We start from the raw sequence: 55,543 nt of genomic DNA on the forward strand, positions 1-55,543 counted from the left end.
CCGCAAGCTGGAAAACCTGACCAAGCGTCCGGCCTTTACGGGCGTCAAGGCGGTAAAGGACGGCAATGTGCACGCCATCTGGCACCAGTTCTACAACAACCCCTACCAGTTCGTCGCCATCCAGCAGATCGCCAAGTGGCTGCATCCCGATCTCTTCAAGGACCTGGATCCGGAGGCGACCTTCAAGGAGCTGCACGCCCGCTTCCTGCCGCTTGAATACAAGCCGGGATACTTCGTCTCGCTGAAGGGCGAGTAGTCGATGGCCGCCACGGCGACCGAAGCCAGGGCGACGGGGCGCGATCAATATCGCGCCCTTGCCTTTCGGCGTATCCTCATCCTTGCCGGCCTCGGTCTTGCGCTTGCCGCCAGCATTGCCATCGACATGGCGCTTGGGCCCGCGAACTACAGCGTTTCCGAGGTTCTTTCCGCGCTCTTCTCGCCGGAGACGGCAGGTGACCAGCTGCGTGTCGTCATCTGGGATATCCGCATGCCGATCGCGTTGATGGCGGTGACGGTTGGCGCGTCGCTCTCGGTTGCGGGTGCGCAGATGCAGACGATCCTGTCGAACCCGCTCGCCAGCCCCTTCACCCTCGGCATTTCAGCCGCTGCCAGCTTCGGTGCGGCGCTGGGGCTTGTTGCCGGCGTCGCCATCTTTCCGGGGGCGACCCAATACATGGTGCCGGTCAATGCCTTCATCATGGCGATGGTGGCCGCGCTCTTCATTCATTTCGCCTCGACGTTGCGGGGCGTGACGGTGGAGACCATCGTTCTGCTCGGCATCGCGCTCGTCTTCACCTTCAATGCCGCGCTGTCGCTTCTCGAATACCTCGCCTCCGAACAGGCGCTCGCGGCCGTCGTGTTCTGGACCATGGGCAGCCTCACGAAGGCGACCTGGGACAAGGTGTTCGTCACCGCGGCCATACTGGTCGTGACGCTGCCGCTCTTCATCCGCAATGCCTGGGCACTGACGGCGCTGCGGCTCGGCGACGACAAGGCGGCCAGCATGGGCGTCAATGTCCGGCGCCTGCGTCTCCACACCATGCTCGTCGTCAGTCTGCTCGCCGCCATTCCCGTCTCCTTCGTCGGCACGATCGGCTTTGTCGGCCTTGTCGGCCCGCATATCGCGCGCATGGTGGTGGGCGAGGATCAGCGGTTCTTTCTGCCCGGGTCCGTGATCTGCGGTGCGCTTCTTCTGTCGGCGACATCAGTCGTCAGCAAGGTACTGATCCCCGGTGCCATCCTGCCGATCGGGGTCATCACCGCGCTTGTCGGCGTTCCCTTCTTCTTCGTCCTGATTTTCTCGAACCGGAGGCGCGCATGGTAAGCCTGGTGCTGAAGGACCTTGGCGCCAGCTATGGCCGCACGACGGTTTTGTCCAATGTAGCGATCGAACTGCTGGCGTCCGGCACCACCACCGCGGTCATCGGCCCGAATGCGGCGGGAAAATCGACCCTCTTCAAGCGCATCGCAGGCCTTGTTTCCGGTCCCGGTGTCGTGCAGCTCTCCGATGCGGCCCGCGGGGATCGCTCGATCTGCTACATGCCGCAGGATACTGGTTCGAATGCCGTGCTGACGGTGTACGAGTCGTTGCTGCTTGCCGCAAAACAGGGTGGCGGTTGGCGTGTGAAGGACGACGAGCTGTTCGAGATCGATGCGATCTTGAAGGCGTTGCGCATTGAAGAGCTTGCGTTTCGCGGCCTCGATGCGCTGTCCGGCGGCCAGCGTCAGCTTGTCTCGCTCGGCCAGGCGCTGGTGCGCAAACCCGAGGTCCTGCTGATGGACGAGCCGACCTCGGCGCTCGATCTCCATCGGCAGATCGATGTCTTGGAATTCGTTGCCGATCTTGCCTGCCGCACCGGCATGGTCGTGCTCATCGCGTTGCATGATCTCAATCATGCCCTGCGCTACTGCACGAACACGATCGTCATCGCCAATGGTGAAATGGCCTCGAGTGGCGCGACCGCCGAGGTGATAACATCGGCAATGTTGCGCGATATCTATCGCGTCGATGCCCGCATCGAAGCTTGTTCCCGAGGCCGGCCGATGGTCATCGTCGATGGTGCGCTTTGAGCCGCGACCCGAGCCCGGCGGTCGCCTTCAGGGAATGGTCGCCTCTTCGATCAGCCAGTTGATGAAGTAGCCGACCTCGGCGGTTTCCCGCTTCGCTTCCGGGCAGATGCAATAGTAGTTGTGAAGGGCCGGCACGCTGAGCTGCAGCGGCTGGACGAGGCGGCCTTCGTCGAGATCGCGGGCGGAAACGACTTCGTCGCTGAGCGCGACGCCGAAACCGTCGCGCGCAGCCTGAAGCACGATGCCGAAGTCGTCGAAATAGACGTCCGCCTCCCCGGCATAGGCAATGCCGGCCTCCGCCTGCCAGCGCCGCCACTGCGAACCGTCGTCTTCATGGAGCAGCCGGTGATAGGCAAGGTCGGAGGGCTGGCGGATGGCGTTCGGTCCGCGCAGGAGCTGCGGGCTGCACACCGGCGTCATGCGGATACCGTGCAGAAGACGCCACCAGAAACCCGGCCATGGCGGTGCCCCGTAGACGATCGCGACGTCGGTCTTGCGCCAGTCGACGCCGGGAAAATGGCTGGATGTGACGACCTTCAACTGGAAATTCGGACTGTCGGCCATGAAGGTGAAAAGCCGGGTCGCAAGCCAGGCGACGCCATGCACCTGGGGGATGGAGATGGTCAGGGTTCGCCTGCTGGCCTCGCCGTATCTTTGCGCCGAGAGCTGGCGCACGCCGGTCTGGATCGCGTCCATCGCATTTGCCACCGAGCGCTGGAGCTGGCTTCCGCTCGGGGTCAGGGCCAGTTGGCGTCCGCGTTTTTGAAACAGGTCGACACCGAGTGCTACCTGGAGCGCGCGGATCTGCTGGCTGACCGCGCCTGGCGTCACATGCAGCTCCGCTGCCGCCGCGCCGACATTGCCGAGCCGTGCGACGCTTTCGAAGACGCGAAAGGCATGAAGGGGGGGCAGCGTCATCGGTTTCGGTCCTCAAACGGGGCTTGACGATCAGGCATTCTGGTCGCGTCCGGGGCGCAACTGCTCGATCACGCGATCGGCAAGCGCGCGCAGGACCGGGTCGTTCGCCCGGTCCACAGGGCAGACGATGTAATATTCCCGCGCTGCGTTGATCGTGGTCGAAAACGGCTGGATGAGACGGCCTTCGCTCAGATAGTTCCGCGTCAGGACATCGGAGACCAGCGCCACGCCGCGGCCTTGAACGGCAGAGGCGATTGCCTGCGCCACCGAATTCACCCGCACACGCGTGTTGCCTTCGAGGCCTATCCGCGCGGCGACGGACCATTTTGCCCATTCGCCACCGTCGTCTTCATGAAGCAGGGCGACCGAACTCAGCTTCCTGTCGCGATTGCGCAGGTCCAGCCGGGGAAACAGCGTCGGCGCGCAGACGGCACAGAGCCTGACTTCGCTGAGGGATCGCCAGTATTTTCCGGTAAATGGCGGGTTGTCGTAGACGATGGCGAGGTCGTTTTTGTCCCAATCCACGTCAGCGGCGGTGATCGCCTCGTTGATCGTCAGGCTGGCGATGCCGTTCGACTGGGCGAAATCGACGATCGCGGCCGTGAGCCAGGCGATGCCGAGCGCCGTCGGCACGGAGACCGACAGCGCGGCGGGCTGGTCGCCGGCGGTGATTTTTCGCGAGGCCCGCGTCGCCGTGTCGAGCTGGCCGAGCGATATGGCGACGGCCTGGGAGAAATCCTTGCCCGCCTGGGTCAGTGCGACATTCCTGCCCGCTTTCTGAAAAAGCACGATCCCCGTCGCCTCACCCAATTTCTTCAGTTGCAGGGAGATCGCGCTGGGGCTGAGGTTCAGTTCCTCGGCGGCATGCCGGACCCCGCCGAGGCGCGCGGTCGCCTCGAAGGCCGGCAGATATTGCAGGTACGGCGGCAGACGGCTCATTGTTTGACCCGGCTAGTTGTTTGGAAAAACAGAACGATACTGGTGATTATAAATTGATTTTTTCAAACTGTTAAGAGTGCTATCCCAACGACAAAGAGGAGAACGTTCATGATTGCGGCCAAACCATTCGACTTTCCCTATGACGGCAATCTGGAGGCGCAGAAGACTGCGCTCATTGTCATAGACCTGCAGGAGGATTTCCTGTCGACGACCGGCTATTTCGCCCGCCAGGGCTACGACCCGGCGCCGCTCCGAGCGATCCTTCCCGCAGTCAACCGGCTCATTGCCGCTTGTCGGGAGGCCGGCGTGCAGATCATCCACACGCGGCAGGGTTATCGCGGGGACCTCGCGGACATGACGCCTTACGAAAAATGGCGCCGGAAGCGCTCCGGTCTTGAGGGCACGACCGCGCTGCTGCGCTCCAGCCCGGGCTTCCAGATCGTTCCCGAACTCGATGTGCGTCCGGAAGACATCATCGTCGACAAGACCTGCAACGGCGCCTTCACCTACACGGATTTCGAACATGTCCTGCGCGCGCAGGGCATCACCCATCTCCTGTTTTCCGGATGCACCACGGATGTCTGTGTGCACACCACGCTGCGCGAGGCCTGCGACCGCAACTTCCAGTGCCTGACGATCTCCGATGCCTGCGCCAGCGGCGATCAATATGCCCACGAGGCGGCCCTTCACATGGTCACGGTCGAGAACGGCATTTTCGGTGCGCTCACCGATACGGCTGCGGTTCTCGAGGGGCTTCAGAAGCTTGGACCGTCCGCGAAATGAGCGAGGTGCATGCGAACCAGAAATACGTTTCCCTGATGCGTCTGACGCAGAAGGGGCTCACCGAGCTCACCGACAGCGCCAAGCGCCGGAAGGTCAGCGAGGATCGCGTGGCCGCGCTCGGTGGCCGCTCGATCGCCTTCTATGCCCTGCTGGGCCCCTATGATTTCGTGCAGGTTTTCGAAATGCCGAGCAACGAAGCCATGATGCAATACGTCCTCACCGCGCGCCGCGACGGGCATGTCGAACCCCTGATCCTTCCGGCCTTCGACACCGACGCGTACGGGCAGATCCTCACCGAAATAGTTTAGTTTTTCTGCGTTTATTTCGAGAAAACATTTAGCTTGTCTGTATGGGATGTTCGTATACGACTTCACAAAACATCAATCCAAGAAGCCAAAAACAAGGGAACACGATGATGAAAACTGCACGACTGGGAATGAAACCGTCTCTTCTCGCCGGCACGATGCTGGCCGCCCTTCTCGGCGCAGGCAATGGTCTTGCCGCAGAGCAGAAACCCGATTTCGTATCGGGTGGCGTCCTGAAGATCTGCACCAGCGGCGAATTCCCGCCGATGGAATATTATGAAAATCCCGGCGACAAGGACCTCGTCGGTTTCGAGATCGACGTCATGGACGCGATCGCCAAGCAGTGGGGTGCCAAGGCCGAATATGTCGTCGGCGATTTCAAGGGGCTGCTCCCCTCGCTCGATTCGAAGCGCTGCGATCTCGTCGCGAGCGGCATCCTGATCACGCCGGCCCGTCTCGAGAAATACGACGGCATCCCCTATTTCAGCTCGCATATCGTGATGGTCACCGCGGCGAGCGACACGGAGACGAAGGTTCCGGCCGATGTCAGCGGCAAGGTGATGGCGATCGAGGCCGGTACGTCCTACGAAAAGATGGTCGCCGATCTCAATGCGGAGCTTGAGGCCGGCGGCAAGGCGCCGATCCAGGCACAGACCTATCCCTCGGCATCCGGTGTCATCGAGCAGATCCTCGTCGGGCGTGCGACGGCCACCATCACGCAGGATACGACGGCGGCCTATCGCATGCTGCAGGTTCCGGGCCGCCTGAGCATTCCCTACACCTACGAGCAGAGCGAAAACTACGGCATCTATCTCCGCAAGAGCGATGGTGACCGCCAGATGCTGAAGGAAGCGATCGAGGCCCTGCAGGCGAGCGGCGAGATGAAGGCACTGCTTCAGAAATGGAACCTGCCGGAAACGGCGACCGACGTTTCCCACGACGTCAATTGACGATAGGACGGTTTCGCGTTGTTCCAGCTCGACCTCTTCCTGCAGGCGATATTCAGCGCCCCCCTTTTCAAGGGGGCGCTCCTGACGATCGGCCTTTCCCTCTGCGTCATGGCCGTGTCTCTCGTGCTCGGCATGGGGCTCGGTTCCATGGCGGGCTCGCCGCGGCCGGCGGTCCGATGGCTGGTGACGCTCTATGTCTGGCTCTTCCGCGGCGCGCCGGCCCTGCTGGTGTTGCTCTTCGTCTGGAACGGCCTGCCGCAGATTTCGGAGATTTTCCGCGCCGGCTGGTTCACGCCCTTCGTCGCGGCGTTCCTGGCGTTGTCGCTCATCCAGATCGCCTATCTGGCGGAAATCCTGCGCAGTGCCTTTGCCGCCGTCGGCCATGGCCAGCGGGAAGGGGCTGCGGCGCTCGGCATGCATCGCTGGCAGATCTTTCTGGTCATCACCATGCCGCAGGCGCTCCGGATCGCGGTTCCCGCGCTGATGAACGAGTTCATCTCCCTCCTGAAGACCACGTCGCTGGCGACCGTGATCTCGCTCAAGGAGCTGATGACCGTCTCCCAGTTCGCCATCGCGACGAGCTTCCGCTTCCTCGAATGGTACGGCGCGGCGCTCGTCTATTATCTCGTCATCGTCTCGGTGCTGACGCTTGCGCAGAACCGTATCGAATATGTGCTTTCGCGCGGCTATCGCTGATCCCGCTTCAACCCGAGAGTTGGACATGAACACGCAAACGACGACCGATCTTCTGCACCGGGCCGCGATCGAAGTGGCTGGCGTCAACAAATGGTACGGCGCTTTCCAGGTCCTGAAGGGCATCGACCTGACGGTGAACAAGGGCGAACGCATCGTGATCTGCGGCCCCTCCGGCTCCGGCAAATCGACGCTGATCCGCTGCATGAACCGTCTCGAGATTCATCAGGAAGGCTCGATCATCGTCAACGGCATCGAGCTTACCAACCAGCTCAAGCGCATCGACCGCATTCGAAGCGATGTCGGCATGGTCTTCCAGCACTTCAACCTGTTCCCGCATCTGACGGTTCTCGAAAACTGCACGGTCGCCCAGCGCTGGGTGCGCAAACTGTCGAAGAAACAGGCGACCGAAATCGCAATGACCTATCTGGAGCGCGTCCACATTCCGGAAAAGGCCGACAAATATCCCGGTCAGCTATCCGGCGGCCAGCAGCAGCGTGTCGCCATTGCGCGTGCACTCTGCATGAACCCGAGCATCATGCTGTTCGACGAGCCGACCTCGGCACTCGATCCCGAAATGGTCAAGGAGGTGCTGGACACGATGATTTCTCTCGCCGCCGACGGAATGACGATGGTCTGCGTCACGCACGAGATGAATTTCGCGCGCGAGGTGGCGAGCGAAGTGGTTTTCATGGATGGCGGCCAGATCATCGAGCGCAACACGCCCGACCGCCTGTTCTCCGCGCCCACGCATGAGCGCACGCAGCGCTTTCTCGGCAAGCTGCTGCATTGAGGGAGGAGAGGGTGCGCAATAAGGACTGGTTTTCGAAGGAGACAATCTCCGAGAGGCTGACGCGGCTCTGCGAGCCGCATGTGCACAGCTTTTTCCGGGCCAACATGTTTCATCTCGTCGGTCGGGACGCCGACCTTGTCGTCGATTTCGGCATGGGGCTCGCCAGTCTCGCGGGCGCGCTGGACATTCCGGCCGGCAAGCCTGTGCTGGCGGTCGCGACCCACATCCATGTCGATCATGTCGGTTCGTTCCACGAATTCGAGAACCGGCTGGGGCACGAAGCTGAGGCTGCTGCCTTTGCGCAGATGCTCGACACCGATACGCTCGCCCCCTATTTTCGCACGCAACCGGACGCCCTCGCAGCGGTCGCGCCCACGGGCGTCATGCCGGAGGCCTATGCGATCCCGCCCGCTGCGCTTGCCACGATCCTCAAGGAAAACGATGTCATCGACACCGGCGACGCCCGCTACATGGTCCTGCATCTACCGGGCCATTCACCCGGCTCGCTCGGCCTTCTCGACGAGAAGACGGGGACGTTTTTCAGCGGAGACGCGATCTACGAGGGCAACCTCGTGGATGACCTGCCGGGATGCGACGTCGCGGCCTACCGGGTGACCATGGAGCGCCTGTCGCGGCTCGACGTCCATACTGTTCACGGCGGTCATGGATCGAAGTTCGGAAAGGCCCGGATGCAGCAGATCGCCCGGGCCTATCTGACGGAAAAGGGAGGCTGAGCGGGGCCAGTCGACTACGGCGTCGATTGCCACATTATCCGTCGAGCAGGCTGGCATAGTCCGGGTGTTTGACGGCGAAGGCGGCCATGAAGGGGCATTTTGCGATGATGCGCGTCTTTCGGGCGCGCAACGTCTCGAAGACACCCCGTGCAAGACGCGTGCCTATGCCTTGGCCTGATAGCGCCTGGGGAACCTCGGTGTGGGTGAGCACGATCCGGCCATTCTCCTCGCGGTAGTAGGCGACCGCCATCTCGTCTCCGACGGCCAGCTCGAAGCGCGACTCGGCCGGGTTGTCGCGAACGTCGTCATCCATCAGGCATCCTCCGCTTTCCAGTCTCGCCGGTGATCCGGCTAAAGGCCGCTGAATTGCCACAGGAGCCCGATCAGCCCCAGATAGAGGAGCGATCCGGCGATGAACCGCTCCTGCAGGCTGGCAACCGATTGTAGGGGCAGACGGCCGGGAACGGCAAATGCTGTCTTTGCGTCCATGTCGTGTTTCTTCCTTGAACGGGGCGAGGGATCGCGCTTGTCGAAGGTGGTGCTGGAAGCTACATTAATCAAATGAGGCTGGGGCATTGGAAGCATGCGCGAAATTCATAGCGCCGATCTTAACCTTGTTCGCGTCTTCGTCGCAGTCCTGGAGGAGCGGGGCGTCACGCGGGCGGCCGAGCGCCTGCACCTTACCCAGTCGGCCATTAGCCATGCACTCGCCCGGCTGCGCGAGACGCTTGGCGACGAGCTCTTCATCCGCGGGCCGAACGGCATGTATCCGACCCCCCGTGCCCTGGAGCTTGCGCAGGCGTTCAAGCCGGCCCTGCGGCAGATCGAGGGCGCCCTCGCGGGCAATACCTTCAATCCCGAGACCTCGGACATCACCTTCGCGATCTCGACCTCGGATTTTCTCACGGCGACGGTCATTCCCGAGCTGATGGCGCGCATCCGCTGCCATGCGCCGAAGGCCGGCTGCTGGCTGCGCCCGTTGAGTGAGCTCAACATCACGGAGGAACTCGATCGCGGCGCCCTTCATGTGGCCATCGGCGTTTTCGGCAAGACACCGTCCCGTTTCGTCAGCGAGCCGCTGTTTTCCGATCAGAGCGTGTGGCTGATGCGCCGGGATCATCCCGCCGCGGCTGGCCCCTTCGGCCTCCAGGCGCTTGCGGCCTTTCCGCATGTCGATATCCTGATTTCCGACCAGCTTCAGCCGGCCGGGGATGCGACGATCGACCAGGGTGGGCTGGAGCGGGCCTACATCACCAGCAATCCGCGTTACATCGAGGGTCTGCTCGGCGCCGAGGGCCTGACGCGCACGGTGGGCGCGACCGTCTCGCACATCCTTGCCGTTCCGGCCCTTTTGGCGGCAACCGACATGATCGCCTACGTGCCGCTGCAATTTGTATTGCGCGCGGTGCGCGCGCTCGATCTTGCGTGGCGCGATCCACCTTACCACGCGCCACCCTTCGAGATCTCGATGCTGTCGCACCGGACGATGGGCGCACATCCCGCCGTGGCCTGGTTGCGGCAGGCGCTGGTGGAAAGCGCGGAACGTTACCATCGTAAGGATTGATCCAGGCAAGAGAATGAATCTTGTTCATGAATCAAATGCTAAAGCATCATTTCATTCATTGAGTATCCGCGCCCATATTTGCCGATATCTAAATCCGGTCCAAAGGACCCAGGAGAGTTACGGCAATGAACGCAATCGTCACAGGTCTCGTCGTCCCGGACAACAGGCCGCAATCCGCGCCGGCCCCGGATGTACGTGCGCCGACCGCTCACCATCCGCAGCCGAAGGGCGCGAGGCAGAAGCGGCCGCGCCGGCGCAGCTATCTTGCCCTTGCCCGTTCGGCCGCCATCGTCGTCGGCATCGGGCTTGCCACCGTCATTCCGCTCGGCTGGGGGCAATGGGTCGCGGGCTTCACGAACCAGTCTACGGACAATGCCTATCTCCGGGCGGACACGACGCCGATCAGCACGCAGATTTCCGGCCGTGTGCGCGGGGTCGCGGTGAGCGACTTCCAGGCGGTCCGGGCCGGCCAGCTGCTCGGCGAGATCGAGGCTTCGGAATATGACGCGAAGGTCAGCCGCGCGACGGCCTCGGTTACCGCTGCGGATGTCGCCATCCGCAATGTCGACAGTCGGATCGTGCTGCAGCACCGCACCATCGCCCAGGCCGATGCCGCTATCCTTGCAATCAGCGCCGATCGCGACCGGGCTGCGGGTGAGTACGGCCGACAGACCGCCGCCGTCGAGGACGGCTGGTCCACCAGCCAGCGCCTGGAGGACGCGCTTGCCGCAAATCGCCGCTTCGAGGCCCAGCTTGCGGAAAAACAGGCCGAAGCGGACGCGCAGCGCCAGCAGCTCAACGTGTTGGGCACGCAGCGGGAGCAGGCGCTGGCGGAGCTGGAGATCCGCAAGGCCGATCTCGCGCTCGCCCGTATCGAGCTCGGCCATACCAGGATCGTTGCGCCCATCGATGGCGTCGTCAATGTCAGCAGCGTGCGCGCTGGCCAGTATGTTTCCGTCGGTACTCGCTTCATTTCCATTGTTCCGCTGCCCAAGGTTCATGTCGTGGCGAACTACAAGGAAACACAGCTCGGCAGGGTGCATGTCGGCCAGGCCGCGACGATCAAGGTCGATATGTTCCCGGGGCGGGAGCTGAAAGGCCGTGTGGAGCAGATTGCGCCCGCGACTGGTGCGGAATTCGCGCTGCTGCCGGCGGACAATGCAACCGGTAATTTCACCAAGGTCGCCCAGCGTATCGCCGTGCGGATTGCACTCGTCGATGTGCCGCAGGACCTGCGGCAGGCGCTGCGGCCGGGCATGTCGGTCCTGTCGACAATCCATACGGACACGGCGATCGACGATCCCGCGATCAAGTAGGCGGGAAGGACAGATCATGACAGCGGCAGCGGTTCCGGCCCTCCGGAAAGAATGGCCCGGCCTCAGGACGCTCGTCGGCATCGGCGCCGTCCTCCTCGGCACCTTCACATCGATCCTCAACGCGCGGCTGACCGACATCGGCCTTGCGGATATCCGCGGTGCCCTCGGCCTCAGCTTCGATGAGGCCTCGTGGATCACCACAGCCTACGTCGTCGCCGAGGTGGCGGCGATCCCGGCGGCAGTGTGGCTGCGCGGGATCCTGTCGCCGACGCGCGGCGTCATCCTCGGCGCGGCACTGTTTTCCGTGTTTTCCCTCGCGGCACCGTTGAGCCCCGACCTTTCGATCCTGCTCAGCCTCCAGGCGCTGCGCGGGTTGAGTGCCGGTGTGCTGATCCCCATGGCCTACGCTGTGATCATGCGCCACTTGCCGCAGCACCAGCGGCTCTACGGCCTGTCGTTCTATGCGCTGGTTTCCGCCACCACGCCCAGCCTCTCGGTTTCGCTCGAAGCCTTCATTCTCGAACACCTCTCCTGGGAGTTCCTGTTCTGGCTCAACATCGTCCCGGGCGCACTGACGGTCTTTGCGGCCAGTTATGGCCTTGCCCACGACCCGGTCAAATACATGCGCTTTCGCAAGTTCGACGGCTTCGGGCTGCTTGCCCTGTCGCTCGGGCTGGCTGCGCTGGTGGCCGCGCTCGATCAGGGTAACCGGCTCGACTGGCTGCAATCCGGTCTCATCGTCGGCTTTTTGCTTGCCGGAGCGTTTCTCATCGGCGCGTTCTTCGTGCACGCCTTGCTACATCCGAACCCGGTCGTCAGTCCGCGGCTCCTGTGGCGGCGCAATATCGGCCTTGGCCTGATGATGATGTTCGCAAGCCGTATTGCCGTCATGTCCTCGGCCTTCATCGTTCCGCAGTATCTGATCCGCATCCAGGGCTATCGCGCGCTTGAAAGCAGTGACCTGTTCCTTGCTACGGCAATCCCGCAATTGCTCCTCGCACCCGTGGTGGCCTGGCTCTGCTATCGGGTCGATCCGCGCAATCTGCTGGCGCTCGGCGGCATGCTGATGGGTGGGGGTTTGCTCCTGTCCGCCAACATTACCGGCCTGTGGGCTAGCGAGGAATTCCTCCTGCCGCTTCTGCTCCAGTCGGTTGGCGGGCCGCTCGTCGCGATCCCCACCATGGTGCTGATCACCGAAGACATCACGTTGCAGGAGATCCCCTGGATCGCTTCGCTGGTGCATATCGTGCGCACGGTCGGCAGCGCCATCGGCTTGGCGCTCGTGACGACCACGGTGCGGGTGCAGGAACAGGTCTATTCCAACCTGATCGGCCTGCATGTCGAAAGCGGCGATGCGGACGTGGCAGCGCGGATCGAGACGCTGGCGCAAACAGTGTTGCCGCGGGCCGCCAATCCGCAGGAAGCGGTCGGGCAGGCTACTGCCCTGCTTGCTCGTACCGTCCAGCGCGAGGCCTATGTGTTGAGCTACGCAGACGCTTTTCTGCTGATCGGAGCGATCATGCTGCTTGCGACGGCCCTGTCGCTGGCCCTGCGCAAGACCCTCCTGCCCGGCCGGTTTCTCTGATAGACCGGCAGGACGGCAGGCTGGATGGCCGCGGCGCGACAGAAGGGGTCCATCGATGCTCGATCGCCTGACCGGCATGCAGGTCTTTGTACGCACGGCGCAACAGGGCAGCCTGTCGGCCGCGGCACGCCAGATGAAGATGTCGCCGGCCATGGCGACGAGACACGTCGATGCGCTGGAGGAACGGCTCGGAATCAAGCTCTTCCATCGCACCACGCGCAAGCTTTCGCTCAACGAGTCGGGACGGCAATATCTCGAATTCTGCCTGCGTATCCTGCCTGATATCGAGGAGACCGAGGCGGCCGTCTCCTCCCAGCGCATCGACGTCGTCGGTACGCTGCGCCTCAGCGCGCCGATCTCCTTCGGTGTGCGCTATATCGCCCCGCTCGTCCCTGAATTCAGCGCGATGTATCCCGGTGTCACCGTCGATCTCGGCCTGAACGACCGCTATGTCGATTTGATCGATGAAGGCTGGGACATGACAGTGCGTATCGGCCGGCTGGCCGACAGCCGGCTGATCGCCCGCCGGCTTGCGCCGACGAAGATGGTCGTTGCCGCGACGCCCGCCTATCTCGATGCGCATGGGCGGCCACGGCGCGTCGGCGACCTGCTCGACTACAATTGCCTCAGCTATTCGCTTTCCGATGCGACAGGTGCCCGGGAATGGATCTTCGGCACCCGCAACCAGCTGCGCGTGCCGATCCGGGGAAACTTCATCGCCAACAATGGCGATGCCCTTGTGGCGGCGGCGCTGAACGGGCAGGGCATCCTCTACGGTCCCGATTTCCTCATCGCCGACCACGTTGCGGCCGGGAGGCTGGAACTTCTGCCGCTCGACCAGCCAGCCTATGACATGGCCGGCATCTTCGCCGTCTACCCGCCGGACCGGCGCCCGCCGGCGAAGGTCCGGGCGATGGTGGACTTTCTCGCCGATGCCTTTGCCGGTGTTCCTGACTGGCAGGTCGATTGAGTACGTTTCGCACTCCTGGTGTTAAGTGATCCAACGGAACTGGGAATTATCGTTTCCAGAAGAAAGGCATAGGTTTCACTCATCGGAGGCGAGCAACGAAAACCTCAGGGTTTTCAAGCCTCAGCGGGATGGAACCTGCCGGTACGGGATGCCGGCACCGCCCGTTCTCCTTCGAAGACGTTCTCTCGCTGCAAACGGCAAGCCAGCCGCGTGCGGGGCCATCATTGTCCCGCAGCCGACAGGTATTGCCCGATTGCGGGGGAACTTGGAACCCACCGCCTGCACAGGCAGGCAGCCAAACCAGGAGTGAAGACCATGACCAGTGAAGTCATCCGCAACCCGGCCGAAGACCACCTTCTGACCCCGCAGAACTCCACCCTTGTCGTCATCGACTACCAGCCCGTCCAGGTGAACTCGATCGCGTCGATGGATCGCCCGCTGATGGTGCGCAACATCGTTGCGACCGCCAAGGCCGGTGTCGCCTACAAGCTGCCGATCGTGCACACCACGGTCAATGTGAAGACCGGTCTCAACAAGCCGCCGATCTCGCAGCTGCAGGCGGTCCTTGCCGATTTCCCGACTTATGATCGCACGACGATCAACTCCTGGGAGGACATCGAGTTCCGCCAGGCCGTCGAGGCGACCGGCCGCAAGAAGCTGATCATGACGGCCCTGTGGACGGAAGCCTGCCTGGCTTTCCCGGCGCTCGATGCGCTGAAGGAAGGTTATGAGGTCTACGTGGTCGTCGATGCCGTTGGCGGCACCTCTGTCACGGCTCATGACGCGGCCCTGCGCCGTATCGAGCAGGCCGGCGGCAAGCTGATCTCCGTCGTCCAGCTGCTGTGTGAATTGCAGCGCGACTGGAAGCGGACCGAGACGGTTCCGGCCTTCCTCGACATCATGAAGGGCCTCGGTGGTACCGCTGGCCTGCAATTCGAGTGGGATGCCGCAGAACGCGCACACGGCTAAGGCTCGATAATGGGGAGACGCCCTTGCGGCGTCTCCCTCTATGTTTGCGGTGCGGTGCGCCGCTTTCTCATTTCCAGCTTTGATAGTCCGCAGCCGTGCATCCAAAGGGTGCAGGGCCATCGGCGAAGCGTTTTTGCAGCTGGTCGCAGCCCCACTGGTTGAGGGCTTCCGGCAGCATGTTGTTGATGTCCATCCCCGGAGAATTGAACTGCGAGGGCGCGCTGGTCACGTACCAGAGCCAGTAACCGAAAATACCGACGATGATGAGCAGGATGACGAGGAGGAACAGGCCCAGCCTTCGCAGCAGCGACGGCCCCGTCTTCGCCGGAGCAAGGGATGGTGCTGCGTGCCGCCCGGCCTGTGTCGCCGCGGCATAGAGCGGTGCAAGGGCCTCCGCCCGTTCCTGCTGTGTCATCTCGATGCGCTCGAGCTTGTCGTCGAGCAGGACCGGCAGGAAGGTGTCGCCGTGCCAGACAGCCAGTGCGACTGCATTGCTGCCTGCGTCGCCGATGATGATCGGCTCCTGTCCGGCCTCGAAACGGGTGTAGGCCACGCGTTTGGTCTTCCGTTCGCTCACCTTGTCCGCATAGGTGATCGTGAGGCGATTGTTCTTCTTGTCCATGCCGGTGATCTCGACCGGAATCGGGGTAAGGGGCGCTGGATGCTGCAACTGGCCGCGAACGCGCAAGATCCGGAAGAGAAGGTAGATCATCGCCAAGGCGCCGCCGCCGAGCAGAAGGGCAAAGACGGAAAGTGTGATGATCCTGTTCCACAGCATGTCGAGCCCGAGGGTGATCGTGGCGAGATCCGGCCGATCCGCAGAAATCACAAGGCCCGTCTCGTAGTCGCCACTGTGCATGTCGACGAACATCACCTCGACGTCCTTGTCATAGCGCTGACCGTCATGCTCGTAGGAAAGATCGACTTCGCAGGTGGTGAAGATGGCTTTGCGGGTCGTGCAACTGCCCTTGATGTCGCCGTTTTCGAGGACGAGCGGATTCTCGCTGATCGTGTAGTCGCGCAGAATGCCCGGAGCCTCCGTCACCACCATGAAGACGGCGATTGCCAGGAGGATCGGCGTGGAGAAGTAGTAGGCGAGCGGCGTTGAAATCACCCCGCGCTTCAAGGTGAGGGGGCGGGCGGGAAGCTTGATTGTGGGAAATGTCATGATCTGCCTGAAGGGATTGCATTTTTGGGAGGGCGAAGGGGAAACGGCGCAGGGCCGCCATAAATTCGCAGGGTAAATGGCGCAGTCCCCGTTCCGGGCATCAGGACCGTGGACAGACGGCATTGCGCGCCTCGTCTTTCCCGTCGCCATCCGGCATGATCCGAGCAAGCGCTTGCTTCGAGCGCAGGACAGGCACCCTCGATCAGATCGCAGATGGACGACCATGGCTGAACGGCGATACGGCGAAGCAGCGCCGAAGACGGAGATCACCATTGCCGGGGCGGACTGGTATGGCCGGCAGATCGAACGCGAGCGTCACGCGAACACGCTGTTTGCCGATCTCGACCTCACCGAGGCGCAAAGTGAAGGCGCCGTCTTCGACGCATGCATCTTTCGGAGGGCCCGTTTCAATGCGTCCTCGCACCAGGCGAGCGCCTTCGTGAACTGCACTTTCCTGTCCTGCAAGTTCTTCGACAGCCGTTTCACGCAGTGCAAGTTCGTCGGCAGCATGTTCGATGGCTGCGAGTTTGATCAGATGCAGGTTTCGGGAGGTGACTGGTCCTTCGTCGGCCTGCCAGGCGCTGTGCTCGATCGGGCCTTCTTCGCGGACGTTCGCCTGCGGGAGGCGGATCTCACGGGTGCCTCCTGCAAGGCCGGCTCGCTGCGGGACGTCGATCTCTCCGGCGCGTGGCTGCATGGCGTGGATTTTTCCGCCTGCGATCTCAGGGGCAGCGACCTCAGTGCGATCGAACCGGAAAACGTTCGCCTCAAGGAGGCGATCATCACGATCGACCAGACGATCGTCATCGCCGAGGCCCTGGGTCTCGATGTCCGGCGGAAGTGAGCGCGATCCGATTTCGGTTTTGCAGCGATGATCCTAGTTCGTGATCTGCACCTTTACCCGGCCGAAATTACCCCGGTCGAGATCGGCTTTGCCGATGGTGAGCACGAGATCGTAGGTATCGCCCCAGATCCAGTTCATCAGGCGGCTGGTGGGCAGTTGCAGCAGCGTTACGTCCTGTCCCATTGCGAATTCGTGGACATAGCCGTCTGGCACGTCGCGCATTGATCCCATTTCGCGCTGCGCATCGTGGGCCGCCTGTTTCTCGACCATTTTCCGCCACGCCGGCGGAAGCGCAGCAGGATCGGCGGCGTAGAGGAAGGTTGCATGATGCTGCGCAAGCGTCGCCCAGCTTGTCAGCCAGCAGGTGGCGGCTTCCGGCGGGCACCGGGTGGGGAAGGCGCTCGTCGGCTGTGCGTCATTTCCGTCCGGAATCGTGATCTCCGCGAGTGTAGTGATCAGGTCGTCGATCAATGCTTCCAGGCGAGATCCGGACGCGATCTCGCGTTCTGCCGCCGCCCGAAGCGCTCCGGCGTGCGAAAGGCAGGCGTCCCACGCCGCCATGCTTCGCGCGGATCGGGCCTTCTCGTCCTCCGCCCACTTTCGTGCTGTGTTGGGATTGTCGAAGCGCTCGGGCTGGGTGGCAAGCTGATCCAGCGTCTTTGTCGCCTTGTCGAGGTTCCTTCGCCGGCGCCCGGCCATCTCGCGGGCGTGGGCCGTGGCTGTATCGAGCATGAGAAGCGTGCTTGCGGCGTCGAATGGCTTCCAGCCGGGTTCGTTCAGGTCAAAACCCGTGTGGTATCGAAGGAAGCGTGGATCGCTCTCGTCGTCGGAACCGGGTTTCGTCCGCACCCGCGGGTCTTGCACCGTCGAGGGAACCCGGACCACGGCAACCGGCCATTTCGGAACGTCCTTTCGCACCAGCGATGTCCAGTCCGTGCCGGGAGCCTCATGCAGCGACAACCACTCGAACTCGATCGGGAAAGGCGGCTCCGCCGGTGCGCCGTAGGATCGGGTGTGGAGAATCCTTGCGGCAAGATAGCCGTTCTCGTAGCCGAGGAAGAAGGAAAGCCAGCCGTTGCGTGGCCCCGCGCCGCCCCAGAGGTCGGCGGGAAGGGCGGCGCAGTCGATCTGCGCCAGGAATGCCGCCGGTTTACCGCTGAGGATCGGCCAGGAGGTGCCTTCGGGCAGCGACGGGTTGCCGCCGAACCAGCTGTGCGGCGGCCCATCCGGAGGGATCGGCACCAGAGGCACGAGCCGCACGAAGGGGCTTGGCCGTTCATTGGCCTTGAGCATCTCGTGTTCCCGCGCGACTTGCCCGACGACTCCCTCGAGAATATTGGCCAGCAGCTGCCTGTCCTGCGGACGCAGGTCGGATTTGGGTGCTCGATCGACCATGCGCTGCATGCGCGCCGGTTTGATGATGACCGGTTCCGGGTGAACGGATCGGCCGGCCTGTAGGGCGCGCAAGCAGACGGCGGCCGGCAGCAGGAGTGTCAGGAAGGCCAGCAAGGCCAGGGTGTTGGTGTGGCCGAGCCAGGATACGAGGCCGGTCCGGATGACCGTATCGATGCCGGTGACAGCGCGGGGAACCTTTTCGGTGAAACTCGCAAGGAAGCCGGTGGCGACATGGAGCGTAAGCAAAGCCATGAAGGCGAAAAGGACAAAAGCACGCGCCACCGATTTCATCGCCGTCCCCGCTGGATGGATGCCGCGGCAATCCTAGGGAAGAGGTCTTCACAAGCCGTCAATTTTTGCGCGTATGGGGGTTGCTCGTTGCCTGACGTTTCTGCCGCTAGGGCAGCGAAAGGACCGCCCGGCATTGCGCCCGCCGCTAGCGGATTTTGCAGGCCGGGAATTTCACCGAGAGTAGCACGTTCCGCAAGCGAAACATGCTATTGGGCAGGGTGATCGTTTCCATTTTCCGCAAGGCCTGTTCTTGATCAGCTTTCGCGAACGCATCCTCCTCTATGCTCTCCTGACCTCGTTGACCTCCCTCAGCATTGACGCGCTGTTGCCCGGGTTGCGGGAGATCGGGGCGGATGTCGGGCAGGCGCCCCCGCTTTCCACCCAGCACATCGTCTCGCTGTTCATTTTCGGCATGGCCTTCGGCGAGCTGCTGCTCGGGCCACTCTCCGATGCGATCGGGCGGAAGAAGGCGCTGCTACTGGGCCTCTGCGTCTACGGGGCCGGGACCGTTGTCGCCATGCAGGCGGGCTCGCTGGACATGGTGATCCTGGGCCGGTTCCTGCAGGGCATCGGTGTCGCCGGTCCGAAGATCGCCACGCGCGCGATGATCCGTGACCAGTTCGCGGGGGAGGCTATGGCGCGCGTCATGTCCTTCATGTTCACCCTCTTCATTCTCGTGCCGATGCTCGCCCCCGCTCTGGCGCAGGGCCTGATCGCTCTCGGCGGCTGGCGCAGCGTTTTTGGCGCCTATCTGGTGATCGCCGGTCTGCTCGGCCTCTGGCTCGCCGTTCGTCAACCGGAAACCCTGCCGGTGGCACGGCGCATCCCGTTTCGGCTGGGCTTGCTGGTCTTGAACAGCCGTCGCATCCTGTCCAGCCGGCGGGTTGTGCTGCTGTTCATCGCGACCGGGATCGTCTTCGGGGCGCAGCTCCTCTATCTCAGCACGGCGGCCGATCTGTTCTTCGATGCCTATGGGATCAGGCAGGCCTTCCCGCTCTATTTCGCCGGGCTGGCCGCCGGGGTAGGGCTCGCGTCCTTCGTCAATGCCAGGCTCGTGCACCGCTATGGCATGGATAGAATGGCGCGCGCCGGCTTCGCGGGGCTTTCCGCGGCCGGTTTCCTGATGGTGATCGCATGCATGTTCTGGGGTGGTCGCCCGCCGCTTTCCATGCTGATGGTGCTCGGTTTTGGAGCTTTCTTTGCCATCGGGGTGCTCTTCGGCAACCTGAATGCCATGGCCATGCGTCCCCTCGGGCAGGTGGCGGGCCTTGGTGCGTCGCTGATCGCATCGGGATCAAGTCTTGTTGCCACGCTCTTCGCCGTCGGCATGGGCCGATTTTATGACGGCACAGCCCTCCCCTTGTCCGTGGGGTTCTGCATCGCCGGTCTCGGTGCGCTTCTTCTGGCGGAACTGGCCGCCCGCGGCGAGGCCGCGCCGATCGAGCCGTTTCGCTAGGCCAGGACCGCGTCGGTTTCCTGTTTTGGGGAGGTGGATGATGAAGCGATACTCCTGTCGCAGCAGTTGATTTGTTACGATGGTTACATTACAGAGAAGCCATGGTTGTTCTCCACTGGCTTCTCCTGACCTACAAGGTCCCGCCCGATCCGGCCGCAAAGCGGGTGGCGCTGTGGCGGAAGCTGAAGGGGATGGGAGCGGTCTATCTCCAGAACGGCGTCTGCCTCCTGCCGAAGACCGACGAACACGTGCGCCGCTTGAAGATGATGGAAAACGACATCGCCACGATGGGCGGCGACGCGGTGATCCTGGAAACCGTAGCACTCGACCGGATGCAGGAGGACAAGGTCATCGTCCGCTTCCAGGCCGATCGCGACGAGCAGTATCGTGAATTCCTCGGTCGTTGCGCCGAGTTCGAGGTGGAGATCGCCAAGGAAATCGCCATCGAAAAATTTACCTATGCCGAGCTTGAGGAAGAGGATGCCGACCTGAAGAAGCTTCAGAGCTGGTTCGAGAAGATTCGCAAGCTCGACTTTTATGGCGCTCCGCTGGCCGCGGAGGCCGAAGCACGCCTTCGTGGCTGCGAGACGCTGCTCGACGGCTATGCGCAGCGTGTCTTCGATGCCCAGCAGGAGAACCGGTGATGGGCACGGCCAAGGCGGGTTCGCCGGTGGACGCGGCAGCGACGAGCTGTAAAGGAGCCGGTTGGCGCGGCATTCCGTCGGGCATATGGGCGCTCGGCTTCGTGTCGATGCTGATGGACGTCTCGTCGGAGATGATCCACGCGCTTCTGCCGCTCTACATGGTGACGGTTCTCGGCGCCTCGACGCTGGCTGTCGGCATTGTCGAGGGCATCGCCGAGGCGACGGCTTCGATCACCAAGATCTTTTCCGGTGCGCTGAGCGACTGGCTCGGCAAGCGCAAGCTTCTCGCGGTACTCGGCTATGGCCTTGCCGCGCTCACCAAGCCGATCTTTCCCTTGGCATCGACGCTGGACTGGATGGTCGCCGCCCGCTTCATCGATCGTATCGGCAAGGGTATCCGCGGTGCGCCGCGCGACGCGCTGGTGGCGGACATCGCGCCGCCCGAACTGCGCGGCGCCAGCTTCGGCCTGCGCCAGTCGCTTGATACGATCGGGGCTTTCCTGGGGCCGCTCCTTGCCATCGCGCTGATGTGGTTGACGGCTGACCACTTTCCGACAGTCTTCTGGGTGGCCGTCGTGCCGGCGCTCCTCTCCGTCGTCGTGCTGCTGGTCTTTGTCCGGGAGCCGGAGCGGAAGGACGGTGCGCGTCCTGTGCGCATGCCCCTTCGGCGAAGCGAACTGGCGCGGCTTGGCGCCAGCTATTGGTGGATCGTCGGCATCGCGGCTGTGTTCACGCTGTCGCGCTTCAGCGAGGCTTTCCTGATCCTGCGGGCGCAGTCGCTCGACTTGCCGCTTGCGATGGTTCCGGCAGTCCTGGTGCTCATGGCCCTTGCCTACTCGCTGTCGGCCTATCCTGTCGGGGTGCTTTCCGATCGCATGAACCGTGTCGGCATCCTCATCGCCGGCCTGCTTCTTCTTGTTTTCGCCGATGTCGTGCTGGCGTTTTCAACCGGCATGGCGTCGCTCGCCGTCGGCGTCGTACTCTGGGGCTTGCACATGGGCTTCACGCAGGGCCTGCTCGCAACCCTTGTCGCGGATGTCGCGCCGGCGGATTTGCGCGGTACGGCCTTCGGAATGTTCAATCTCGTGACCGGCCTCGCCCTGCTGGCAGCAAGCGTGCTGGCGGGTGCGCTGTGGGACGCTTTTGGGCCGGAAGCCACCTTCCTTGCCGGCGCGGCCTTTGCATCCGTGACCATCGTCGGGCTTTTGGTGGTGCGGGGGCGTATCGGTGCCAAGGCCTGATCGCTTCCAGAGGTGCTGCCCCGCCCGGGCCGGAACAAATCGTGGATATTGCGTCCAGGAGAGGTGCTGTCACCCGGCTCGGCAATCCACGAGCCGGGTGAGAGCGCATATCAGGCTGCGTTGAGCTTCTTCTCGCAGCGCAGCAGCATGCCGTAGAGGTCGCGCGGCTCGTCGGGGTCGGCGAGCAGGTCGAGTTCCACGAACATGCCGTGCTCGGCGATCTTCTCCCGCACGTAGCGCAGCGCGGAGAAATCCTCGATGGCGAAGCCGACGCTGTCGAACAGCGTAATCTGGTCGGCGCTTTTGCGGCCCTCGGTCTCGCCGGTCATGACCTGCCAGAGTTCGATAACGGGGTGCTCGGCCGGCAGCTGCTGGATCTCGCCTTCGATGCGTGTCTGCGGCGGATATTCGACAAAGATGTCGGAGCGCAGCAGAATGTCCTTGCTGAGCTCGGTCTTGCCGGGGCAGTCGCCGCCGACGGCATTGATGTGCGCGCCGGGGCCGACATGGTTGTCCGAAAGGATCGTCGCATACTGCTTGTCGGCGGTGACGGTGGTGATGATGTCGGCGCCCTCCACGGCCTCTTCGACCGATCGGCATTCCTCAATGGTGAAGCCGAGGCCTGCAAGGTTCTGGGCACATTTGCGCGTTGCCGAGGCGTCGATATCGAAAAGGCGCAGCCTGTCGATTCCGAGAAGCGACTTGAATGCGCGCGCCTGGAATTCGCTCTGCGCGCCATTGCCGATGATGGCCATGGTGCGAGAATTCGGCCGCGCCAGGTATTTTGCCGCCACCGCCGAGGTCGCGGCGGTACGCAGCGCGGTCAGGATCGTCATCTCGGTGAGCAGCATCGGATAGCCGTTGCCGACATCCGACAGCACGCCGAAGGCCGTCACGGTCTGCCGGCCGTCGCGCGTGTTCTTCGGATGGCCGTTGACATATTTGAAGCCATAGAGCGTCCCGTCGCTGGTCGGCATCAGTTCGATGACGCCCTCCTCGGAATGGGAGGCGACGCGCGGGGTCTTGTCGAAGACCGGCCAACGCCGGAAGTCTTCCTCGATCGTCGCCGCCAGCTCCGTCAGGAACCGGTCGATGCCGACCTTCAATACCAGCTTCATCATGTGGTCCACGCTGACGAACGGAACCACGTTCAATTTCGGATCAGTGTTCATTTTCCCTCCAGAAGAACAGCCGGGCTCAGCCTGCAAGCGTCGGGCGATCCATCACCCGCTTGCCCATCAGGCTGGCAACAAGATCGACGAGCAGCTTCGCAGTCTTGCCGCGTTCGTCGAGGAACGGATTGAGTTCGACGATGTCGAGGCTCGTCACCAGGTCGCTGTCGTGCAGCATTTCCATGATCAGGTGCGCCTCGCGGAACGTCGCCCCGCCCGGCACCGTGGTGCCGACGGCCGGTGCGATGTCGGGCTCCAGGAAGTCGACGTCGAAGCTCACATGCAGGAGGCCGTTTGCAGCCCGGACCCGCTCGATGAAGGTGCGCACGAGGACGGCGACGCCGTGTTCGTCGATGACACGCATGTCGTGGACCGTGATGCCGGTCCTGCGGATCGCGACCTGTTCAGCGGGATCGACGCTGCGAATGCCGATCATGCAGACATTTTCCGGGGGTATGGCATGGGCGAGCGGCGGGAAATAACCTTCAAAGCCTGCCTGGCCGGTATAGTAGGCAACGGGCGTGCCGTGCAGGTTGCCGCTGGCGGTGGTCTCAAGGCTGTGGAAATCAGTGTGGGCGTCCAGCCAGAGCACGAAGAGCGGCCGGCCCTGTTCGGCGGCGCGGCGTGCCAGACCCGGAACGGTGCCGGCGGAGATCGCATGGTCGCCACCGAGGAAGATCGGCATGCCGGCCTTGCTGTGCTCGTAGGCGGCGGCAGACAGCGCCTCCACCCAGGCGACCGTCTCGCCGAGATGGTGCACGGCAGCGTTCGGGTGCGGCATCTCGTCGAAGGCGCGGGGCGTAAGGTTGCCGGTGTCCTTCACCGTATGGCCAAGCTCCTCCAGCGCGGTGCGAAGGCCGGCGATGCGAAGGGCGCTCGGCCCCATCTCGCAGCCAAGCTGTCCTGCACCGATTTGCAAGGGGGCGCCGATCAGCGTGCACTCCATGACGTACTCCTTATTGGTTTTCCAAATTCTAGAAGCCTTGAACGGCAGATTGAATATTGAATTTTGGCATCTCGGAATGCCATATTGACCATAATGGAAAGCCGAGGAGCCAGATTGGCATGGACGAGCTCGACCAGAAGATCGTGACGCTGCTGCGCGGCAACGGGCGCCGGAGCGTTTCGGATCTCGCTTTGGAAACCGGGGCGTCGCGGGCAACCGTGCGCGCACGCATCGAGCGGATGGAGCAGGACGGCACGATTCTCGGTTATACGGTGATGCTGCGCGCCGATGCCCTCGAAGATGTCGTTCGCGGCGTGATGACGATCGAGATCGAAGGCCATGTAACCGACCGCGTGATCCGTACGCTCGGTGGCTTCGCGGAGATTTCGCAGATCCACACGACGAACGGCCGCTGGGACCTGCTGGTGGAACTGAGCGCCTCGAGCCTTGCCGAGTTCGACGCCGTCCTGCGCAAGATCCGCCTCGTGCCGGGCATCACGGGCAGTGAAACGAGCATCCTCCTCTCCACGCCGCGTTCGACGAGGGCGAAACTGTAGAAGCCGGCCCACGCGTCGTCGCCTGTGTGGGCCTTCTTCTTAACCGCCTGCGTGCGGCGCGGTGGCCCTGGAGAGTTCGGTTCTCAACAGGCTCATGATGGCGGTGTCCCAGCGCTCGCCCTCGACGCGGGCGGATGCTCTGCGGACCCCTTCCAGAGTGAAGCCCAGCGCTTCATAGGTGCGGATGGCCGGCGTGTTCCAGGTGAACACGTTCAGTTCCAGCCGTTCAATCGCCTGGAAGCCGAAGGCCTTGTCGATCGCCAGCGCGATCATCCGGCCGGCAAGACGCCGGCCGCGCATTTCCGGCGCGATGGCCACGCGACCGAGCACGACGTTGCCGTTGCGCCAGTCGAAGGCCAGCTGGACATGACCCGCCAGCTCACCGTCGAACACTGCCGTCCAGCAGAGCCGGGCCGGCGGATCGGATCTGCCTTCCGCCAGCATCCGTTCGAGCTGACCGTGCGACAGGGGAAACTCCAGAAGGGGACCGCCCCATTGCACAAGATCGGCATGGCTTGGAAACCAGCCGAGAAGAGGAGTGAAATGAACGGGTGCGAACGGAACCAGCACCATCATACGGAGGCTGCGGTGAATACCGCCCGTTGTGCGTCGAAGGCTCGCGTGTAGGCGGGGCGGTCCTTGCCGCGGGTGATGTAGGCGGAGAGGCGCGGATAGTCCTCAAGGACGCCCGATCCCTCCAGCCGGCGCAGAACGGTCACCATGAGAAGGTCGCCGGCGCTGAAGGCGCCGTCGAGCCAGTCCGCATCGCCGAGCCGGCGGGAGAGCGCGTCCAGCCGTGTGCGGATGCGGCTTTCCAGGATTGGCAGACGTTCCGCATACCAGGGTTTGTCGCGCTCGGTGTAGGTCGGCATTTCCCGGTCGAGGATCGGCGGCTCGATCGTGTTCAGCGCGGCGAACATCCAGCTGATCGCGCGTGCCCGGGCGTCGGCGTCCTCCGGCAGCAGGCCAGCATGGCGCTCCGCGATATGGAATACGATGCCTCCCGTTTCGAACAGGGCGAGATCGCCGTCCTCATAGGTCGGGATTTGTCCGAAGGGTTGAAGCGCGAGATGCGCCGGCTCCTTCATGTCCTTGAACGTGAGGAGACGGACCGCGTAGGGCTGGCCCACCTCCTCGAGGGCCCAGCGAAGGCGCATGTCACGCGCAAGACCCCGACCGCGATCAGGCGATTGGGCAAAGGCTGTTATGGTGATCGTCATGTTGTCCTCCATAGCATGTCTGCATGAAGACGAACGGCAGGCAGGAATTCCGACACCCTGCCAAGGTGCTTTTGTGGCGCCGATCATGTGCCTGCGGCTTGACGGTATGCTGTTTGCTGCAGATCGGAAAGCCGGCATGCCGTCAGATGAACGGTGCTGAGGGCATGCCGCCGGAGCGCGCAAACGGCACGCCGCCCTTGGCGCGGCAAGACTGACCGGACGACAGGCCTGCGTCTTCCTTATTACATCGTCTTGAGGAAGGTTTCGGCTGTGGCGCAGAGCACCGCGGCACCCTGTGGCAGGGCGGCCTCGTCGATGCGGAACTGCGGGTGGTGAAGGGGGTATATGGCACCGGCCTGCTCGTTGCGAATGCCGAGGCGGAAATAGACCGACGGGCATTTCTCGCTGTAGAAGGCGAAGTCGTCGGCGGCGGTCCATCCGGGCGCTGACAGCACGTTGTCCGCTCCGACGATCGCCCTGCCGGCCTGGCGGACGATCTCGACCATTTCCGGTGCGTTGACGACTGGCGGCTCACCCCGTTGCAGATCGACCGTGACGGTTGCGCCATGCGCCGCCGCCACCCCTTCAAGGATCTGCCGCAGCCGGCGCCAGGCCTTTTGCCGGGTTTCCTCGTGGCCGCTGCGGATGGTGCCCCTCAGTCGGGCCTCGGCAGCGATCACGTTGTAGGCGCCGCCGCCCTCGATGCCGGTGACGGAAATCACCAGGGGATCGTAGGGATCGATTTCCCGCGCGACGATCTTCTGCAACTCCGTCACCATCGTGCAGGCGACGGCGATGGCATCGATGCCGTCGGAGGGCCTTGCGGCATGTGCGGAGTTTCCGGTCACGACGATGTCGAAAATATCGCAGGCGAGCGTATAGGGACCGGCGCCGACCGCGATCCTGCCGGTCGGCGTATAGGGATCGACATGGATGCCGATCGCTGCGTCGACATCGTCGAGAAGACCCTCCGCGACGACCCGCCGTCCACCGAGCGGTTCCGCCTCCTCGGCGGGCTGGAAGATCAGCCGCACGGTGCCGCTGAAGGATTGTCTGCGCCTGTCCAGCAGGACGGCGGCGGCATAGCCCATGGCTGCGTGCGCGTCATGGCCACAGGCATGCATCACGCCCGGCTTTTCGGAGGTGAACGGCTCGCCCGACATTTCCTTGATCGGCAGCGCATCGATATCGGCGCGGATGACGACCTTGCGGTTCGAGGGGCCAGCGGTGCCCACGATATCGACGGCCAGTCCGAAGCCGGCGACCGGCCGGACCGGGCCGAGGCCCACCTCTTCCAGCGCGTGCTTCAAATAGGCCTGCGTCTCGCGCTCCGCATTGGAAAGCTCGGGATTGCGGTGGAGATGGCGCCGGATTTCGATCATCCGGCGCGCGAGGGCCGCGTCCACTGCCGCCGTGTCGGGTTCAGGCCTTGACATGAATGTCCCGGGGGAAGTTGGTCAGCGTCTCGCAGCCGGTTTCGGTGACGAGGATCGTCTCGCTGACCTCGATGCCCCAGCCGTCCATCCACATGCCGAGGATGGAGTGCAGCACGTTGCCCGGCTTCAGAATGGTCGTGTCACCCGGGCGCAGGCTGATCGTGTGCTCGCCCCAATCCGGCGGATAGGCGACGCCGATCGAGTATCCGATGCGCGATTCCTTCTTGAGGCCGTGGCGCTCGATCACCTTGCGCCAGCTCGCTTCCACCGCCTCGGCCGTCACGCCTGGTCCGATGCTGGCAAGAACGGCTTCCATGCCCTCGAGAACCGCCTTGCTCGTGTCGTTCACCTTGACCGGCATTTTGCCGAGCTGGAGGGTTCGTGCAAGGCCGGCCGTATAGCGGCGCACGACACCGGCAAGTTCCAGCGCGACGGTCTCGTTCTCTCCGAAACGCCGGTCGCTCCACATGACATGGGGCGCGGAGGCGTTTTCGCCGGCGAGAATGGTCGGGGGCAGGGCGGTGATGTCGCCGGCAAAGTCCGGCGCGCCCGCAACCTGCGCCGCCTGAATTTTGGCGATGGCATCGCATTCGCGCACGCCGGGCGCAATGGTGTCATAGGCAGCGCGCACCGCGGCCTCGGCAAGGCGCGAGGCCTTGCGCAGATAATCGACCTCGGCCGGTGACTTGACGCTGCGGATCCAGTTCACCAGCAGGTCGGCATCGTGGAAGGTGGCGTTCGGCAGGCCTGCTGTGAGGCGGGCATGGGCCTTTGGCGAATAGTAATAGGCTTCCAGCTCGATGCCGATATTGCCGCGGCCCCAGCCCTTCCGACTGATCCAGGCAGCGATCCAGTCCATCGGGTGACGGTCGGCCCGCTGGACATGGTCCTCAGGGAAGCCGACGATGTTTTCCTGTTTCATCCAGGCCGTCAGCAGGCCGCCGGCGGCATCCATGGCGCGGCCGATCCAGACGGGTTCCTCGTCGGCGAGCGGTACCAGCACGACCTGGGGCGTATAGAAGGACCAGCCGTCATAACCGGTGATGTAGTGCTGGTTGGCGACATCGTTGACGACGAGGAGATCGAGATTGCGTTGCGCCATCTCCGCGCGGATGGCCTGGAGCCGGGCTCTGTATTCGGAAAGGGCGAAGGGAAGTTCGATCATGAGGAGGCATCCTGATTGGCGGAACTGGAGTGTCAGGCGGTCGCGAGCAGGCGGCTTGCGGCCCTGGGGTCGGGCGCGACACCGCATTGTCGCAGGCCGGCCCAGGCGGCCGCCAGATTGCTGGTGACGACCGGCAGGCCGGTTTGCCGTTCGATCTCGGGGGCGCATTGTGCCGCCCGCAGCGCCGTGCAGGCGATGAAAAGAGCTTCGGTACCGGCCGCGGCGATGTGTGCCGCCAGCCGGATGATCTCGGCCTGCGGCAGGCGGGCCATGTCGCGGTCGTCCTCCATGCCGAGGCAGGCGAGGCGATCGACGCCAAAGCCGTTCGCCTCGAAATAGGCCTGCATGGGTTCGGCCGTCTGGCGGATGTAAGGTGTCAGGATGCTGATGCGTCGTGCTTTCAGGGCGCGTAGCGCCAGGACGGCGGCGCCGGCCGGCGTGATGACCGTGGCGCCCGGCTTGCCCTCGCGGATGGCGGCTGTGACAGCCTCCTCGCCGATGATGACCGAGGCCGAGGTGCAGCCGTAGACGATGGCGTCGAGCTCTTCGTCCGGCAAAAGCAGGGTGGCGGCAGCAGAAAGGTGGGGATGCATCGCGCGGAGGTTTTCCGGCGTCGTGGGGTTCGCATAGCCGACGCGCGTTACATGAACGGCGATGCCGTCGCTGGCGACGAGGCGCCGGAAATCCGCTTCCACCGTATGGTCCGTGGCAAGCGCGATCAGGCCGATGCGTCGGGCCGTGGCACGGGCCTCCAAGGTTGATTGATGCTGGATCTCCTCGATCATGCACGCTCCGCCATAGTCTTGTGCAGGGCATTCAGCCGTGGGAGGAAATGCATGTCAATCTGGGAAAAAGACACATGTCAATTTCCTGCGTGTGTCGTGCAAAATCGCCTGGCTGTTTTGCGACCGTATTGCGGGGCTTCAGAGTGCCAGAACGCTCCGGTCGGGTGCGGCGCGCAGCAACGAGGCGAGGATGTCGAGGCCCGCGCGCAACTCGTCCGCTTCGGTTGCGCCGACCGATACCCGGACGGCGCCTGCCGGGTTGCCGGACAGGGAGAACGGCGTGCTCGGTGCGACGGCCACGCCTCGGGTGCGCGCCTGGGAAACGAAGGCGAGCTCGTCGTGCTCCGGCGGAAGCGGCAGCCAGAAATGGAGCCCTTCCGGATGCGCACGGTAGGCGGCGCCTTCCAGCGCCGTGGAGACGATGCGGTGCCGTTGGCCGAGGGCTTCGCGCTGCCAGTCCACCAGTGCTTGCATCGTACCATCGCCCAGCCACAGTGTGGCGATCTCGGCCATGACGGGCGTCGTCATCCAGTTTGCCATCAGATGCCGATTGGCGATCGTGGCGGCGAGATGATCCGGCGCGGCGACATAGCCGATGCGCAGGCCGGGGAGGGCGACCTTTGTGAAGCCCGTGATGTAAACCGTCCGTTCGGGCGCCAGCGCCGCGATCGGGCGCGGGCGACGGGAGAGGAGCGGGCCGAACACGTCGTTTTCGATGATCGTGACGTCGTGTCTGCGGGCCGTTTCGACGACGGCGTGGCGCCGGCCTTCCGGCATCAGCGAAGCCGTCGGGTTGGCGAGATTGGGCTGGAGGGTGACCGCGCGCACCTCGTCCCGCAGGCAGGCCTCTTCCAGCGCTTCGGGCACCATGCCGTCGGCGTCCGCGGCGATCGGGCGGACCCGGATGCCGAGATAGTCCGCGAGCGGCCGGATCACGTGATAGCAGATCTCTTCCGCGGCAAGGATCGCGCCAGGCCCTGCGGCCGAAAGGAGGGCGACGGCGAAAGCCGAAGAGGCGCCGTTCGTCACGAGCAGGTTGCGCGGCGTGGTTTCGACGCCGAGCGTGGAGAGCCATCGGGCGGCCGCCTCGTTGTGCCGCGGGAAGATGGTGTTGGGCCGGAAGGATAAAGCCGCCGCAGGCGAGAGGCTGTCGCCGATCAGGTGCAGGGCGTCTTTCATCTGCTTGAGGTGAAAGGGGGTGCAGATGGGTGTGACGATCGAAAGGTCGATCTCGTTTGCCAGCCGCTCCGCAATGTAGGGCGAGGGGGGTGCGACGCCGCCTGCCTTGACATAGGTGCCGCGACCGACCTCGCCCGAAACCAGCCCGCGCCGGGCAAGCACGTCATAGGCCTTGCTCACCGTCTGGATCGAAATCTTCAGGTCGTAGGCGAGATCCCGGTGCGCCGGCAGCTTGTCGTCCTTGACAAGCTTGCCGCTTTTGATTGCCGCCGTAAACTGGTCCGCGAGGGAGATATAGACGGGCCGTCGCAGCTGGCCGGGATCGGGGTGCCATTTTGTCATGCATTCTTGTCGTCCAAAAGCATGGCAATTTCAATCGGCATCGACATCTGCCTCGCCCAAGCGAGGGGGCACGAATGCTCCTTCTGCTGCGGTGTTAAATTGTCACGTCGCGCGCCGTTTTAAAGTGGTATATAGTTTGCCACATTAAAAGGAGAGGTGCATGAACAAGGAAGAAACCCGCAAGCCCCTGGTGTTTTCCGGCGAGCATGTCAGCGGACGGGACGCCGATGGCAGCAGCCTGATGCCGATGCTTGTCGTGGGGCTGGTCCTGATCGCGATCGGCTATGCAGGCGTGATGGTTTTCGTTTAGCCGAGACAAGGGGCATGCGGTCTGCCGCCGCCACGCGCGCGCACCGCTGCGGGTACTGCTTTGTCGCGGACGCGGTTACCCACGCTTCATTGGATGGGTCTTGACCGGACAAGAAAGACCCCCTGCAGCGGCTGCAGGGGGCTAGGATCGTGGATCGGTATGACGCCCCGTCAGGCGGCGTAGGCCTGTCGGCTTGCCTGCGGCGCGTTCCGTGCCCTGTCGAGGCGGAACTGGGCGAGCAGCGCGGAGAGTGCTGCTGCCTCGCCGGCAAGGCCGTGGCTGGCGGCGGTCTGTTCCTCCACCATGGCGGCATTCTGCTGCGTGCCCTGGTCCATCGTGTTGACGGCAGTGTTGATCTCCTGCAGGCCCGTCGACTGCTCGCGGGCGGCAAGCACGATGGCGTTCACATGGCCGTTGATCTCCTGCACCTCGCGCACGATGGCTTCCAGCGCGGCGCCCGTCTCGTCGACGAGGGAAACGCCGGAGCGGACCTGCTCACCGGAGGCGGTGATCAGCGCCTTGATCTCCTTGGCCGCGTTGGCCGAGCGCTGGGCAAGCTCGCGCACCTCCTGTGCGACGACGGCAAAGCCCTTGCCCGCCTCGCCTGCCCGGGCCGCTTCGACGCCGGCATTGAGCGCGAGAAGGTTGGTCTGGAAGGCGATGTCGTCGATGACGCCGATGATGTTGGAGATCTCGTGCGAGGATTTTTCGATGCCCTGCATGGCCGAGACGGCGCGGCGGACGACGTCGCCAGACTTTTCCGCGCCCTGGCGGGTGCGCGAGACGAGCGAGCCGACTTCTTCCGCGCGGCGGGTGGAATCCTTCACCGTCGTGGTGATCTCTTCCAGCGCGGCGGCGGTTTCCTCCACGGAGGCGGCCTGCTGTTCGGTCCGCCGGGCAAGCGCGTCGGCGGAGCCGCGGATCTCGTTGGCACCGCCGTCGATCGCCAGAGCCTTCTCGCCGACCGTCGACATGGCCTGGTGCAGACGGGTGACGGAGTTGTTGAAGTCGATGCGCAGGCGGTCGAGGTCGCCGGCGAAGGGCGTGTCGATGCGGGAAACGAGGTCACCGTCGGCAAGACGGCCCAGCGCGTCGGCGACCGTCTGGACGGCCTGGGCGACGGTCTCTGCTTCCTGTGCCTTGATCGCGTCGCGCTCGCGGCGTTCCTGTTCGCTCAGCGCCTGGTTCTCTTCCGCTGCACGCGCAAGGCGCCCGCGTTCGATGATGTTTTCGCGGAAGACGGTGACGGCGGCGGCCATCTGGCCGATCTCGTCGGTGCGTCCGGCGTCCGGGATGGTCTCGGAAACGTCGCCGCGCGCCAGCTTGCTCATCATGCCGGTCATGCGCACCACCGGCCGCACGACGAGGCTCGACAGAAGAAGGGCAAGGACGCCGATCATGGCGAGAACGCCGACGGCAGTGGCGATGGTGGCGGCGATGCGGAATTCGGAAATGCCGGCATAGGCCATGTCGCGGTCGACGATCAGGCAGAGATACCAGCTGTCGAGCACCGGCAGGCCGGTGACCTGCACGAAGCGTACGAGGACGCGCTTGCCGTCGAGTTCGGTTTCCGTCAGCCCGGCCGCCTCGATGGACGGGGTCTCCTGCGGGAACACCTCGGTCAGCGGCTTGGCGACGAGATCGCCGTTGGGATGCACGAGGACCGTGCCGGACTTGTTGACGAGGAAGGCGGAACCCATGCCGCCAAGATCAACCTCGCCGATCATGCCGAGCAGTCCCTGCAGGGGAAAGTCGGTGCCGGCGATGCCGAGCAGCTTGCCGTCGCGCTTGACCGGAGCGGTGGCGCTGATCACGAGCTTCTGCGAGGCGGAATCGACATAGGGATCGGTCAGCACCGGTGCGTCGAGCCTGACGGTGTCCTTGTACCAGCCACGCTTGCGCGGGTCATACCCCTTCGGCATCGTCGCGGCGGGAATGCGCGTCATGGTGCCGTCCTCGCCGCCGAAATAGACGAGGGCGAATTCGCGGCTGAGCAGCGCGTTGTCAAAACCCTTGAGGATGTCCTCGGTATTCTCCGCCCGGGTGACGCCGGCGCCGGCGAGCTCGGTCAGCATGACGCGGGCATTCAGCCAGTTGGCGATACCGGTAGCCGCCAGCTCGCCGGCGGATTCGATTTCGGCCGCTGCTTCCCTGGAGAGGGTGTTTCGCTGAAGGCTGTCGATATAGACCGAAAAGCCGCAGAAGGCCGCAATGACGGCGAGCGAGGCGGCCAAAAGAATTTTGGTCATGAGATTGAAACGTGTGCTCAAGGAAACCCCCCAGTATTCCATTGCCGAACGGCACGCGTCTTGCGCGCATGGGCTCGGCACAGCAAATGTCAGGAAAAAACGCGCCTTCATGGCAGCCGGCGCGAGAACCGCGCTCGTGATCGGTAAAATTGAACGGAGTTCGTTAACACTCACCTAAGGCGGCGGCATTTGCCCGGATTGAAAGTGAAATAGGCCGGGTCCGCCATGCTCGCGGAATTTTCCTGCCCTCAGTCCGGCTTGTAGCCATGCCGGGCGAAGAAGCGGTCGAGTTCCCGTTTCTGCGGGGTTTCTCCGGTGTAGATCGCGATGTAGTCGGGAATGCGCTTCATCCGCAGCGCGGTGTCCTCGGTGGACTGCATCGAGATGTATCCGATCTGGACGAGATAGGTCGTCCGCGCGCGAACATCCGCCGGGCCCTCGTCATAGCCGAACCGCACGAACATACGGCCGATCGCCTCTATCCTTGTCTGGTCTGCTGCCTGCACCTCAGCCAGGATGTCAGGCGATTGCAGCGCCCAGCTGCGCACCGCGAACTCGAACTGGGAATCGAACAGGTCCTTGTTCAGCCAGCAGTCGAAGACATTGAGCATCGCTTCGGCGAGCGTTTCCGCATAGGCCTCGGACTGCTTGACGAGATTGCCCGTGTTCTTCTCCCGCCAGCGCGCGATCAATGCGCTCAGCAGCTCCTCCCGATCCTTGAAGAACCAGTAGAAGCTGGTGCGGGACAGATTGAGCCGCTTGGCGAGCGGCAGGATCTTGACCGATTCCACGCCGGATTCGAGCAGGCAGTCATAGGCGGCTTCCAGCCACCCTTCAGGGGAGCCACGCCAGCCGTTGTCGCTCGTCGCCTGTTCCATGCCGACCATCTAGCGAATCCCATATGTCACGACAAGCAGAATGTGCATTCATGTTCTCTATATAGACTATTGTGTCACTGATATTGACACTAGTGTACATTTTCTCTTAGCGTTCGCAAAAGATCCCAGTCCGGAGCCCGTGGCATGTCGAACGACCCTCTGCTTCAGCCCTATCAGTTGAAGCATCTGACCCTGCGCAACCGCATCATCGTCACGTCGCACGAGCCGGCCTATCCGGAGGACGGCATGCCCAAGGGCCGTTATCGGGCCTATACGGTGGAGCGGGCGCGCGGTGGCGTGGCGCTGACCATGACGGCCGGCTCGGCTGCCGTCTCGAAGGACAGTCCACCGGTTTTCAACAACCTGCTCGCCTACAAGGACGAGATCGTACCGTGGATCCGGGAAATGACCGATGCCGTGCACGAGGCCGGCGCTGCGATCATGATCCAGCTCACCCATCTCGGTCGCCGCACACGCTGGGACAAGGGCGACTGGCTGCCCGTCCTCGCCCCCTCCCACCAGCGTGAGGCGGCGCACCGTGCCTTCCCGAAAAAGCTGGAAGACTGGGACATCGCGCGCATCATCAAGGACTTCGCCGATGCAGCCGAGCGCATGAAGGCGGGCGGCATGGACGGCGTCGAGCTGGAAGCCTATGGCCATCTCATCGACCAGTTCACATCGCCACTGACCAATGAGCTCGACGGCCCCTATGGTGGTTCGCTCGACAACCGCCTGCGTTTCTGTTTCGACGTGTTCAAGGCGATGCGTGAAAGAGTCGGGGAGGATTTCATTCTCGGCGTGCGCTACACGGCCGACGAATGTCTTCCCGGCGGGACCGGAAAGGCCGAGGGCCTTGAAATCTCCCGCTGTCTCAAGGAAAGCGGTCTCATCGACTATCTGAACGTCATCCGTGGCCATATCGATACCGATCCGGGCCTGACAGACGTCATCCCGATCCAGGGCATGGCAAGCGCGCCGCATCTGGATTTCGCCGGTGATATCCGCGCCGCAACCAGGTTTCCGACCTTCCATGCGGCAAAAATCCAGGATGTTGCGACGGCGCGGCATGCGATCGCCGCCGGCAAGGTCGATATGATCGGCATGACCCGCGCACACATGACCGACCCGCATATCGTGCGCAAGATCATCGAAAAGCGCGAGGACGACATCCGCCCTTGCGTCGGCGCGAACTACTGTCTCGATCGCATCTACCAGGGCGGCCTTGCCTTCTGTATCCACAACGCGGCAACCGGCCGCGAGGAGACGATGCCGCATGTGATCCCGAAGGCGGATGTGCGCAGGAAGGTTGTGATCGCCGGAGCCGGCCCGGCCGGCCTCGAATCGGCAAGGGTCTGCGCCGAACGCGGCCACGAGGTGGTGGTGTTCGAGGCGGCGAGCGATCCGGGCGGCCAGATCCGCCTGACGGCACAGAGCGAACGCCGGCGCGAAATGATGAGCATCATCGACTGGCGTATGAGCCAGTGCGAAAAACATGGCGTCACCTTCCGTTTCAACAGCTGGGCCGAGGCGGACACGATCCTTGCCGAAAAACCCGATGTCGTGATCGTCGCGACGGGCGGCCTTCCGCATACGGATGTCCTTTCGAAGGGCAACGAGCTGGTGGTCTCCTCCTGGGACATCATTTCGGGCGATGTGAAACCGGGCACCAACGTCCTTGTCTACGACGATGCCGGCGACCATGCCGGGCTGCAGGCGGCCGAACTCATCGCCAAGGCGGGTGGCAAGGTGGAGATCATGACCCCGGATCGCGCTTTCGCGCCGGAGGTCATGGCGATGAACCTCGTCCCCTATATGCGCGCATTGCAAAAGCTCGACACGACCTTCACCGTCACCTACCGGCTGGAAGCGGCGGAAAGGAGCGGCAACCAGCTCATCGCCCATGTCGGCAGCGATTATGGCGGCGTCGCCCGGGAGCGCGTGGTCGATCAGATCGTGGTCAACCACGGCACCATTCCGCTGGACGAACTCTATTTCGAGCTGAAGCCCGGCTCGCGGAACCTCGGCGAGGTCTCCTATGACGCGCTGCTTACCGGCACGCCGCAGACCATCGCGCGCAATGCGGACGGCGCCTATCAACTCTTCCGGATCGGCGATGCGGTCGCCGCCCGCAACACGCATGCGGCGATCTATGATGCACTGCGTCTTGCCAAGGATATCTGAGACCACCCTTGTGCCTGCCGGCGCCTTGCGAACGCGTCCGGCGCGCCGCTCCGGCGGAAGATCGCTTTGCGTTCCGGCCCGGCAGGGCAAACCGGTTGACATCGCGCTTTGCCGGTGTCTTCTTCCTGTCCGTGATGCCGAAGCAGTAGAGCTGCGGGTACCGCCATCGTCTGCATTTCCTGGAAGAGCAGACGAAGCAGAAGAGTTTGGAACCGTTGAATGCCGGCAGTCATCGTCGTCAATCGTATGATGGAATTCTTTTCCAGCCTGGCCCTCGGCTAGCGGCGAGCGCTGTTCTGTATCCCTTGGCGGGATGAATACATCAAAAGTCGGAATCTGTTCGTTGGGAAAGTGCCGGTGTCGTCGCCTGTCGCATTGGCCGCAGCCAGTTCCGACTTTTCGCTCCGTGTCCTCGTCTGGTGCTCTGTCGCCGCTGCGAGGCGACTTGAACACTTGATCTGAAATCACCGAAAAGGAGGGGACATGAAACGCATCGATCTCCTGGCGCGTCTCAAGGCTGTCGAAGGCAATGATCTCTACAGAGGCAAGCGGATCGGCTCCCTCAGCGCTTACATGAGCGATGAGCAGCTTGATAAGCACATCCGCGATATCGAGGACCGGATGCATGCGAACCGGCCGCGGCCGGAGTGACCGCCCGTCGTGCAGCCTCGATAAACACAGGGTGATCGGGTGGCGATGTCGCCCGATTGCCGCGCTTGCGAGGCGCCTTACGGCATGTCTGCCGGGTGACGAATCATATAACAGGGGAATTCCAGTCAACTTTTATGCGGCAACGGCAGCATTTCGCATCGCCCTTTCGGCTGCCCGGAGAGACCATGTCCCACTCATCGTCCGACGTTACAGGATCGCCCGTCACGCTTGCCGGTGCGACATTCACGGATATGAAACTCGGCTCGGGCGACCAGCCGCACCGGATCTTCCTCTACCGTCCGCCAAGACCGGCTCCGCCTGAAGGCTGGCCGGTGCTCTACATGACGGACGGCAATGCCTGCTTTGCGACGGCCGTCGATGCGCAGAAGGTGCAGATGTCCTATCCGAGCGGCACGAACGTCTGCGACGGTGTGATCGTGGCGATCGGCTACCCCACCGACGATGCTTACGATCCATTCCGCCGTTCCTGGGATCTCAGCCCGCCGCCCGGCCGGACCTATCCGCCGTTCTTTCCCGATACGCCTGACGTCAAGACCGGTGGTGGCGACGGCTTTCTCTCCGCGATCGAGGACGAGGTGAAGCCCTGGGTCGAGCGGCAGGTGCCGATCGACCGGTCTCGCCAGGCGCTTTTCGGTCATTCCTTCGGGGGGCTGTTCGTGCTCCATGCGCTCTTTACCAGGCCGCATGCGTATCGGCGCTGGATCGCGGCAAGCCCGGCGATCTACTGGGAGGATGCGGCCATTCTGGCGACGGAGCAGGCGTTTCTGGAGCGTTCCCATGTGCCCCCGGGCATCGAACTGCATCTTTCGGCCGGGCAGTATGAAAGCGAGACGTGCATCGCCCCCTTCCACAAGGGCCGGCCCGACGAGGTGCAGAGACAGGCCCGTGCTCTTGAAACCAGAACGGTGGAACTGGCCCGGACGATGGTAGAGCGTTGGGAGGCGTCCGCGAGCCTTGCGGGTGTTGCCCGTTTCGAGGAATATGCCGGCGAGAACCATATGTCCGTTCTGCCTGTTGCCCTGAACCGTGCCGTCCAGATCGCCTTCCGGCAGGAGACGTAGCTCCGGCTTGGAGAGCGCTCGTTGGATGTGATGCGCGGTCGGCAGCCGGGCGGAAGAACCCCGCGCGCCGAAGCGCGCGGGGCAAAGATCAACGGGAGTGCTGCAGCCAGAAGTCCTGCCAGTCCTGCAGCTTGGCAAAATCGTCCTGGCTCGTTTCGGAGTGGTTGACGTAGAGCTTGTCGACATGGTTCGCGATGCCGGAGACTTCGCTCTCCGGCATCTTGGCGTCCGTATTCGTCGAGATCTTGCCGTCGCCGAGCTGCGGGGCCATGCCTTCCTCGGTCATCATGAAGCGGGCGAAGAGCTTTGCTGTGTTCGGGCTCTTCGTGCCGGCGGCGATGACGGCGACGCGCGGCGTCAGCTGGCCGATCCACGGCTTCATCTCCTTGCAGATGCCCATGCCGTAGCCGTCCTTCTTGGCGTCGCGGAAGATCGCGACGGAGAGGAAGCCGATCGGTGGCTTTTCCTCCTTCGCGCCGACGATCGGGCCGACATCGGTGTCGCTGCGCGTGACCTTCGGCTGGTTCCTGGCGAGACGCTTGACCCATTCGGCCGTTGCGCTGGCCTCGTCGGTCGTCAGCTCCTCGCCGAACTGAGCCTTGTAGGCCTCGCGCATCGCGGCGTCTTCGTGTGTCGCGAGCTGGTTGAACCAGAACATCGTCTCGTTGCGCAGCAGCGGATCGGGAATGGCGACGCGGCCCTTCCACTCCTCCGTCGTCAGCGCCCAGAGATTGTCGACCGGGCAGGTCTCGCCGTTGACGTCGGTGTTGTAGGCGAAGACCCAGGGATTGTTGCTGGTGATCGCCGGGCTCTGGTATGCGGCCGGGATCTTGTCCTTGAGATCAGGCGCGAGCCAGGAGATGCCGAAGCCTTGCGGCAGGATCTGGCTGGTCACCGACGGCAGGTTGCTCATGTTGAAGACGTCGGTGCGTACGTTGCCGGCGGCCGCTTCCCGGGCGATGATCTGTTCCTGATCCTGGCCGCTCATCTTCACGCCCGTCGCCTTCAGGCCGTACTTCGCCGAGAAATTCTCGGCCATGCTGACAATCTTGCCGGTCGCGTCGATGACCGTGATCGGCTCTTCCTTCTTGGCGGCCTCGATCAGCGCCTCCAGCGAATAGTCGCTGTCGGGAATGCCGATCTGCTTGGCCTCCTGGGCCATGGCGCCCGTCAGGCCCATGGCCAGGACGGATGCGCTCGTGAACAGGCTGATCAATGTCTTAGGCATCATTTCCTCCGTTGCCTTGATGGCGCATGCCCTGTCAGAGGGCGATGCGATTCCTGTCCCGGTCGAAAAGGTGCAGATGCTGCCTTTCGACCCAGAAATGGGTGGTCTCGCCCGCGGCCTTGCGCGGGTTTTCGGTCGCGATGGCGAAGAAGCGGCTGCCATCGACATCGAGCTCGACAATCCAGCTGCCGCCAGTGGGCACGATGTCGACGATGGTTCCCAGGCCGGCGGCGCAGCGCGCGGCCTCCGCCGTGTCGAGGTCGCCAAGGCGCACCGCCTCCGGCCGGATGCCGGCCGAGGCGACCTGGATGCCATCGACTGAGAAATGCGCGAGAAGCCGATCGACCCAGCCATGCAGCGGGCCGGATTGCGCCTCGCCGCGCTCGACGATGTTGATCGGCAGGCTGCCGACGAATTCCGCGACGAAGCGGTTTGCGGGGCGCTCGTAGATGTCGTCGGGCGTGCCGACCTGCTGCAGTTCGCCCTCGCTCATCACGGCGATGGTCGTCGCCAGGGTCATCGCTTCCCACTGGTCATGGGTGACGAAGACGATGGTGGAGCCGGCCTCCGCGTGGATGCGTTTCAGTTCCGCGCGCATTTCCAGCCGCAGCTTGGCGTCGAGGTTGGAAAGCGGTTCGTCGAGCAGGATGACGGACGGGTTCAGCGCCAGCATGCGGGCAAGCGCGACGCGCTGCTGCTGGCCGCCGGAAAGCTCCGCTGGGTAGCGGGAGGCATAGCGGGCGATGCCAAGTTTGGTCATCACCCGGTCGATGGTGGCGTCGCGCTCGGCGGCAGGCGTCTTGCGCAGCTTCAGGCCGAAGGCGACGTTCTCGCGGATCGTCATGTGCGGCCAGAGGGCGTAGTTCTGGAAGACGAGGCCCATATTGCGCTTTTCCGGCACGGTGAAGACGCCGTCGGCAACGGAGACGATCGGTTCGCCGTCGACGAGGATGCGCCCGCCCGTCGGGTGTTCGAGGCCGGCGATCATGCGCAGCGTCGTCGTCTTGCCGCAGCCGGAAGGGCCGAGCAGGCAGAGGAATTCCGACTTGCCGATTTCCATGCTCAGATCGCCGATGGCGGCGGGGCCGCCGCTGCCATAGGTCTTGCGGATATTTTCCAAGGTTATGCTGGACATTACTTGCTTCCCATGCCGTCTGAGAGGTTGGCCCGGCCGATCTTCTGGACGAGCATCGTGCCGGTGAAGGCGACGACGCAGAGCATCAGGACGACCGCATTGGCAGCCTGGCTGTAGCCGTAGTCGACGAGGCGGATTGCGTAGGTGGTGAGCAGGTCCGTGCCGGGAACGGCAAGGACGACGACGAGGCTGAGCCCCTTGATGCCGGAAATGAAGGGCAGGAGGATCGCCGAGACGAGGGCGCCGCGCTGGATCGGCAGCACGATGGAGCGCATGCGGCGCAGCCAGCCGGCGCCGACGATCTGGCCGGCCTCCTCCGGCTCGCGGCCGAGCTGCATCATCGAGGCGATGCCGGCGCGTGAGGCGAAGGGCATCTGGTCCGCGAGGATCGCCAGCACGAGGATGATCGGCGTGCCGTAGAGCGCCGGCAGCGGCGGGCGGGCGACGGCGAACATCGAGAGATAGGCGGCGGCAAAGGCGATGCCCGGCACAAGATAGGGCAGGAAGGTGATTTGCCGCAGCGCGACGGAGACGAAGCGGACGGGCGAGCGCACGACGGCATAGCCGACGAGGAGGCCGAGCACGCCGGCGCCGAGAGCGGCAAGGCCCACCATCCACACCGTGTTCCACAACGCCAGCCAGAATTCGCCCGTCAGGAGAATGCCCTGGCGCAGCGCGGTCGTACCGAGATCGGTGCCGATCCAGTAGTCGAGCGTGAAATTGTCGAGGCTGAAAGCGCCCGGCACCCGCATGACCGTCGTCAGCGCCAGCGCGAGAAGCGGAATGCCGGCGCTGAAGGCGAAGACGGCAAGCGCCCAGAGGAAGGCCGGCGTCCGCCACTTGCCGAGCGGCGTGGCGCGCACCATCGCGCCCTTGGAGCCGATGGTGACAAAGCGCTTTGCTTCCTTCAGCAGGCGCATATCGATGAGGATGGAGAAGACGCCGAGCAGCACGATGACGCCGGCAAGCACGGCGGAAGCACCGGCCTGGCTGGTCGAAATCGCCCGGAACAGGGAGGTCGCGAGCACGTCGAAGCCTACCGGCACGCCGAGCACATAGGCGACACCGAAATCGCCGAGGCACTTGGCGAAGATCAGCGTGGCGGCCGAAATGAGCGAGGGCAGCATCAGCGGCAGGATGATCTTGCGCGCCACGTCGAGCGGGCTGGCACCGAGACTGCGGGCGGAATCCTCCAGCTGCGTATCGAACTGCTTCAGCGCATTGCCGAAGAGGAGGATGACGAAGGGCGCATAGTGCAGGGCGAGGATGACTGCGATCGGCAGGGCGCCGTAAGCCAGCCAATCCGGCGGGGTGACGCCGAAGGTCTCCATCCAGCCGGGAAGCCCGCCCGTCGTGCGATTCTTGAAAAGGGTCAGCCAGGCGAGCGCGAAGGTCCAGGACGGCAGCATGTAGGGGACAAGCAGGGCCGTCGAGAGCCACTTCTTGCCGATGAGGTCGGTGCGAGCGAGCAGCCAGCCGATTGGCCCGCCGACGAGGAAAGCGATGGCGATGGCACCGGCGGAGATGATCGCCGTATTGGCGAGCGGCCACCAGAAGAGATCCTGCGCGATGGGCGAGAGGAGGACGCGGTTGAGGTAGTAGAGCGTGAACGTCCCGAGCTGCTGCCCGGTGCGCGCGGTATCGGCGAAATGCACCGTTACGGCGTCCGCGAGCAGAAGCAGGACGGGCGCGAGGATGAGATAGGCGAAGACAGCGACCAGGGCGAGGCCGAGCAGCAGCGTCGGATCCGCGCTGTTGACGCGGATGAGGTAGGAGAAGCGTCTCCAGGGCGAGGCCGGCTCAGGACGTAAACGGTCCTCCGGCAAAGGGATTTGCAGGGTCATAGGCTCAACTTTGCGTTCGGAACGAAAAGGGTTGGGGGCGTGTCAGTCCGGGAGGGCGCCGACCGCGGCGATGACATCGCGGACCGCCTGCCAGGCCGTGTCGTAGCGGAGCGGCAGGAACCGTTCGTCGCCGTTGAAGGCTGCCGTCATTTCCGGCGGGAAGCGGAAGGCGAAGAAACAGGCCGTCAGCTTCTTCGCCAGCGCTGGATCGAGGTCATGAGCGTGGGCGAAGGACGATGTCGGGAACAGCGGGCTCTGATAGAGGACCCGCAGGGCATGGCGATCCACCGCGCCGCGCTCCTCCAGCCGTTCGAGCACGTCGGAGGCGACGGCCGCCATGTCGTAGTCGCCGGAAAGCACACCCATCACCGACTTGTCGTGCGCGCCGGAGAGGATCGGCTTATAGTCGGTATCGGGTACCAGCCCTTCGACGGGAAAGAGCGCGCGGGGCGCGAGATTGCCGGAGTTCGACGCCGCGGAAACATGGGCGACGCGTTTGCCCTTGAGATCCGCGAGCGTCTGGTAGGGCGAATCCGCTCGCACGATGGCGACCAGATGATAGCCGCGCAACGCCCCGTTCTCGCCTTTGCCGGCGAAGGGAACCGCCCCCGCCTTGTTGACGGCTTCCACCGTCGGGCCGGTGGAGAAGCCCGCGAAATGCAGGCGACCGGCGCGCATCGCGCTGATTTCGGCCGCGCTCGACTGCACGGGGTAATAGACGATCTGGCGATCGAGACAGTGCGACAGGTGCTGTGTGAAAGGCCGGAACAGTTGCGCATAGACCGCCGGATCCTCGATGGGGGCGAAGGCCCAGACGAGCGTATCGGGATTGCGCCACTTGGCCGGATCCGCCGGCAGGTCTGCCACGAGATCGCCATCGGCATCGCAATAGGCCTCGTCCAGACCGGAACTCTGCTGGCACGGTTCGGCGCGGGCCGCCATGCCGCCGCCCGACAGCAGGCCGACCAGCATCATGCAGGTCGCTATGGCGCTGTAGCGTTTCATTTTATCCTCCCGAAGGTTTTTACCGTCTCGCGTTCGGCAAAGCCCTTGCTATAGGATGAGGGAATAATCCAAAGTTCCTGTCAGAGTCCTGTCAGCATCATGCGCATCCTGGTCATCGAAGATTCCATCGACATCGCCGAGGCGATCGACGCGAAACTGTCGCGGGCTGGCCACCATGTCACGCTGGCCGAAGACGGTATCTCCGGCGAGGAGCTTGCCATCCACGGCGAATTCGATGTGGTGGTGCTCGACATCAACCTGCCGGGGCGCAGCGGTTTCGACGTGATGGCGCATATGCGCGGCCGCAACTCCCCGACGCCCGTGCTCGTCATCACCGCCCGCAACCAGCTGGACGACAAGATCAGCCTGCTCGATCTCGGCGCCGACGACTATATCGTCAAGCCGTTCGATCTCGGCGAGCTGGAGGCGCGGCTGCGCGCCGTCACGCGGCGGCACCAGGGCCTTGCCAAGTCGCTTGTCCGGATTGGTACGCTTGAAGTGGACATGTCCGCCCGGGCGGCGCGGGTCGCCGGGCGGCTGCTCGAACTGGGGCGCCGCGAGTTCGAGGTGCTGGAGGTGCTTGCGGCCCACGCCGGCAGTACGGTGAGCAAGGACCGGCTCTACATGAAACTCTTCGGCCATGACGACGTGGGCACGCCCAATGCCGTGGAACTGTTGGTCTCGCGCGTTCGAAAGAAGCTGGAATCGAGCGACGTGGAGATCGTCACGCATCGCGGCGCCGGTTACGTGCTGCGCAGCAAGGCCGGCACGGTGACCTGATGGCACGACTGTCGATCGAGCGCCGGCTGCTGATCACGACTGCCTGCCTCTTCCTGGTCATCGGCAGCGTCCTGGCGCTGACGGTGCGTGCCTATGCGCGGCGGGCCGCCGACGAGGCGTTCGACCGGGTGCTGACGGCCTCGGCCCTCTCGATTGCCGACACGGTCGCCATAGAGGAGGGTGCCGTCGCCGTCGACATTCCCTATTCGGCCTTCGCTATCCTCGGCACGTCCCGTCTCAACCGGGTCTTCTACCGGATCACCGCACCGGATGGCAGCCTGGTGACCGGCTCGCCGACGCTCGGCCTCGACATACCCGCGAACCCGAACGAGACGCTGCACCTGCACGACGCTATCTATCGCGGTGAGCCGGTGCGCATCGCCGCCGTGCAGCGCTACCGCGCCGACACGGTCACCGGAACGGGCGGCTGGATCGGCATCCAGGTGGCCGAGACGCGGGAGGCCCGCCGGGAGCTGGCAGGGCAGCTGACGCTGAACGGCATGCTGCCGGCGGTGGCGATCGCGCTGCTTGCCTGCGGCCTCATCCTCGCCTCGGTGCGCTCGGCCTTCTCGCCGCTGCGCCTCATCGAAAGCAATCTCAGGGCCCGTCGTCCGTCCGATCTCAGCCGCATTGAGACCGAAGTTCCGGCCGAGGTCTCGGCGCTCGTTTCCGCACTCAACGACTTCATGGACCGGCTGGGTTCGGTGCTTGACGGCGTCAAGCGCGTGACGGCGGACGCGGCCCACCAGCTGAGGACCCCGCTTGCAGCCATCCAGGCGCAGGCCGAGGTGGCGCTGGAAGAGGCGGCCGGCGAGCGGGTGAAGCGGCGCCTGACGCGCATCCACCACAATGCGCGCGAGGCGGGCCTCCTGGCCAACCAGCTGCTCTCCGACGCGACGACGCTGCACCGCCTTGAAACGCAGGAGCGGGAGGCTGTCGATGTCGGGCAGTCGGTGCAGGACGCGCTGCAGATGCTTCGGGCGGAGAGTGCCTATGCCGGGCTGATGCAGTCGCTTGCCCTTCACATGGAGGGCAGTGCCCTGCGCGTCATGGCCGAACCCGTGGTGCTGCGGGAAATGGTACGCAATATTGTCGAGAATGCCTTCATCCACGCGCCGGGCCCGACGCTCATGCGGCTCTTCGAGCGGCAGGGGCAGGCCGTGCTGCAGGTCATGGATCGGGGGCCGGGCATACCGGATAGTGCCAAGGGCCGGGTGTTCCAGCGCTTCGTGCGCGCCGATCACCGGTCTGCCGGCTCAGGCCTTGGCCTGGCGATTGCGAAGGACGTGGCGGTTGCCTTTGGCGGCGCGATCGCGGTGGCCGACCGTGAGGGCGGCGGGCTTGTCGTCGAGGTCGTTCTGCCGGTCATTCGGGAAAGGACGGAATGATGCGGCTTTTTCCTGAGGGCCTTCGGTTGCGGAACGTCGGCGCCCTTCTCCTTCTCATGGCCTTGGTGATGCCGGGTTTCGCGCAGGCGCAGGAGCGCACGCTGCGGCTGGTCGGCGTCGTTTCCGAGGCGCGCATGGCGCCGTTGATCGTCTCGCTCTCGGTGAACCTGCCCGGCACGCGGCTCGTCTACAGCCGGCTCTCCTCCGCGCAGATCGCTGCAGCCGCCCGCCGCCCGCAGGATGCGCCGTTCGACATCGCCTTCCTGTCCTCGCCCGATGTCGCCGTTTCCATCGCCAACGAGGGTTATGCCGTGCCCGACGAGGCGGCCGGCGCGATGGCCGGTGTGCAGTGGCGCAACGAGGTCTTTGGCTTCTGGTCCGATCCTGCCGTGATCGTCGTGCGCAAGGCGGCATTCGAGAACCGCGTGCCGCGCACCCGTATCGAACTGGTGCGCTCGCTCGAGCAGAACAGCGGTCGATTTGCCCGCCGCGTCGGCGTCGTCAATGTCGGCATTGACGATATCGGCTATCTGCTCGCCTCGCAGGATTCGATCCGGACCTCGCTCTATTGGCGGCTGATCCGGGCGCTCGGCGGGGCGAAGGCAAGGATCTATGACACGACGGACGATCTCCTGGAGGCGTTGCAGGCTGGTGATCTCGACGTTGCCTATAACGTGCCGCTCTCGGCCCTGCGATCCGGCGGCGACCTGCCTGAGGGCATGGAGGTTCTCGTCCCGCAGGACTACGTGCTCGCCGTTCCGTGGACGGTGCTGATGCCAAAGGGGGCTGCGAACCTGCGCGAGGCCCGCATCCTGCTGCGCATGCTGCTGGCACCGGAGGGTCAGACGGCACTTTCCTCTGCAGGCTTTTCGCTCCCGCAGCAGCCTGCGGGTTTCGAGGGGCTGCAGAAGATCGAGCTTGGGCCGGAGCTTCTGGTCTTCCGGGACATGATCAAGCGCAGCCGGTTTCTTGATGCCTGGTTCCAGATGGTCGTCGGCTGAGGGCGCGCCTTTGACATGGTGGGCAACTCGTCATAGGTTTCGCCCCCATTTTCCGATGCTTTGGCGGCAAGAACCCTGAAAACGACCAAGAAGACCAAGGCGCAGAAGAGCCGCAGGCCCAAGACCCTTCTGCAGAAGCTGGCGGCTACCCCCGAAAAGCTGTTTTCGGGGGCGTTTCGCCAGCAATATGCTGCCCTGTGTTTCCGCATTGCGCCTGAAGGCCCCGGGATCGAAGTCCTCGTGGTAACCTCGCGCGATACCGGCCGCTGGATCATTCCCAAGGGCTGGCCGATGAAGGACAGGAAACCCTATGAGGCGGCCGCGATCGAAGCCTTCCAGGAGGCGGGCATTCGGGGAAAAGTCCACAAGAAACCGGTCGGCAGTTATACCTATCTGAAACTGCTCGACGACGGCGACGTGGCGCCCTGCATCGTCGATGTGTTCCAGATCGAAGCCACCGAGCTTGCCACGAAATTCAAGGAAAAGGGCGAGCGGCGGCTTGCCTGGGTCAGCCCGGACGAGGCGGCGCGTCGCGTGCGCGAAATCGAACTCAAGTCGCTGCTGGTGGAGTTCAAGCCCCGCTGAGGCCACCCTTTCGCGGGACTGGTGTCATCCCGCGGCCGGCGCAAGCTTTCTTGCAATGTCGAAGAAGGCGTTGACCAGTTTGCCGTTGGCACGCTCGCGCAGACAGATAAGGGCCTCGTCCATCAGCATTTCAGGCGCGTCGATGGGTATCGGGACGAGGCGGTTATCCTGCCCGAACTCGGCGGAGGAGACGAAGCCGACCCCGCCGCCCGCCGCCACGATCTCACGGACCGCCTCCCGGCCTTCCGCCTCGATGAGCGGCGTCAGCGACACGCCGCAGACGGCGGCCATCGCCTCCAGCTTCTGGCGGGTCTTGGAGCCGCGCTCGCGCATGACGAGAGGATGCGTCGCCAGTTCCGGGAATGTCACGGTCCTCTGGCCGGCGAGAGGATAGTCGCGGCTGGCAAAGGCGATGATCGGCGTCGAATTGAGCTTCAGGATCTCGAAGTCGCTGGATTGCGGCACCTCGCCGAGCACGCCGATATCCGCCTCATAGGCGTGCAGGCTGGTGATGACCGTCTCGGTGTTGCCGGCGTCGATCGAGACCTGCACGGTCGGATAGGCTCGACGGAAGGCCGCGAGGATGTGCAGGAGATGGTGGGCGGCATCCGCGACGATGCGCAGCTTGCCCGCCCGGAGCGCGCGGGATTCCGACAGCAGGTCGAGCGCCTGCTGTTCCACGTCGAACATGCGCCGCGTGACTTCCAGAAGCTGCTGGCCGGCCTGGGTCAGCGTTACCTGCTTCTTGTTCCGGTTGAAGAGCAGGACGTCGTATTCCTCCTCCAGCTTGCGCACCTGATCGGAAACGGCCGGCTGGGTCAGGAACAGTGCTTCCGCTGCACGCGAAAAGCCGCCGTGGATGGCAACGTTATGAAAGGCACGAAGCTGGACATAGCGCATGCGGCGACCCCAATTGATAGATTGAATCTATGCTTTCATTAATACGAACGATTTGATTTATGTAAAGCCGCGACGGATAGTTTTCGGATTTCCATTCTCTTGCGGAGCACGCCCATGAGTCTGCCGGCCGTCGCCCTCGAACTTGCCGCCGCCACCGTTCTTCTGCTCTACGCCGTCAGCCTGGTGAAGACCGGCGTCGAGGCGGCCTCGGGTGATCTCGTGGCACGCAGTGTCGGTGGAGGCGGCAGCCGGCTGCGGGCGGCGCTTTATGGGTGTCTCGTCGCCATCGGCCTGCAGAGCTCCACGGCGGTCGCCATGCTCGCGGCCGGCTTTGCCATCAGCGGTGCGCTGGCGCTCGATGTCGGGCTCGCGGTGCTGCTCGGGGCGGATCTCGGCTCGGCGCTGGTGGTCAAGATCCTGTCCTTCGACCTTCATTGGCTTGCGCCGCTGCTCATTGCCGCCGGCGGGCTGCTGCATCTGAAGGCGCGCAAGCGCAAGACTGTTGAAGCCGGTCGCGCCGTGCTGGGTATCGGCCTCCTGCTCCTGTCGCTGCAGATGATCGGCCATGCGACGGCGCCACTGGCGCAAAGCCCGCTGCTGCCCTCCGCCATCGCCTTCATCGGCAAGGACGGACTGACAGTGATGATACTTGCCGCGCTCTTCACCTGGGTGCTGCATTCCAGCGTCGCTGCCATTCTTCTCATTCTCACCTTCGCGGCCAGGGGCATCGTGCCGATCGATGTCGGCATACCGCTTGTCCTCGGTGTCAATCTCGGCGGCGGGCTCATTGCGCTCTGGCTGACGCGCGGCCTGCCGGTCGAGGGACGGCGCCTGCCGCTCGGCAACCTGTTCTTCCGCGCGCTGTTCAGCGCGGCGATCTTCACGCTGTTTTCACTGGATGTACCCTTTGCATGGCTGCCAGGCGAGACGGTCGCCGGCAAACTGGTCAACCTGCATGTGCTGTTCAATGCCGCGCTGGTTGCCGTCGGGCTCGTCACCTGTGGCTCGATGGCGCGCCTGGTTCGACTGCTGACGCCAGAGGTGGCGCGGGAGGGCGACTTTACCGCCCATGCCAGCGCGCTGGACCGTGCGCTGATCGACAAGCCGGCGCAGGCTTTGGCGGCTGCCGCGCGCGAGGTGTTGTACATGGGCAACCTCATTACCCGTATGCTGGAGCCGGTGATGACGGTGATCGAGGCACCGACGCCCGAAGCCGTAAAGGCGCTCCGCCGCATCGATGGCGATATCCACCGGGCTCACAGCGAGATCAAGCTCTATATCGCTACGGTCAACCGCGGTGTGCTGACGGAGGAACAGTCTGCTCGCGGCATCGAGCTTACCGAAGCGGCAATCCATCTTGAATATGCCGGTGATGTGGTGGCGAAGAGCCTGTTGCAGATGGCGGAGGAACGGCTTGCCGGAGCGGGTGCCTTCTCGCAGGAGGGCTGGCGCGAGCTGACGCTGCTGCATGCTGCGGTGTTTTCGAATGTCCGGCTTGCGGCCAATCTGCTTGTCTCGCCGGACCCGGTCATTGCCCGTGAGATGGTGCGGCAGAAGGAGCACGTGCGCCGTCTCGTCGAGGAGAGCAGCAAGAGCCATCTGGAGCGGCTGCGCCAGGGCATAGGCGCGAGCATCCAGTCCAGCGACATGCATCTGGAGATCGTGCGTGCGCTGAAGGAGGTCAATTCTCTGGTCACGACCATGGCCTATCCGCGCCTGCGCGAGACGGGAGACCTCCTGGAAAGCCGTCTGATCCCTGCTGCCTGAAAATCATAAATTTAATCGATGGATTGATACAAAAGAACGATTTTACAGATATGTGTTTCCACCGCATTGTCACATCCGGAAAAGCCAAATGCGAGGACGGACCATGCCCAACACCGCTTCTGACAGAACCATCGCACCGCTGGAGACGCCACGGCTCGGCGAGCCCTATCTCCTGACACCCGGCCCGCTGACGACGGCATACGAAGTCAAGGAAGCCATGCTGCGGGACTGGGGCTCCTGGGATGGCGACTTCCGCGCCATGACGGCGGACCTGCGCCGCCAGTTGCTTGAGATCGCCGGCGATACGGCAGGCGAATTCGACTGCGTGCCGATGCAGGGCAGCGGCTCATTCTCGGTGGAGGCGATGCTCGCCAGCTTCGTGCCGAAGGACGGCAAGGTGCTGGTGCTGAGCAACGGCGCCTATGGCAAGCGTATCGCCCAGACGCTGTCCTATCTCGGCCGCGACCATGCCGTCATCGACAAGGGTGACTACATGCCGCCGCGCGGTGTCGAAGTCGCCGCGGCGCTGGATGCCGACCCCGCCATCAGCCATGTCGTCGTCGTTCATTGCGAAACCAGTTCGGGCATCCTCAACCCGCTGAAGGAAATCTCCGACACCGTCTACGCCCGTGGTCGCAAGCTTCTCGTGGATTCCATGAGCGCCTTCGGTGCGGTGCCGGCCAGCCTTTCCGATTTCCGCTACGAGGCGATCGTCTCCTCGGCCAACAAATGCATCGAGGGCGTACCGGGCTTCGGCTTCGTCATCGCCCGCAAGAGCGAACTTGAGGCCGCCAAGGGCCGCAGCCATTCGCTGAGCCTCGATATGCATGCCCAGTGGGACTACATGAACAAGACCGGGCAGTGGCGCTTCACGCCGCCGACCCATGTCGTCGCCGCGTTCCTGGAGGCGTTGCGCATCCACCGCGAAGAAGGCGGGGTTGCCGCCCGCGGCGCGCGCTATGCCCGCAACCGTGACGTCATGGTAGCAGGCATGCGCGAGGCCGGCTTCGAGACGCTGCTCGCCGACCAATGGCTCTCGCCTATTATCGTCACCTTCTTCAGCCCGGCCCACACGGCCTTCGCTTTTGACCGCTTCTATGAACTGATGAAGGAGAAGGGTTTCATCATCTATCCCGGCAAGCTGACGGTGGTCGACAGTTTCCGTGTCGGCTGCATCGGCCGCATGGACGAGCATGTCATGCGCCGTGTGGTGGACGCCGCCCGCACGTCCCTTGCCGAAATGGGCGTCGACAGCGCCGCCCCGCCGGCCATCGCCCTTGAAGAACGCAGCCGCCTGGCGGCCTAACGAGAATGGAATCCCCGATGAACCAGATGTCCAAGATCACCGTCACCGCCAACCGCCGCACCTATCCCTGGCCGAATGTCCCGGCCATCGCCATCTGCCTCGACGGCTGCGAGCCGGCCTATCTCGACGAGGCCATCAAGGCCGGGCTGATGCCGACGCTCAAGCGCATCCGCAAGACAGGTACGGAGCGCACCGCGCTCAGCGTCATCCCGAGCTTCACCAACCCGAACAATCTCTCCATCGCCACCGGCCGCCCGCCGGCGATCCACGGTATCTGCGGCAACTATCTCTATGAGCCCGCGACCGGCAAAGAGGTGATGATGAACGACCCGCGGTTCCTGCGCGCGCCGACCGTCTTCAAGGCTTTTTATGATGCCGGCGCCAAGGTCGCCGTGGTGACGGCGAAGGACAAGCTGCGCGCACTGCTCGGCCATGGCCTGAAGTTCGACGAGGGCCGCGCCGTCTGCTTCTCTTCGGAAAAGTCCGACACGTCTACCAAGGCGGAACACGGCATCGACAACGCCTCGGCCTGGCTTGGCCTGCCGGTGCCGGAGGTCTATTCCGCCGACCTCTCGGAATTCGTCTTCGCCGCGGGCGTGAAGCTCCTCAAGGAGTTCCGCCCCGACGTCATGTACCTGACCACGACCGACTACGTGCAGCACAAATATGCGCCGGGCGTGCCGGAGGCCAATTCCTTCTACGAGATGTTCGACAAGTACCTGACCGAACTCGACGCGCTCGGCGCGGCGATCGTCGTCACGGCCGACCATGGCATGAAGCCGAAGCACAAGACGGACGGCACACCCGACGTCGTCTATGTGCAGGACCTGCTCGACGAATGGCTCGGCAAGGATGCCGCCCGCGTCATCCTGCCGATCACCGACCCCTATGTCGTGCACCACGGCGCGCTCGGCTCCTTCGCCACCGCCTATCTGCCTGAAATGGCCGACAAGGAGGAGATCATCGAGCGGCTGAAGGCGATCGAGGGCATCGACGTGGTGCTGTCGCGGCCGGAAGCCTGCGTGCGCTTCGAGCTGCCGGACGACCGCATCGGCGACATCGTGCTCGTTTCCTCGGAGAACAAGACGCTGGGCACCAGCGAGCACCGGCACGATCTTGCCGCGCTCAACGAACCGCTGCGCTCGCATGGCGGCCTCACGGAACAGGAAGTACCCTTCATCGCCAACCGCACCCTGCCGGAACTCTCTTCCGCCGGCACGCTGCGCAATTTCGACGCCTTCTACTACGCGCTCGTCGCCGCCGCGCAGCCGGCGCATTGAGGAGGGGGCGATGACCAAAGTGGAAACGACATTCGCGATCCGTCATGAGCCCATGCGGATCGCCGGCAAGAAGGTCGATACCGAAGGGCGGGTCGAGGTGCATTACCCCTGGAACGATGCCGTCATCGGCACCGTTCCGGCCGGCAATGCCGAGCATGCCAGAAAGGCCTTCGAGATCGCGGCCGCCTACCAGCCGAAGCTGACGCGCTACGAACGCCAGCGCATTCTCCTGAAGGCGGCCGAGCTGCTCGTCGCCCGCAAGGAGGAAATTTCCGATCTCATCACGCGGGAACTCGGCATTTCCAAGCAGGATTCGCTCTACGAAGTGGGCCGCGCCTTCGATGTGCTGACGCTGTCCGGCCAGATGTGTATCCATGACGATGGCGAGATTTTTTCCTGCGATCTCACCCCGCACGGCAAGGCGCGAAAGATTTTCACAACGCGCGAGCCGCTGACCGCCATCTCGGCGATCACACCCTTCAACCATCCGCTCAACATGGTGGCGCACAAGGTTGCCCCGGCCGTCGCGACCAACAACTGCGTCGTGCTGAAGCCGACGGAGCTGACGCCGATGACGGCGCTCATCTTCGCCGACATTCTCTATGAGGCTGGTTTGCCGCCGGAAATGCTGTCCGTCGTCACCGGCTGGCCCGGCGATATCGGTATGGAGATGATCACCAATCCGAATTTCGACTTGATCACTTTCACCGGCAGCGTGCCCGTCGGCAAGCTGATCGCTGCGCACGCCCATTACAAGCGCCAGATCCTCGAACTCGGCGGCAACGACCCGCTGATCATCCTCAACGACCTCTCCGACGACGATCTCGCAAGGGCGGCCGACCTCGCCGTCGCCGGCGCGACAAAAAATTCCGGCCAGCGCTGCACGGCCGTCAAGCGCATCCTCTGCCAGGAGCGTGTCGCCGACCGTTTCGTGCCGCTGGTGCTGGAGCGGGCGAAGAAGCTGAAATTCGGCGATCCCATGGACCGTGCGACGGAGCTCGGCACCGTGGTGCACGCCAGGGCCGCCGAAGTCTTCGAGCGCCGGGTGCATCAGGCGGCGGAAGAGGGAGCGGAAATCCTCTACAATCCCGGCCGCAAAGGCGCGCTGCTGCCGCCGATCGTCGTCGACCGCGTCTCCCATGCGAGCGAGCTCGTCATGGAGGAGACCTTTGCGCCGATCATCCCGATCGTCCGTGCACCCGACGATGACGACGCGCTGATCGCGCTCTCCAACTCCACTGCCTTCGGCCTTTCCTCCGGCGTCTGCACCAACGATTTCCGTCGCATGCAGAAATACATCGCGGGGCTGAAGGTCGGTACGGTCAACATCTGGGAAGTGCCGGGTTACCGCATCGAGATGAGCCCGTTCGGCGGCATCAAGGACAGCGGCAACGGCTACAAGGAAGGCGTCATCGAGGCGATGAAGAGCTTTACCAACGTCAAGACCTTCTCCTTGCCGTGGTGATCTGAAGCAATCCCCTGCGGGATCACCCCTTCTGGGAGCCGTTTCGTGCGGCTCCCTTTTTTTGTTGCCTGCTTTTCTTGCGGAGCGTGCCGATTCCGGCAGCAAGGGGCTTTGAGACGCCTGTTCAAGTGGCAGGTTTATTATAGTTTTTATCTTCCAAACGATAAGAATAATAAATTTTACTTACCAAAAACCCCTGCCAGAATGCCTCCTGAAGCCGACCACATGAAGGGTGACATCTAGATCGCCCGCCGCGCTTCCCGGATTTTTCCAGGCCTTCAGAGGAGATTTTCAATCATGAACAAACGCACGCTTTTTATGCTTGCCGGTGCCGTTTCCGCCGTGCTTCCGACCCTTGCCGCCGCTGAAACCCAGCTTACGGTCTACACCGCCGTCGAGGCCGTCGACCTTGACCGCTACAAGGCGACCTTCGAAAAGGCCCATCCCGATATCAAGATCAACTGGGTGCGCGATTCCACCGGCGTGATGACCGCCAAGCTTTTGGCCGAAAAGGACAATCCGCAGGCCGACGTCGTCTGGGGTCTTGCCGCGACCTCGCTGCTCCTCCTCAAGACCGAGGGCATGCTGGAAGGCTATGCGCCGAAGGGCGTCGAAGCGCTCGACAAGAAGTTCGTCGACAAGGACAACCCGCCGAGCTGGGTCGGCATGGACGCTTATGTCGCCGCGCTCTGCTACAACACGGTGGAGGGCGAAAAGCTTGGCCTGAAGGCACCGACGAGCTGGGAGGACCTGACAAAGCCCGAATACAAGGGCCATGTCGTGATGCCGAACCCGGCGTCATCGGGCACCGGCTTTCTCGACGTCTCCGGCTGGATGCAGATGTGGGGCGAGGAGAAGGCCTGGTCCTTCATGGACAAGCTGCACGAAAATATCTCGGCCTATACCCATTCCGGCTCGAAGCCCTGCAAGATGGCGGGTGCCGGCGAAGCCGTCATCGGCGTCTCCTTCGAGTTCCCGGGCGCCAAGGCCAAGAGCGCCGGTGCGCCGATCGACATCATCTTCCCCTCGGAGGGCTCCGGCTGGGAGGCCGAGGCGACGGCGATCATCGCGGGTACCGCCAATATCGAGGCGGCCAAGACGCTGGTCGACTGGTCGGTGACCAAGGAGGCCAACGAAATGTACAATGTCGGCTATGCCGTCGTTGCCTATCCCGGGGTCGCAAAGAAGGTCGAGCACCTGCCTGACGACATCGCCTCCAGAATGATCGACAACGACTTCGAATGGGCCGCCAACAACCGGGCCACCGTCCTGAAGGAATGGCAGAAGCGCTACGACGCCAAGTCGGAGCCGAAGAGCTGAGCCGATCGGCCGGGCGGAGCGCTTCTGCGCTCCGCCCTTCGCATTGTCCCGAAATTCCTGAAGCCAGCGGAGCTTGCAGATGAGACATGCCCTGTCGATCGAACCGACGCCCACCAACCTTCCCCGCTCCGCAGATGCCGCGGCCCCCTATCTGGAAGTCGCCGATCTCTGGAAGGCGTATGGTGATTTCGTCGCGTTGCGCGACATTTCGCTCAGCATTGCCAGGGGCGAGTTCATCTGCTTCCTCGGCCCTTCCGGCTGCGGAAAGACGACCCTTCTGAGAGCGATCGCCGGCCTCGACCTGCAATCGCGCGGCACCATCCTGCAGGGCGGCCGCGATATCTCCACCTTGCCGGCTTCCAGCCGCGACTACGGCATCGTCTTCCAGTCCTACGCGCTCTTCCCGAACCTCACCATCGAGCAGAACATTGCCTTCGGCCTGGAAAACACCGGCCGCTCCAAGGCAGCGGTGGCTTCGCGCGTGTCCGAACTCCTGGAAACGGTCGGTCTGTCGGCGCATGGCAAGAAGTATCCAGCCCAGCTTTCGGGTGGCCAGCAGCAGCGCATCGCGCTCGCCCGCGCCATCGCCATTTCGCCCGGCCTGCTGCTGCTCGACGAGCCGCTCTCTGCGCTCGATGCCAAGGTTCGCGTCCATTTGCGTCACGAGATCAAGGCCTTGCAGCGCAAACTCGGTGTCACCACGATCATGGTCACACATGACCAGGAGGAGGCGCTCGCCATGGCCGACCGCATCGTCG

General features: G+C 63.8%; 54 protein-coding genes (2 of these 54 cut by a window edge). 33 read left to right on the forward strand and 21 right to left on the reverse strand.

Translation table 11 applies throughout. The features are described 5' to 3' along the window. The 3 genes in view from K0P03_RS30955 to K0P03_RS30965 are tightly spaced (at most 3 nt apart) and all read left to right on the forward strand, a layout consistent with a single transcriptional unit that may run on beyond the window. Positions 1-256, forward strand: the end of a protein-coding gene (locus K0P03_RS30955) for an ABC transporter substrate-binding protein (RefSeq protein WP_272791633.1). Its footprint begins 875 nt before the window's first position; the window shows 256 of its 1,131 coding nt (coding positions 876-1,131); the start codon falls outside the window, past its left edge; it ends in the stop codon at positions 254-256. A gap of 3 nt (positions 257-259) precedes the next feature. Next, a complete protein-coding gene (locus tag K0P03_RS30960; RefSeq protein WP_050745183.1) occupies positions 260-1,324 on the forward strand; it encodes a FecCD family ABC transporter permease in 1,065 nt (354 codons plus the stop codon). Next, complete coding sequence (locus K0P03_RS30965; RefSeq protein WP_272791634.1) at positions 1,318-2,070, forward strand: ABC transporter ATP-binding protein; 753 nt, start codon at positions 1,318-1,320, stop codon at positions 2,068-2,070. Before K0P03_RS30960 ends, K0P03_RS30965 begins: the two co-directional genes overlap by 7 nt. 27 nt (positions 2,071-2,097) lie before the next feature. Here K0P03_RS30965 and K0P03_RS30970 read toward each other — a convergent pair whose 3' ends face one another. Both K0P03_RS30970 and K0P03_RS30975 read right to left on the reverse strand, forming a co-directional pair. Next, positions 2,098-2,988, reverse strand: a complete 891-nt coding sequence (locus K0P03_RS30970; RefSeq protein WP_050745185.1) for a LysR substrate-binding domain-containing protein — start codon at positions 2,986-2,988, stop codon at positions 2,098-2,100. A 30-nt stretch (positions 2,989-3,018) separates the two neighbouring features. Continuing rightward, a complete protein-coding gene (locus tag K0P03_RS30975) occupies positions 3,019-3,927 on the reverse strand; it encodes a LysR substrate-binding domain-containing protein (RefSeq protein WP_050745186.1) in 909 nt (302 codons plus the stop codon). Positions 3,928-4,035: 108 nt separating this feature from the next. Here K0P03_RS30975 and K0P03_RS30980 point away from each other — a divergent pair, with 108 nt between their 5' ends. The 6 genes from K0P03_RS30980 to K0P03_RS31005 all read left to right on the forward strand — a co-directional run bounded on the left by K0P03_RS30980 (position 4,036) and on the right by K0P03_RS31005 (position 8,185). Continuing rightward, positions 4,036-4,710: a cysteine hydrolase family protein gene (locus K0P03_RS30980; RefSeq protein ID WP_272791635.1), complete on the forward strand. Its 675-nt coding sequence runs from the start codon at positions 4,036-4,038 to the stop codon at positions 4,708-4,710. Then, positions 4,707-5,018 carry a GYD domain-containing protein gene (locus K0P03_RS30985; protein WP_272791636.1) on the forward strand — a complete coding sequence of 104 codons (312 nt, stop codon included), beginning with the start codon at positions 4,707-4,709 and terminating at the stop codon, positions 5,016-5,018. The genes K0P03_RS30980 and K0P03_RS30985 overlap by 4 nt, the downstream gene beginning before the upstream one ends. Positions 5,019-5,146: 128 nt before the next feature. After that, on the forward strand, positions 5,147-5,965 hold the full coding sequence (locus tag K0P03_RS30990; protein ID WP_272791637.1) for a transporter substrate-binding domain-containing protein: 819 nt from the start codon (positions 5,147-5,149) through the stop codon (positions 5,963-5,965). A gap of 18 nt (positions 5,966-5,983) precedes the next feature. Next, the gene (locus K0P03_RS30995) at positions 5,984-6,661 is read left to right on the forward strand and encodes an amino acid ABC transporter permease (protein WP_023512934.1); all 678 of its coding nucleotides are present in this window, start codon (positions 5,984-5,986) and stop codon (positions 6,659-6,661) included. Positions 6,662-6,686: 25 nt separating this feature from the next. Then, positions 6,687-7,451 (forward strand): amino acid ABC transporter ATP-binding protein, encoded by a 765-nt coding sequence (locus tag K0P03_RS31000; RefSeq protein WP_272791638.1) that lies wholly within the window; start codon positions 6,687-6,689, stop codon positions 7,449-7,451. Between the two features lie 11 nt (positions 7,452-7,462). Next, on the forward strand, positions 7,463-8,185 hold the full coding sequence (locus tag K0P03_RS31005) for an MBL fold metallo-hydrolase (protein WP_272791639.1): 723 nt from the start codon (positions 7,463-7,465) through the stop codon (positions 8,183-8,185). A 34-nt stretch (positions 8,186-8,219) separates the two neighbouring features. Here the strand turns inward: K0P03_RS31005 and K0P03_RS31010 are convergent, their stop codons facing one another. Together K0P03_RS31010 and K0P03_RS31015 are read right to left on the reverse strand one after the other, a co-directional pair. Next, positions 8,220-8,498 (reverse strand): GNAT family N-acetyltransferase, encoded by a 279-nt coding sequence (locus K0P03_RS31010; protein WP_272791640.1) that lies wholly within the window; start codon positions 8,496-8,498, stop codon positions 8,220-8,222. A 38-nt stretch (positions 8,499-8,536) separates the two neighbouring features. Further along, on the reverse strand, positions 8,537-8,674 hold the full coding sequence (locus tag K0P03_RS31015) for a hypothetical protein (protein WP_023512930.1): 138 nt from the start codon (positions 8,672-8,674) through the stop codon (positions 8,537-8,539). 94 nt (positions 8,675-8,768) lie between these two features. Here K0P03_RS31015 and K0P03_RS31020 point away from each other — a divergent pair, with 94 nt between their 5' ends. The 5 genes from K0P03_RS31020 (at position 8,769) to K0P03_RS31040 (ending at position 14,589) form a co-directional block, all read left to right on the forward strand. Then, positions 8,769-9,749: a LysR family transcriptional regulator gene (locus K0P03_RS31020; RefSeq protein WP_272791641.1), complete on the forward strand. Its 981-nt coding sequence runs from the start codon at positions 8,769-8,771 to the stop codon at positions 9,747-9,749. Positions 9,750-9,874: 125 nt separating this feature from the next. Next, complete coding sequence (locus K0P03_RS31025) at positions 9,875-11,065, forward strand: HlyD family secretion protein (RefSeq protein ID WP_272791642.1); 1,191 nt, start codon at positions 9,875-9,877, stop codon at positions 11,063-11,065. 16 nt (positions 11,066-11,081) lie between these two features. Continuing rightward, the gene (locus K0P03_RS31030; RefSeq protein ID WP_272791643.1) at positions 11,082-12,650 is read left to right on the forward strand and encodes a DHA2 family efflux MFS transporter permease subunit; all 1,569 of its coding nucleotides are present in this window, start codon (positions 11,082-11,084) and stop codon (positions 12,648-12,650) included. 55 nt (positions 12,651-12,705) lie between these two features. Then, positions 12,706-13,620: a LysR family transcriptional regulator gene (locus K0P03_RS31035; protein WP_272791644.1), complete on the forward strand. Its 915-nt coding sequence runs from the start codon at positions 12,706-12,708 to the stop codon at positions 13,618-13,620. 315 nt (positions 13,621-13,935) lie between these two features. Next, positions 13,936-14,589, forward strand: coding sequence for a hydrolase (locus K0P03_RS31040; protein ID WP_272791645.1), 654 nt, complete (start codon positions 13,936-13,938; stop codon positions 14,587-14,589). A 67-nt stretch (positions 14,590-14,656) separates the two neighbouring features. Here the strand turns inward: K0P03_RS31040 and K0P03_RS31045 are convergent, their stop codons facing one another. Next, the gene (locus K0P03_RS31045; protein WP_272791646.1) at positions 14,657-15,757 is read right to left on the reverse strand and encodes a hypothetical protein; all 1,101 of its coding nucleotides are present in this window, start codon (positions 15,755-15,757) and stop codon (positions 14,657-14,659) included. Between the two features lie 223 nt (positions 15,758-15,980). Between K0P03_RS31045 and K0P03_RS31050 the strand changes: the two genes are divergently transcribed. Further along, positions 15,981-16,601 (forward strand): pentapeptide repeat-containing protein, encoded by a 621-nt coding sequence (locus tag K0P03_RS31050; RefSeq protein WP_272791647.1) that lies wholly within the window; start codon positions 15,981-15,983, stop codon positions 16,599-16,601. Between the two features lie 33 nt (positions 16,602-16,634). Here the strand turns inward: K0P03_RS31050 and K0P03_RS31055 are convergent, their stop codons facing one another. After that, positions 16,635-18,110 carry a DUF1963 domain-containing protein gene (locus K0P03_RS31055; protein WP_272791648.1) on the reverse strand — a complete coding sequence of 492 codons (1,476 nt, stop codon included), beginning with the start codon at positions 18,108-18,110 and terminating at the stop codon, positions 16,635-16,637. 427 nt (positions 18,111-18,537) lie between these two features. On the opposite strand from K0P03_RS31055, the gene K0P03_RS31060 reads away from it, so the two are divergent. The 3 genes from K0P03_RS31060 (at position 18,538) to K0P03_RS31070 (ending at position 21,628) form a co-directional block, all read left to right on the forward strand. Continuing rightward, positions 18,538-19,743 carry a multidrug effflux MFS transporter gene (locus tag K0P03_RS31060; RefSeq protein ID WP_272791649.1) on the forward strand — a complete coding sequence of 402 codons (1,206 nt, stop codon included), beginning with the start codon at positions 18,538-18,540 and terminating at the stop codon, positions 19,741-19,743. Between the two features lie 101 nt (positions 19,744-19,844). After that, a complete protein-coding gene (locus tag K0P03_RS31065) occupies positions 19,845-20,387 on the forward strand; it encodes a Chromate resistance protein ChrB (protein ID WP_050745200.1) in 543 nt (180 codons plus the stop codon). Beyond that, positions 20,387-21,628, forward strand: coding sequence for an MFS transporter (locus K0P03_RS31070; protein WP_272791650.1), 1,242 nt, complete (start codon positions 20,387-20,389; stop codon positions 21,626-21,628). The genes K0P03_RS31065 and K0P03_RS31070 overlap by 1 nt, the downstream gene beginning before the upstream one ends. A 110-nt stretch (positions 21,629-21,738) precedes the next feature. Here the strand turns inward: K0P03_RS31070 and ocd are convergent, their stop codons facing one another. Further along, on the reverse strand, positions 21,739-22,800 hold the full coding sequence (gene ocd / locus K0P03_RS31075; protein WP_023512918.1) for an ornithine cyclodeaminase: 1,062 nt from the start codon (positions 22,798-22,800) through the stop codon (positions 21,739-21,741). 25 nt (positions 22,801-22,825) lie between these two features. Beyond that, complete coding sequence (rocF, locus tag K0P03_RS31080; protein WP_024270482.1) at positions 22,826-23,746, reverse strand: arginase; 921 nt, start codon at positions 23,744-23,746, stop codon at positions 22,826-22,828. Positions 23,747-23,865: 119 nt separating this feature from the next. Here rocF and K0P03_RS31085 point away from each other — a divergent pair, with 119 nt between their 5' ends. Continuing rightward, complete coding sequence (locus tag K0P03_RS31085) at positions 23,866-24,303, forward strand: Lrp/AsnC family transcriptional regulator (protein ID WP_023517321.1); 438 nt, start codon at positions 23,866-23,868, stop codon at positions 24,301-24,303. Positions 24,304-24,342: 39 nt separating this feature from the next. Here the strand turns inward: K0P03_RS31085 and K0P03_RS31090 are convergent, their stop codons facing one another. The 6 genes from K0P03_RS31090 to ehuR form a co-directional block, all read right to left on the reverse strand. Beyond that, positions 24,343-24,879 (reverse strand): GNAT family N-acetyltransferase, encoded by a 537-nt coding sequence (locus K0P03_RS31090; protein WP_272791651.1) that lies wholly within the window; start codon positions 24,877-24,879, stop codon positions 24,343-24,345. Next, the gene (locus K0P03_RS31095) at positions 24,876-25,523 is read right to left on the reverse strand and encodes a glutathione S-transferase family protein (protein ID WP_272791652.1); all 648 of its coding nucleotides are present in this window, start codon (positions 25,521-25,523) and stop codon (positions 24,876-24,878) included. The genes K0P03_RS31090 and K0P03_RS31095 overlap by 4 nt, the downstream gene beginning before the upstream one ends. Positions 25,524-25,765: 242 nt before the next feature. Next, a complete protein-coding gene (locus K0P03_RS31100; RefSeq protein ID WP_272791653.1) occupies positions 25,766-26,959 on the reverse strand; it encodes a M20 metallopeptidase family protein in 1,194 nt (397 codons plus the stop codon). Beyond that, positions 26,946-28,124 (reverse strand): M24 family metallopeptidase, encoded by a 1,179-nt coding sequence (locus K0P03_RS31105; protein ID WP_272791654.1) that lies wholly within the window; start codon positions 28,122-28,124, stop codon positions 26,946-26,948. Before K0P03_RS31105 ends, K0P03_RS31100 begins: the two co-directional genes overlap by 14 nt. 32 nt (positions 28,125-28,156) lie before the next feature. After that, positions 28,157-28,909, reverse strand: coding sequence for an aspartate/glutamate racemase family protein (locus tag K0P03_RS31110; RefSeq protein WP_272791655.1), 753 nt, complete (start codon positions 28,907-28,909; stop codon positions 28,157-28,159). Positions 28,910-29,047: 138 nt separating this feature from the next. After that, positions 29,048-30,430 carry a MocR-like ectoine utilization transcription factor EhuR gene (gene ehuR / locus K0P03_RS31115; RefSeq protein WP_272791656.1) on the reverse strand — a complete coding sequence of 461 codons (1,383 nt, stop codon included), beginning with the start codon at positions 30,428-30,430 and terminating at the stop codon, positions 29,048-29,050. Between the two features lie 160 nt (positions 30,431-30,590). Here ehuR and K0P03_RS31120 point away from each other — a divergent pair, with 160 nt between their 5' ends. Then, complete coding sequence (locus K0P03_RS31120) at positions 30,591-30,740, forward strand: hypothetical protein (RefSeq protein ID WP_165909408.1); 150 nt, start codon at positions 30,591-30,593, stop codon at positions 30,738-30,740. Between the two features lie 170 nt (positions 30,741-30,910). Here K0P03_RS31120 and K0P03_RS31125 read toward each other — a convergent pair whose 3' ends face one another. Further along, positions 30,911-33,010, reverse strand: a complete 2,100-nt coding sequence (locus tag K0P03_RS31125) for a methyl-accepting chemotaxis protein (RefSeq protein ID WP_037406889.1) — start codon at positions 33,008-33,010, stop codon at positions 30,911-30,913. Positions 33,011-33,237: 227 nt separating this feature from the next. Beyond that, positions 33,238-33,867 carry a TetR/AcrR family transcriptional regulator gene (locus K0P03_RS31130; protein ID WP_050745305.1) on the reverse strand — a complete coding sequence of 210 codons (630 nt, stop codon included), beginning with the start codon at positions 33,865-33,867 and terminating at the stop codon, positions 33,238-33,240. A gap of 144 nt (positions 33,868-34,011) precedes the next feature. On the opposite strand from K0P03_RS31130, the gene K0P03_RS31135 reads away from it, so the two are divergent. The 3 genes from K0P03_RS31135 (at position 34,012) to K0P03_RS31145 (ending at position 37,781) form a co-directional block, all read left to right on the forward strand. Beyond that, positions 34,012-36,048: an NADH:flavin oxidoreductase gene (locus K0P03_RS31135; RefSeq protein WP_272791657.1), complete on the forward strand. Its 2,037-nt coding sequence runs from the start codon at positions 34,012-34,014 to the stop codon at positions 36,046-36,048. A gap of 483 nt (positions 36,049-36,531) precedes the next feature. After that, positions 36,532-36,699 carry a hypothetical protein gene (locus tag K0P03_RS31140; protein ID WP_023516623.1) on the forward strand — a complete coding sequence of 56 codons (168 nt, stop codon included), beginning with the start codon at positions 36,532-36,534 and terminating at the stop codon, positions 36,697-36,699. A gap of 185 nt (positions 36,700-36,884) precedes the next feature. Then, positions 36,885-37,781, forward strand: a complete 897-nt coding sequence (locus tag K0P03_RS31145) for an alpha/beta hydrolase (protein ID WP_272791658.1) — start codon at positions 36,885-36,887, stop codon at positions 37,779-37,781. Positions 37,782-37,869: 88 nt separating this feature from the next. Here K0P03_RS31145 and K0P03_RS31150 read toward each other — a convergent pair whose 3' ends face one another. The 4 genes from K0P03_RS31150 to phnD are packed head-to-tail and all read right to left on the reverse strand — an operon-like array spanning position 37,870 to position 42,993. Further along, a complete protein-coding gene (locus K0P03_RS31150; RefSeq protein ID WP_272791659.1) occupies positions 37,870-39,009 on the reverse strand; it encodes an ABC transporter substrate-binding protein in 1,140 nt (379 codons plus the stop codon). A 34-nt stretch (positions 39,010-39,043) separates the two neighbouring features. After that, positions 39,044-40,144, reverse strand: coding sequence for an ABC transporter ATP-binding protein (locus K0P03_RS31155; protein WP_272791660.1), 1,101 nt, complete (start codon positions 40,142-40,144; stop codon positions 39,044-39,046). Beyond that, the gene (locus tag K0P03_RS31160; protein WP_272791661.1) at positions 40,144-41,988 is read right to left on the reverse strand and encodes an ABC transporter permease; all 1,845 of its coding nucleotides are present in this window, start codon (positions 41,986-41,988) and stop codon (positions 40,144-40,146) included. The genes K0P03_RS31155 and K0P03_RS31160 overlap by 1 nt, the downstream gene beginning before the upstream one ends. 42 nt (positions 41,989-42,030) lie before the next feature. Then, a complete protein-coding gene (gene phnD / locus K0P03_RS31165; protein WP_272791662.1) occupies positions 42,031-42,993 on the reverse strand; it encodes a phosphate/phosphite/phosphonate ABC transporter substrate-binding protein in 963 nt (320 codons plus the stop codon). A gap of 99 nt (positions 42,994-43,092) precedes the next feature. Here phnD and K0P03_RS31170 point away from each other — a divergent pair, with 99 nt between their 5' ends. The 4 genes from K0P03_RS31170 to K0P03_RS31185 all read left to right on the forward strand — a co-directional run bounded on the left by K0P03_RS31170 (position 43,093) and on the right by K0P03_RS31185 (position 46,747). Then, positions 43,093-43,773 (forward strand): response regulator transcription factor, encoded by a 681-nt coding sequence (locus tag K0P03_RS31170; RefSeq protein ID WP_272791663.1) that lies wholly within the window; start codon positions 43,093-43,095, stop codon positions 43,771-43,773. After that, a complete protein-coding gene (locus tag K0P03_RS31175) occupies positions 43,773-45,161 on the forward strand; it encodes a sensor histidine kinase (RefSeq protein ID WP_272791664.1) in 1,389 nt (462 codons plus the stop codon). The genes K0P03_RS31170 and K0P03_RS31175 overlap by 1 nt, the downstream gene beginning before the upstream one ends. Then, the gene (locus K0P03_RS31180) at positions 45,158-46,162 is read left to right on the forward strand and encodes an ABC transporter substrate-binding protein (protein WP_272791665.1); all 1,005 of its coding nucleotides are present in this window, start codon (positions 45,158-45,160) and stop codon (positions 46,160-46,162) included. The genes K0P03_RS31175 and K0P03_RS31180 overlap by 4 nt, the downstream gene beginning before the upstream one ends. A gap of 75 nt (positions 46,163-46,237) precedes the next feature. After that, positions 46,238-46,747 carry an NUDIX hydrolase gene (locus K0P03_RS31185; RefSeq protein ID WP_037407534.1) on the forward strand — a complete coding sequence of 170 codons (510 nt, stop codon included), beginning with the start codon at positions 46,238-46,240 and terminating at the stop codon, positions 46,745-46,747. Between the two features lie 24 nt (positions 46,748-46,771). Here the strand turns inward: K0P03_RS31185 and K0P03_RS31190 are convergent, their stop codons facing one another. Next, positions 46,772-47,647 carry a LysR substrate-binding domain-containing protein gene (locus K0P03_RS31190; protein ID WP_023513912.1) on the reverse strand — a complete coding sequence of 292 codons (876 nt, stop codon included), beginning with the start codon at positions 47,645-47,647 and terminating at the stop codon, positions 46,772-46,774. A gap of 114 nt (positions 47,648-47,761) precedes the next feature. Here K0P03_RS31190 and K0P03_RS31195 point away from each other — a divergent pair, with 114 nt between their 5' ends. From K0P03_RS31195 to K0P03_RS31220, 6 genes are all read left to right on the forward strand, one after another. Continuing rightward, complete coding sequence (locus K0P03_RS31195; RefSeq protein WP_272791666.1) at positions 47,762-49,414, forward strand: Na/Pi cotransporter family protein; 1,653 nt, start codon at positions 47,762-47,764, stop codon at positions 49,412-49,414. A 103-nt stretch (positions 49,415-49,517) separates the two neighbouring features. Continuing rightward, complete coding sequence (locus K0P03_RS31200; RefSeq protein ID WP_023513910.1) at positions 49,518-50,720, forward strand: 2-aminoethylphosphonate--pyruvate transaminase; 1,203 nt, start codon at positions 49,518-49,520, stop codon at positions 50,718-50,720. Between the two features lie 17 nt (positions 50,721-50,737). Then, a complete protein-coding gene (gene phnA, locus K0P03_RS31205) occupies positions 50,738-52,000 on the forward strand; it encodes a phosphonoacetate hydrolase (RefSeq protein WP_023513909.1) in 1,263 nt (420 codons plus the stop codon). A gap of 10 nt (positions 52,001-52,010) precedes the next feature. Next, positions 52,011-53,465, forward strand: coding sequence for a phosphonoacetaldehyde dehydrogenase (phnY, locus tag K0P03_RS31210; RefSeq protein ID WP_023513908.1), 1,455 nt, complete (start codon positions 52,011-52,013; stop codon positions 53,463-53,465). Positions 53,466-53,762: 297 nt separating this feature from the next. Next, entirely contained in the window at positions 53,763-54,785 is a 1,023-nt protein-coding gene (locus tag K0P03_RS31215) for a putative 2-aminoethylphosphonate ABC transporter substrate-binding protein (protein WP_023513907.1), read from the forward strand. 79 nt (positions 54,786-54,864) lie between these two features. Then, positions 54,865-55,543, forward strand: the 5' portion of a protein-coding gene (locus tag K0P03_RS31220) for a putative 2-aminoethylphosphonate ABC transporter ATP-binding protein (RefSeq protein ID WP_050745221.1). Its footprint extends 485 nt past the window's final position; only the first 679 of its 1,164 coding nucleotides appear in the window; its start codon is at positions 54,865-54,867; its stop codon lies beyond the right edge, outside the window.

The sequence above is a fragment of the Shinella sp. HY16 genome (genome assembly GCF_028534175.1).
Classification (GTDB): Bacteria; Pseudomonadota; Alphaproteobacteria; order Rhizobiales; family Rhizobiaceae; genus Shinella.

What these genes read in the sequence shown, in the direction of transcription:
- K0P03_RS30960 (WP_050745183.1), top strand. Translation starts at nt 260, where the DNA reads ATGGCCGCCACGGCGACCGAAGCCAGGGCGACGGGGCGCGATCAATAT.
- K0P03_RS30965 (WP_272791634.1), top strand. Translation starts at nt 1,318, where the DNA reads ATGGTAAGCCTGGTGCTGAAGGACCTTGGCGCCAGCTATGGCCGCACG.
- K0P03_RS30970 (WP_050745185.1), bottom strand. Translation starts at nt 2,988, where the DNA reads ATGACGCTGCCCCCCCTTCATGCCTTTCGCGTCTTCGAAAGCGTCGCA.
- K0P03_RS30975 (WP_050745186.1), bottom strand. Translation starts at nt 3,927, where the DNA reads ATGAGCCGTCTGCCGCCGTACCTGCAATATCTGCCGGCCTTCGAGGCG.
- K0P03_RS30980 (WP_272791635.1), top strand. Translation starts at nt 4,036, where the DNA reads ATGATTGCGGCCAAACCATTCGACTTTCCCTATGACGGCAATCTGGAG.
- K0P03_RS30985 (WP_272791636.1), top strand. Translation starts at nt 4,707, where the DNA reads ATGAGCGAGGTGCATGCGAACCAGAAATACGTTTCCCTGATGCGTCTG.
- K0P03_RS30990 (WP_272791637.1), top strand. Translation starts at nt 5,147, where the DNA reads ATGAAACCGTCTCTTCTCGCCGGCACGATGCTGGCCGCCCTTCTCGGC.
- K0P03_RS31000 (WP_272791638.1), top strand. Translation starts at nt 6,687, where the DNA reads ATGAACACGCAAACGACGACCGATCTTCTGCACCGGGCCGCGATCGAA.
- K0P03_RS31010 (WP_272791640.1), bottom strand. Translation starts at nt 8,498, where the DNA reads ATGGATGACGACGTTCGCGACAACCCGGCCGAGTCGCGCTTCGAGCTG.
- K0P03_RS31015 (WP_023512930.1), bottom strand. Translation starts at nt 8,674, where the DNA reads ATGGACGCAAAGACAGCATTTGCCGTTCCCGGCCGTCTGCCCCTACAA.
- K0P03_RS31020 (WP_272791641.1), top strand. Translation starts at nt 8,769, where the DNA reads ATGCGCGAAATTCATAGCGCCGATCTTAACCTTGTTCGCGTCTTCGTC.
- K0P03_RS31025 (WP_272791642.1), top strand. Translation starts at nt 9,875, where the DNA reads ATGAACGCAATCGTCACAGGTCTCGTCGTCCCGGACAACAGGCCGCAA.
- K0P03_RS31030 (WP_272791643.1), top strand. Translation starts at nt 11,082, where the DNA reads ATGACAGCGGCAGCGGTTCCGGCCCTCCGGAAAGAATGGCCCGGCCTC.
- K0P03_RS31035 (WP_272791644.1), top strand. Translation starts at nt 12,706, where the DNA reads ATGCTCGATCGCCTGACCGGCATGCAGGTCTTTGTACGCACGGCGCAA.
- K0P03_RS31040 (WP_272791645.1), top strand. Translation starts at nt 13,936, where the DNA reads ATGACCAGTGAAGTCATCCGCAACCCGGCCGAAGACCACCTTCTGACC.
- K0P03_RS31045 (WP_272791646.1), bottom strand. Translation starts at nt 15,757, where the DNA reads ATGACATTTCCCACAATCAAGCTTCCCGCCCGCCCCCTCACCTTGAAG.
- K0P03_RS31050 (WP_272791647.1), top strand. Translation starts at nt 15,981, where the DNA reads ATGGCTGAACGGCGATACGGCGAAGCAGCGCCGAAGACGGAGATCACC.
- K0P03_RS31065 (WP_050745200.1), top strand. Translation starts at nt 19,845, where the DNA reads ATGGTTGTTCTCCACTGGCTTCTCCTGACCTACAAGGTCCCGCCCGAT.
- K0P03_RS31070 (WP_272791650.1), top strand. Translation starts at nt 20,387, where the DNA reads ATGGGCACGGCCAAGGCGGGTTCGCCGGTGGACGCGGCAGCGACGAGC.
- ocd (WP_023512918.1), bottom strand. Translation starts at nt 22,800, where the DNA reads ATGAACACTGATCCGAAATTGAACGTGGTTCCGTTCGTCAGCGTGGAC.
- rocF (WP_024270482.1), bottom strand. Translation starts at nt 23,746, where the DNA reads ATGGAGTGCACGCTGATCGGCGCCCCCTTGCAAATCGGTGCAGGACAG.
- K0P03_RS31085 (WP_023517321.1), top strand. Translation starts at nt 23,866, where the DNA reads ATGGACGAGCTCGACCAGAAGATCGTGACGCTGCTGCGCGGCAACGGG.
- K0P03_RS31090 (WP_272791651.1), bottom strand. Translation starts at nt 24,879, where the DNA reads ATGATGGTGCTGGTTCCGTTCGCACCCGTTCATTTCACTCCTCTTCTC.
- K0P03_RS31095 (WP_272791652.1), bottom strand. Translation starts at nt 25,523, where the DNA reads ATGACGATCACCATAACAGCCTTTGCCCAATCGCCTGATCGCGGTCGG.
- K0P03_RS31100 (WP_272791653.1), bottom strand. Translation starts at nt 26,959, where the DNA reads ATGTCAAGGCCTGAACCCGACACGGCGGCAGTGGACGCGGCCCTCGCG.
- K0P03_RS31105 (WP_272791654.1), bottom strand. Translation starts at nt 28,124, where the DNA reads ATGATCGAACTTCCCTTCGCCCTTTCCGAATACAGAGCCCGGCTCCAG.
- K0P03_RS31110 (WP_272791655.1), bottom strand. Translation starts at nt 28,909, where the DNA reads ATGATCGAGGAGATCCAGCATCAATCAACCTTGGAGGCCCGTGCCACG.
- ehuR (WP_272791656.1), bottom strand. Translation starts at nt 30,430, where the DNA reads ATGACAAAATGGCACCCCGATCCCGGCCAGCTGCGACGGCCCGTCTAT.
- K0P03_RS31120 (WP_165909408.1), top strand. Translation starts at nt 30,591, where the DNA reads ATGAACAAGGAAGAAACCCGCAAGCCCCTGGTGTTTTCCGGCGAGCAT.
- K0P03_RS31130 (WP_050745305.1), bottom strand. Translation starts at nt 33,867, where the DNA reads ATGGAACAGGCGACGAGCGACAACGGCTGGCGTGGCTCCCCTGAAGGG.
- K0P03_RS31135 (WP_272791657.1), top strand. Translation starts at nt 34,012, where the DNA reads ATGTCGAACGACCCTCTGCTTCAGCCCTATCAGTTGAAGCATCTGACC.
- K0P03_RS31140 (WP_023516623.1), top strand. Translation starts at nt 36,532, where the DNA reads ATGAAACGCATCGATCTCCTGGCGCGTCTCAAGGCTGTCGAAGGCAAT.
- K0P03_RS31145 (WP_272791658.1), top strand. Translation starts at nt 36,885, where the DNA reads ATGTCCCACTCATCGTCCGACGTTACAGGATCGCCCGTCACGCTTGCC.
- K0P03_RS31150 (WP_272791659.1), bottom strand. Translation starts at nt 39,009, where the DNA reads ATGCCTAAGACATTGATCAGCCTGTTCACGAGCGCATCCGTCCTGGCC.
- K0P03_RS31155 (WP_272791660.1), bottom strand. Translation starts at nt 40,144, where the DNA reads ATGTCCAGCATAACCTTGGAAAATATCCGCAAGACCTATGGCAGCGGC.
- K0P03_RS31160 (WP_272791661.1), bottom strand. Translation starts at nt 41,988, where the DNA reads ATGACCCTGCAAATCCCTTTGCCGGAGGACCGTTTACGTCCTGAGCCG.
- phnD (WP_272791662.1), bottom strand. Translation starts at nt 42,993, where the DNA reads ATGAAACGCTACAGCGCCATAGCGACCTGCATGATGCTGGTCGGCCTG.
- K0P03_RS31170 (WP_272791663.1), top strand. Translation starts at nt 43,093, where the DNA reads ATGCGCATCCTGGTCATCGAAGATTCCATCGACATCGCCGAGGCGATC.
- K0P03_RS31175 (WP_272791664.1), top strand. Translation starts at nt 43,773, where the DNA reads ATGGCACGACTGTCGATCGAGCGCCGGCTGCTGATCACGACTGCCTGC.
- K0P03_RS31180 (WP_272791665.1), top strand. Translation starts at nt 45,158, where the DNA reads ATGATGCGGCTTTTTCCTGAGGGCCTTCGGTTGCGGAACGTCGGCGCC.
- K0P03_RS31190 (WP_023513912.1), bottom strand. Translation starts at nt 47,647, where the DNA reads ATGCGCTATGTCCAGCTTCGTGCCTTTCATAACGTTGCCATCCACGGC.
- K0P03_RS31195 (WP_272791666.1), top strand. Translation starts at nt 47,762, where the DNA reads ATGAGTCTGCCGGCCGTCGCCCTCGAACTTGCCGCCGCCACCGTTCTT.
- K0P03_RS31200 (WP_023513910.1), top strand. Translation starts at nt 49,518, where the DNA reads ATGCCCAACACCGCTTCTGACAGAACCATCGCACCGCTGGAGACGCCA.
- phnA (WP_023513909.1), top strand. Translation starts at nt 50,738, where the DNA reads ATGAACCAGATGTCCAAGATCACCGTCACCGCCAACCGCCGCACCTAT.
- phnY (WP_023513908.1), top strand. Translation starts at nt 52,011, where the DNA reads ATGACCAAAGTGGAAACGACATTCGCGATCCGTCATGAGCCCATGCGG.
- K0P03_RS31215 (WP_023513907.1), top strand. Translation starts at nt 53,763, where the DNA reads ATGAACAAACGCACGCTTTTTATGCTTGCCGGTGCCGTTTCCGCCGTG.